We start from the raw sequence: 46,035 nt of genomic DNA, 5'->3' as shown, positions 1-46,035 counted from the left end.
GTCTGGGCCAACCATGTCCTGCTCGGCGGCGCCGGCGGATTCAAGGAGTCCGGCACACTCGGGAACATCGGCTCCGAGAACGACACCGGGGCTACCGGCATCGGTGACGTGGACGGCGACGGCTACGGCGACCTGGTGATCGGCAGCAGCAGCGACACCAGCAAGGTCACCGTCCTGTACGGCTCGGCCGACGGCCCCTCGTCCGGCCGGGTGCAGACCTTCGACCAGTCCCTGCCCGGGTTCTACGGCGCCCAGGAGGAGGACGACCATGTCGGCTCGTGCGTCGCGGTGGCCGACGTGACCGGGGACGGCCGCGCGGAGATCGCCCTCGGCATCGACGGCGAGGACTTCGGCGGTCTGACCGATGCCGGCTCGTTCGCGCTGCTCCACGGAACCGCGAGCGGCGTCACCGGCGACGGCAGCCAGGTGATGCAACAGGACACTGCCGGTGTGCCCGGTGTCGCCGAGAACAACGACAAGTTCGGGGCAGCCTGCGCGCTCCTCGACGTCAACGGCGACGGACACCGCGACCTCGCCGTGTCCTCGGCCGCGGAGAACGCCTCGACCGGAGCGGTCTGGAACCTGAGCGGCGACGCCAAGGGGCTGACCACGAAGGGGGCGACGGCCTTCGCACCCGGCGATGTCGGGGGTCCGGTCACGAAGGCGGAGTTCGGCAGCTTCCTGCGCTGACAGCGCCCCGCCGGCGCTCAGTGGCCGGCCTGGCGGCCCATCACCGCCCGGCCGGTCCGGCCCGACGTCCGTGTCAGGCGGTGCCCGCCCATGCGTCGGCCCCGAACGTGCCCTTCACATCGGAGGCGATGGTCATGGCGTTCACCCTTGCCTCCAGGGCATAGACGGTGGTCTTCCGGGTGCCCCGGACGCTGAGGCGGACCGGGCTCTCGCCGGGGTGGTCGGCGAGGATCCGCTTGAGCTCGCTCACGGACCGTTCGGTGACCTGGTGGGCGAGGAGTTCAAGTCGTACGGGTGGCTTGCCGCCGTGCTCCGCCGAGGACATGTCCAGCACCCTCAGCTCTCTGCCGAAGATGTTCACGGTGCCGTCGCGGTCCTCGATCCTCCCGGTCACCGAGATGACGTTGTCCTCGGACAGGGCGTGCTGCACGAGGCGGTAGGAGGCCGGGAAGAAGAGGACCTCGATGCCGGCGTCGCGGTCCTCCAGATTCACGATGGCCCAGGCGTTGCCCTGTTTGGTCATCTTGAGCTGGATGCCGGTGATCAGACCGGAGAGCTGTACGTCTCCCGAAGTGCGGCCGGAGGTGAGGAGTTCGGCGATGGAGGAGTCCCGGGCGCCGGAGAGGATGTGCTCGGCTCCGTCCAAGGGGTGGGCCGAGACGTACAGGCCCAGCATTTCGCGTTCGGTTGCCAGGAGTTGGCGCCGGGGCCACTCGGTGTCGTCCATCGAGAGGTCCAGGCCGAGGGCCGGTCCGTCGCCGCTGTCTTTGCCCAGTTCCGCGAAGAGGTCGTCCTGACCGAATCCGGCGGCCTTCTTCACCGGGATGACGGCATCGATGGCGGCCTCGTGAACGGCAGCCAAGCCCTTTCGGGAATGTCCCAGGGAATCGAAGGTTCCGGCTTTGACCAGGGATTCGACGGCCCGTTTGTTGAGGGCCGGCAGTTCGGCCTTGTCCAGGAAATCGGGGAAGGAGGTGAATTTCCCCTTGTTGCGGCGGGAGCCGACGATCGCGTCGATGACGTTGTCGCCGACATTGCGTACGGATCGCAGCCCGAACCGTACGTCGTCCCCGACTGCGGTGAACTCCGCGACGGATTCGTTCACATCGGGCTGGAGGACGCGGACGCCGTTCTTGCGTGCGTCGGCGAGGTAGACCGCGGCCTTGTCCTTGTCGTCGCCGACCGAGGTGAGCAGAGCGGCCATGTACTCCGCCGGGTAGTTGGCTTTCAGGTACGCGGTCCAGCAGGAGACGAGGCCGTAACCGGCCGTGTGGGACTTGTTGAACGCGTAGCCGGAGAACGGCAGCATGACGTCCCACAGGGCCCTGATGGCTTCTTCGCCGTAGCCGTTGCTCCGCATGCCGTCGTGGAACTTGTCCCACTCGGCGGCCAGCACCTCCGGCTTCTTCTTGCCCATGGCCCGGCGCAACAGGTCGGCGCCGCCCAGGGTGTAACCGGCCAGTTCCCGGGCGATGGCCATGATCTGCTCCTGGTAGACGAGCAGGTGGAAGGTGGTGCCGAGGATCGGCTCCAGGGCCTCGCGCAGATCGGGGTGGATCGGGGTGATCTCCTGGCGGCCGGTCTTGCGGTGCGCGTAGTTGGTGTGCGCGTTGGCAGCCATGGGGCCGGGGCGGTAGAGGGCGTTGACCGCGGCGATGTCCTCGAAGCGGGTGGGTTCCATCTGCCGCAGCAGGACCCGCATGCCGCCGCCGTCCAGCTGGAAGACCCCGAAGGTGTTGCCCTCGGCCAGCAGCCGGTACGTCTTCGGGTCGTCGAGCGGGATCACGACGGTGGAGGGGTCGCCGTCCATAGGGTCCACGGTGGCCAGGCTGACGCCCCGGTTCTCGCGGATGTTCTCGATGGCCTGGTCGATGACGCCCAGGTTCCGCAGCCCCAGGAAGTCCATCTTGATCAGGCCCATCGCCTCGCAGGACGGGTAGTCGAACCCGGTGATCTTCACCCCGTCCGAGGCGCGCATGTGCAGCGGGATGCGGTCGGTCAGCCTCGTCTTGGAGAGGATCACCGCGGCGGCGTGCACGCCTGTGCCGCGGGTGAGGCCCTCGACGCCGCGCGCGGTGTCCATGACCCGCTTCACCTCGGGCTCGTTCTCGTACATCTGCCGGAGCTCGCCGGTTTCGCCGTACCGCTCGTGAGAGGGGTCGAAGACGGCGGCCAGGGGAGCCGGTTTGCCGTTCTGGTCCGGCGGGAGTGCCTTGGTGATCCGCTCGCCGTGCGAGTAGGGGTATCCCAGGATCCGGGAGGAGTCCTTGGTCGCGTTCTTGGCCTTGATCCTGCCGAACGTGTTCACCATGGCCGTGTACTCGTCGCCGTACTTCTCGGTGACGTAACGGACCATCCGGTCGCGGTGGCGGTCGTCGAAGTCGAGGTCCACATCGGGTGGGTTGATGCGCTCGGGGTTGAGGAACCTCTCGAAGAGGAGTCCGTGCTCCAGGGGGCACAGTTCGGTGATGCGCGTGGCGTAGGCCACGAGGGAGCCGGTGGCCGACCCACGGCCCGGTCCGAGGGGGATCCCGCTGTCCCGGGCGTGGCGGCAGATGTCCGCGACGACGAGGAAGTAGGAGCTGAATCCCATGGGGCCGATGACCGTCATCTCGGTCTCGAAGCGCTCCAGTACGTGCGGGGGCACGGGATTCCCGTAGCGCAGCGCAAGGCCCCTGAGGACCTCCTTGCGCAGCCACGACTCCTGGGACTCGCCCTCGGGCACGTCCGGGAACTGCGGCATCTCGTCGACATAGTCGAAGACTTCGTCGTAGGGCTCGATGCGCTCGGCGATGAGCAGGGTGTTGTCGCAGGCCTCCGGGAGTTCCGAGAAGAGAGTGCGCATCTCGGTGGCGGTCTTGAGGTAGTAGCCGGAGCCGTTGAAGCGGAAGCGCCTCGGGTCGTCCTTGTTCCTGCCGACGCCGATGCACAGCAGGCTGTCGTGGGCATCGGCCTGGTCCTCGGTGACGTAGTGCGCGTCGTTGGTGGCCAGAAGGGGGATGCTCAACTCCTCGGCCAGGCGCAGCAGGCCGCCCCGCACGGTGCGCTCGATCTCCAGGCCGTGGTCCATCAGTTCCAGGAAGTAGTTCTCCCGGCCGAAGATCTCCTGGTAGGCCGCGGCGGCCGCCTTCGCCTCGTCGTACTGGTTCAGCCGCAGACGGGTCTGGATCTCGCCGGAGGGGCAGCCGGTGGTGGCGATGACGCCCTGGGGCCGTTCAGCGATCAGCTCGCGGTCCATGCGCGGCTTTCCGGCCGGGAACTGGCCTTCGTAGCTGGCCCGGGTGCTGAGCCAGAACAGGTTCCGCACGCCCTGTGCGTTCCGGGCCCACATCGTCATGTGGGTGAAGCGGCCGCCGCCCGAGACGTCCTTCGAGCCCTCACCGTCATCGCTCACCGCGCGGCGGCCTCCGGGCCCCCAGAACTCCTGCTTCCGGCTGAACCGGGAGGACGGCGCCACATAGGCCTCGATGCCGATGATCGGCGTGATGCCCTCGAAGCCCTTCGCGACCTGAGCGAACTCATGGGCACCGAACATGTTGCCGTGATCGCTCATGGCGATCGCCGGCATCCGCTGCCGGGCCACCTCGCCGAACATGGGCTTCAGCTTCTGCGCACCGTCCAGCATCGAGTACTCGGTGTGGTTGTGCAGATGTACGAAGGAATCCGGCACGGGTGAGTCATCTCCGGGGACGAACGGACGCCACACCCCGGCCAGGACCGCAGGAGTGACGTGGACATGGACGTGGACGCTGCCTGCGGCCGGCCGCCGGCCGGCCTCTCTGTCACTCCGCAGCAACACCACACGTTGACCAGACACATCAAAGCGAGCCTTGAGTACCGGAATCAAACAACTATTTCGCCTCCATCGATCAACCATTGGTTGATCACTTAGGATGGCCGGCGTGGACCTCACCGCCGTGAACACCTTCGTCGCCGCCGTGGACGCGGGACAGTTCCAAGAAGCAGCCATCGCTCTGTCGGTCACCCCGCAAGCGGTGTCCAAGCGCATCGCGGTACTGGAAAGGGACCTCGGGGTTCAGCTGTTCAGCCGCACCGCGCGCGGAGCCCAGCTCACCATCGACGGGCAGGCGTTCCTGCCCCATGCGCGGGCCCTTCTCCGGGCCGAGGAGCGGGCGGCCGCTTCCGTGTGTCCGAGCAGCCGCCCGCTGCGCGTCGATGTGATCGGCCGGCAGCTCTCGCTGGCCGGTCTGCTGCGCGGCTTCCACCGTTCGCACCCCGACGTCGAACTCGATGTCGTGACGCTCTTCGACTCCGACTCGGCCATTGCCGCCATCCGGTCCGGAACGATCGACGCGACCTTCCGTGCCGTCGCCATGCCCGGCCTCCGGCTCCCCGACGACATCGAGGCCACCCCGGTCCTCGACGAACCGCTGCACCTGTTCACGGGGGCGGGCCACGAGTTCGCCGCGGCCGACTCGGTCACCCCGGCCCAGCTGGCCGGGCGGCGGATCTGGATGCCGGGCAACGTCTCGGGCACCGAGTGGGCCGCCTACTACGACGCGCTCGCCACCGCGTTCGGGTTCACCATCGACTCGATCGGCCCCGACTTCGGCATCGAGCCCCTGCTCGACACGATCGCGAATTCCTCGACGCTGGCCACGTTCGTCAGCGAACAGACCCCTCTCGTCTGGCCTGCCGGCCACGACCTGAGACGCATCCCCCTGCGCGGGCCGACACCCGTCTATCCCCATTCGCTGCTCTGGCGCACCGACAACCCGCACCCCGGCCTCGACGCTCTGCGCGCCCACCTGCGCTCCGCCTACCCCGGCCGCCCCGACGGCGGAATCTGGACGCCGAAGTGGGCTCAGCGACCCGGGAACGGCCAGGAGGCCGGGTGATCGGAGCCTGTCCGGGCCTGTCTCGCTCGACAACGCCCTGGAGATCTTTCAGCGGGCCGCTGTCCCTGCCTGGGCGGGAGCGCGGTGGGCGTGGCGGTAGGCCAGCGGGGACAGGCCGAGGTGGGTGTGGAAGTGCTTGCGCAACGCGACCGGGTCGCCGAAACCGCAGGCGGTGGCGATCCGCGCGACGGCCAGGTCACTGGACTCCAGCAGGCGGCGCGCCTCGGCCAGCCTGCTCTGCAGCAGCCACTGGAGCGGGCTCGTGGCCACCTCGGCGCGGAACCGCCGGGTGAACGTGCGCTCGCTCATGTGCGCGTGATCGGCCATGTCCTGGAGGGTGACCGGTTCGGCCAGCCGGCTGAGCGCCCAGTGGCGGGTGGCCGACGTGGAACGGTCGGATTCCTCCGGCACCGGGTGCTCGATGAACTGCGCCTGTCCACCCTCCCGCCATGGGGCCACCACGCAACGTCGCGCAGCGGCTCCTGCCACGGTCGCGCCATGGTCCCTGCGGACCAGGTGGAGGAACAGGTCGATGCCGGCCGCTCCCCCGGCTGCCGTCAGGATGCGTCCGTTGTCGACGAACAGCACGTCCTGATCGACCTCGACGCCGGGGAACAACCGGGTGAACCGGTCGCACAGCGCCCAGTGCGTGGTGGCTCGCAGCCCCTCCAGCAGGCCGGCCGCCGCGAGCAGGAATGCCGATGTGCACAGGCTGACGATGCGGGTCCCGGCTCCGATCCGAGCGAAGGCCGCCGCGACCGGGGCGGGCAGTTCGCCGGTGGTCAGCAGGTGTTCGCCGGGCTCCTGGGTGGCGATCACCACCGTGTCCGCGCTCTCCAGGAGTGACTCGTCGTCGTCGACAACGATCCGGAAGCCCTCGTTCGTACGGACCGGCAGTCCACCCAGCGAGCAGGTCGTCACGGCGTAGAGCCGTTCCCCGGCCGGGTCGAGGGCTTCGTTGAGCACCCTCGCGGGGATCCCGAGGTCCATCGGCATGACCCCGTCCAGGGCGAGAACAGCGACGCGATGCGGCATGGCCGGAATGGTACGGCAGATGGCTGTCCAGCCATTCACGGTTCCCCTTGTACGTCGACGAGGCTGAAGCGCATCGGGGTCGTGGCCCCGGTGCGAGAACGCCCGTCACGGATGCGAACGAGGAGATCATGAGCGAGCAGACGATGCGTGCCGTCACCATCGGGGAGTTCGGCGGACCCGACGTACTGACCGCAGGGCGGGTCGCGCGCCCCGAGCCGCTGCCGACCGAGGTACTGGTGCGTGTGCACGCCGCCGGAGTCAACCCGGTGGACTGGAAGACCCGCGCGGGCCACGGTATGGCCGGCTTGCAGAAGCTTCCACTGATCCTCGGCTGGGACGTATCCGGAGTCGTCGAGGAGGTCGGCTTCGGTGTCACCTCGCTCTCACCCGGCGACGAGGTCTACGCCATGCCGTGGTTCCCACGCCCGGCGGGCGCGTACGCGGAATTCGTCACGGCGCCGTCCCGCCAGTTCGCCCGCAAGCCGGCTTCGCTCTCGCACATCGAGGCCGCGGCAGTGCCGCTCGCGGGGCTCACCGCCTGGCAGGCCCTGGTCGACACCGCGCGGGTGACCGCCGGGCAGCGGGTGCTGGTGCATGCGGCAGCCGGTGGCGTGGGGCACTTGGCGGTCCAGTTCGCCAAGCACCTGGGCGCCGAGGTGGTCGCGACGGCCCGTGAGCCGCGGCACAGGTGGCTCAAGGAACTGGGCGCAGACGAGACGGTCGACTACACCCGGCGGCGGTTCGAGGAGGCCATCGGCGAGGTCGATGTCGTCATCGACCTGATCGGCGCCGCGGACGACACCGACGTCCGATCGGTGTCGGTCACCCGGCGGGGCGGTCTGGTCATCTCCATTCCGAGCGGAGTCTCGGAGAAGCTGGCCGCCACGGCCGCACAGGCGGGTGTGCGTACCAGCCCGCTGCTGGTCGAACCGGACGCCGCAGGGCTGACGGCCATCGCCGGCCTGGTCGACTCCGGCACGGTCCGCGTCGAGGTCGAGCGCGCCTTCGCCCTGGAGCAGGCCGCCGAGGCGCACCGGCTGGGCGAGAGCAACCGCACCCGGGGCAAGCTCGTGCTGGAGGTCAGCCGGTGAGGACGCCTGGCTGGACCACGAGCACCTCAGGTCCCGACCCGAGGGTGGCTGACCATCTCCCCCGCCACGTGGACGGTGTCCCGCGATCGGAGAGTGGCCGCAGCCACCACTGACAACGCACGTACGCTGCCCGGACTCCGGCCGTCCCCGATGAACGGATCGATCTCATGGACGTGGTGTTCACCGGCCTCGTGATCGAGTGGCGCGGGCCGTCGCCGTTCCACTTCGTCGCCGTGCCCGAAGAACAGGCCGCCGACATCCGCGAGGTGGCCGCGACAGCCACGTACGGCTGGGGGGTGGTCCCCGTCGAGGCGGACATCGGCGGGACCGTCTTCACCACGTCGCTCTTCCCCAAGGACGGCGGTTATCTGCTGCCGCTCAAGAAGGCCGTGCGCACAGCGCGGGGACTCTTGGCAGGCGACGATGTGACCGTGCGGATGACCGTCCGACTCCAAGGCTGAGCTGCTGGTGGTACGGGACTCACCCGACGGACGCGTTCGCCGCCCCGGGCGCCGGCACCGGCCTGCTCAGCGGACCCGGTCGTAGACGAGGGCCAACGTGCCGTGCTCGCCCGCGGCCTGACTGACGAGCGACCACTGCGCGGCGGGCAGTCCGTCGTCGAAGAGGGCCGGCCCGCCGCCGAGGAAGACCGGGAAGACCGTGAGCGCGAGCCGGTCGACCTTGTCGTCCGCCAGGAGGGCCTTGATGACACTCGCGCTGGAAAGCACGAGAATGTCGCCCCCCTCGGCCGCCTTGAGGTCCGTGACCACCTCGGCGGTCGACCTGTCGACGATCGTCGTCCGCTCCCACGGCGCCTCGTCGAGCGTGGAGGACAGGACCACCTTGTCGACGTCGACCAGCCACTTCGCGAAGCCCTCGTCGCGCGGATCGACCCCCTCCATACCGATGACGGTGGGCCAGAAGCCGAGGAAGCCCTCAGCGTTGACCCGGCCCAGCAGGGCCGTCGTCGCCGACTGCCAGAGGCCGGTCAGATGGTCCCGGGCAACGTCGGTGACGGCGTACGGCATCACCCAGCCCATATCCAGGGGGCTGTCGGGACCGGCGTAGCGTCCGTCGAGGGAGAGGCTCATATTGGTGACGACCCTGCGGCCGGCAGCCTGCTCTGTCATGTCTTACTCCTCGAATGAGATCCGGGGTCACTGGTGTCGTGGGCGACACGGGTGCCGGCCGTGTCGTGGGAGCCGTCGGCACCCTTCGTGTCGTGCGCACCGGCTGTGCGGTTCAGGTCGTCGGCAAGCGTTGCAGCGAGCTTGTCGAGGCTCTGGCCGAAGCCGATCTCGATGCCTGCGACGAAGTCCGCGGAGTCGACGGTGCTGTCGCTGATCCGGTAGTGGACGGACAGGTCCGTGCCGGTACCGGTGGGACGGAGATCGAGATCGACGTGTGCGGTGAAGGCGGGGACGCCGTCGGGAAGGAGTGGGGAGAGGCGATAGGCGAGGCGCTCACCGGGGCTCATGCCCTCGACAGTGCCCTCCGCCCGCCCTGCGACCGTGTCCGACCCGTCGGCGTCCTCGGCATCGCGGTACTCCTGCACGATCCGCCCGCCCGGTCGCGCCTCGAAGACGAGCTCGGAGACCCGGAGGTCGTCCGGCACCCACCAACGAGCGAGGAGGGGAACCTCGGTCAGATGGCGCCACACCAGGTCGGGCCGGACCGTCATCGACCGACGGAACCTGAACGAGCGCCCGTCGGCCCACCCTGGTCCCTCTGCGGCAAGCCGCTCCGCGTGGACGCTGCGCCCGTAACGGTCATAGGTCGCCCGCGGGCCGTCGGCGTGGTCCGCGGTGTCGGCGATGCGACCGAGCACGGCTGCCAGATCCCGCAGCGGGGCGGACCGCAGCGCGTATATGCGGCGCTGCCCGGATCGCCTGCAGGTGACGATGCCGGCACGCTCCAGGGTCTGCAGGTGCTTGGTCGTCTGCGGCTGGCGGGCCTCGGCGAGTTGGGCGAGCACGCCGACCGGGCGGGGGCGCTCGGCCAGCAGGCGCACGAGCCGCCAGCGGGCCGGGTCGGCCAGCGCGGTGAGGAGTGCATCGGTCATGACCCCAGTATTCCTTGACGCGAATATTCGTGTCAAGGAATACTACTTGGAACCCCGGAACGGCCACCTCGGCTCACGGCTGAGGCGTGGGCATCGCCGGCTTCTCTGGCTGCGCACTCCCCGGTTCCCTCGTTACGCGCGTCCCCGGGTGCCACAGGGAACAGATGAAGGCGAGCACGAGGGCACCGGCCATGCAGTAGAAGACCCACTGGTTCGCCTCGGCGAAGTCCATCCGGATCGACTGCATCGAATCCCGGGTGAGTTCGGCGACCCGGCCCCCGCCCGTCGGCTGCTGCGCGTCCGCGTTGCCGGTGACGGCCTCGGCGATCTGGTGGGCGGCATCGCGGGCAGGTCCGCGTGGCACACCATCCGCCCGCAGCGTCTGCCCGACGCGGTTGACCGTGACATGCGTCAGCACCGTGCCGAACACCGCCAGACCGATACTGGCAGCGAAGTTGCGGACTGTTTGGGTGATGCCGGTGACCTCGCCGTACGAGGCGCCGATCGACCGGTTGACCGCATCGGTCGAGGCGGGCGCGAGGATGAAGCCGATGCCCGCTCCGGCAATGGCCGCGTACAGCCACTGGTCGTGCATCGAGAGCGTCGTCAGCTTGCCGGCCCAGAGGGCGAACCCCACTGCTCCGACCGCGGCACCGAGCTTCAGGGCCGGACGGGCTCCCCGCTTGTCGAGGATGCGTCCGCCCCACTGGGAGGCGAGGGCGAACCCCACGAAGAAGTACAGCAGATAGAGCGCCGCCTGGTTGGGCGAGGCACTGAGGGAGACCTGCGCGTAGACCGAGGCGAAGAACAGCACCGGCACGAAGGCAGTCATGGCGAAGAAGAGCACGGCCATGTCGACGGCGAAGGCCCGGTCCCGGAAAACCTGCAGTTTGACGAGCGGATGCCGCCGCCGCAGCTCGAAGCGGCAGAAGTAGGCAAGGACCGCGAGGCCGGCCACGATGCACACCCATGTCCGCCACGTGTCCCAGCCCCAGGACGCGGACTGCTGCAGCCCCAGGACGGTCAGTCCCATCCCGACCGCCATGAGCACGGTGCCGGGCACGTCCAGCGGCTCCCGCTTCGAGGTCTCGGGAATGCGGGCGAGCAGCGCCAGGACGATCGCGATCACGGCGATCGGGACGTTGATCCAGAAGATGGCGCGCCAGGTCCAGCCGGTGAGCCAGCCACCCAGCAGCGGACCGATGGCGGTGAGCCCGCCCGAGACGCCGAAGAACAACGCCAACGCCCGCCCGCGCCGTTCGACCGGGAAGACGGCGATGACCACGGCGAGCGCCGCCGGGAACATGAAGGCCGCGCCGACACCCTGAACCGCCCGGAACCCGATCAGCCACGCCTCGGCGTAGGAGCCCGTCGGCACAGCGCCGCAGAGCGCCGAGGCGACGACGAAGACGAGCGTGCCGCAGAGCATGACACGGCGGTGGCCGTAGATGTCGGACAGGCGGCCGCCGAGGGCGAAGAACGCGGCGAGGGTCAGCAGATAGGCGTTCACGACCCATTGCATCTGCGAGGACGTGAGGCCCAGTTCATGGATGATGTCGGGCGCGGCAATCGCCACGATGGTCTGGTCGATGAACGTCATCGACACGGCGAACATCATCGCCGCGAGCGCGAGCGCCTGGTTCGGCGGCCCGCTCGCGCCGGCCCCTACCGGCTTGCGCGGGGGCCCTGACTGCGGAGCCGAATTATCCATGGCCCAATATTCCCCGCCCCCACACCCCTGCGCACTCCGGGCAGCCCGAGGGGCCCGGCACGCCTGACCGGCATCCGGACCCACCCGCAACCGCTCGGGAGTTCCCGCGTCCCGCCCCCGGGCGCAGGACCGGCCGATCTCCCCCGCTCGCTCGTCGCGTCTCACAACCCTTGTCAGTATCCAGAATCCTGGTTACTGTTTGATTCGTGAACGATTTCGACAACCGCTTCCTCACGCGCAACGGCCTCGCCGCGCGGCAGCTCGCCGTCCTGCTCCTGCACCACGAGCCGGACACCCGCCTGCCCCGCGTCCGTGACTTCGCGCAGGAGCTGGGTTGCGGAAACGGCACCGTCCAGGCCGCCCTCCACCTGCTGGAGGAGTCCGGGGCGATCTCCACGACCGCGCGCGGCCATCTCGGTACGTTCCTCGTCCACTCGGACCGAGCCATCCTGTGGCGGCTGTCCGGTCTCGGAACCCTGCTCGCGGCGATGCCACTCCCCTACTCGCGACGTTACGAGGGCCTGGCGACCGGGCTGCGCAGCGCCTTCGAGGAGGCCGGCGCACCGTTCGCCATCACGTTCATGCGAGGCGCCGGAGCCCGGACCGCCGCGCTACTGGAGGGCAAGGTCGACCTGGTCGTCCTGTCGCGCTTCGCCGCCGATCAGCTGATCGCCGAGCACCCGGTGGAGCTGGTGGCCGACCTCGGCCCCGCCACGTACGTCGGCGCGCACGGGATGCTGGTGCGGCACGGCGTCGACCTGGACACACCGGGACTGCGGGTGGCGGTCGACCACGCCTCCGAGGATCTGCGGATGCTCGTGGAGCGGGTCTTCGCCGGCCGCAAGGACGTCGAGTGGCGGGAGGCGTCGTACATGCAGCTGGGCGACTTGTTCGCGCGGAACGAGGTCGACGCGACGGTCTGGAACCTGGACGAGGCGCAGGACCGGCTCGGGATCGGCGTCGACGTGCTCCCGCTCGGGGACGAGGTCACCAGGGAACTCGCCCTGCGCAACTCCACCGCCGCAGTGATCGGCAGGTCCGAGGGGGCCAAGGCGCTCGCCGCCGTCCGGGATTCGCTGGATCTGTCACTGGTGACCCGACTGCAGAGCGAGGTGCTCCGCGGCGAGCGCGTCCCCTCGTACTGACCAGCGGGTTCAGTGACCGGGGTCTCACAACTCCAGGGAGTCGCACACCCTCAAAATACAAAATCCTGGTTACTGTTGATTTTAGGAGGATCATCATGGACGACCAGCTCGCACTGCGGATCCAGCTCTTTCGCGAAGGCGGACAGGTGAGGCCCGAGGTGGCCGACTTCGTCACCACCGAGCTGACCTCTCTGGAGGCCGAGGGACGCACGGTCACCGAAGCGACGGCAGGCATGCTGACCAGCCATCTGATGATGGCGCTCAGCCGGCTCCTGGACGGCGAACCGATCGAGCAGTTCCTCACCGACGACCAGGTCGCCGCCGAGCTGGCCGGACATCCCGACGCCGTCACCCGCGCCCGTGCCGTCTCGGCCCGTGCCGAGCGGGAGCTCGGGGCCGCGCTCCCGGAGTCCGAGGTCAACTTTCTCGGCATGCACCTCGCCGTGCTCGCCCAGCAGTCCCCCTCCGCCCCGACGTCCTGACCGATCACGGCAGGGGCACTGCCCTCTCGCCCCCGTGGACCGAACCGACACAGAGAGAAGAACAGCCATGACGAAGATCCTCACCGGTGGAGTAGGCAAGACCGAGGTCACCGAGGCCATCAGCAAGCTCGGCATCGACTCGCTCGACGTCGTCGCCTCCAGCGACATGGACGCGGCGATGAAGCTCCGGGCCGGTCAGGCCGACTACTACCTCGGCACCTGCCACACGGGCGCCGGTGCCTCGCTCGGTGTGCTCGTCGGTCTCATGGGCAGCGCCGCGTGCCACACCTTCGGGCGGAGCGTCCCGACCGAGGAGAAGGTCACCGAACTGCTCGCCGAGGGCAAGAAGGTCTTCGGCTTCTCGATGGACCAGATCGACGTCATCGCCCCCCTCATGGCGCGCGCCATCGCCGCCCGCGGCTGATCCCAGCCCGTTCTCATCATCCCGGGCACCAAGGAGTGACTCGTGAGCACCACACTCGCAGCCGGCGCCAGTCTCGACTTCACGCTGGCCCAGCAACTCACCGTGATAGCCCTCTGTGCGCTGACGGCCTACATCTCGCACATGGCCCTGGCCGTCTTCAATGACGGGGTGCGCCCCTTCATGCTGGACTTCATCCAGGGGCGCACCACCCGCAGCGCGACGACGGCTGTCTCCTTCGGTCTCTCCGCCGGCTTCATCTTCGGACTCGGTGCCCCGATGGCCCTGTCCACCGGCGTCCTCAACCCGTGGCTGGTCTTCCTGCCCACGGACATCCTCGGGATGCTGGCGCCGAAGAAGTGGCTCGCCCCTATCCTCGGCGGCGCCTGGGGCGCGGTGGTCGTCTTCGGTCTGAACGGCGCCAACAACGTCGCCCACGACCTGCCGGTCGACTTCCTGACCGCGATGCAGCAGATGTCGACACCGATCCTGTTCCTCTTCTCGCTGTTCCCGGTGCTCGCCATCACCAAGCAGTTCGGCCGCAAGTGGGGCGGTATCGCGGGCGTCCTCGAACTCGCCCTCGTCGTCATGACGATGAAGCTGTGGCCGAACATGTTCGCCGGAGCGCTTGCCATGGCCGTCGGCGTGCTGATGCTCATCGGCCTCGCGGTCGCCAAGGACGTCCGGCAGCGCCGGACCGACCGGGCGGCAGGCGTCGAGGAGGTCGTCCTGGAGGACGATCCGATGGCGTCGCTGTTCAGTGCCAGCGCCGCCCGGCTGCGCAGGTACCTGCCGCTGTTCATGGTGCTCGGGGCCGGAGTCTGTGTGCTGGCCCAGATGCACATATTCGGCGGCGGTGAGGCAACCAGCTTCCTGATCGCGAAGGGGCAGTACTCCGAGGCCGCCCAGGTGGACTTCTACCGGGTGTTCGGCTTCATCCCGCTGATCGCGACGACCGCTCTCGCCTCCGGCGCGTACGGCATCGCCGGATTCACGCTGGTGTACCCGATCGGCTACCTGATGCCGAACCCGTTCCTGGCGGCTGTCGTCGGTGCGCTCGTGTTCGCCGCCGAGGTGCTGGCCCTCTCCTGGATCGGCAGGGTCCTCGGCAAGCTGCCCAGTGTCCGTGACTCGTCCGAACACCTGCGCAGCGCCATCGGGGACACGCTCCAGCTGGCGATCCTCTTCGGTTCGCTGATGGCCGCCAACGCCATGGGAGGCGGGCTCGGCATCCTCGTCGTGGGCGGGCTCTACCTGCTGAACGAGGCAATGGGCCGTCCCGTCGTGAAGATGGCCGCCGCACCGGCTGCCGTGATCGTCGGCGGCATCCTGCTCAACGTCCTGTACTGGCTCGACCTGTTCACCCCGGTCAAGGGCTGATCCGCCCCGGACCGGACCGGGCCCGTACGCGAAGAAGGAACCCACGATGAACCACCCCGCCCCGCACACTCTGCGCACCGTCAGCGGCGATCTCCCGGCCGCTTCGGTACGCGGCCCCGCCCTCGCCCACGAGCACCTCGTCCTCGACCTGGACCAGCGGGGCGACGGCGCGGCCGTCCTCGATCCGCGGCTCCACGCGGCGGCCGTGGCCGCCGAGCTGAACGCGCTGCGGGAGGAGTTCGGGCTCTCCCTCGTCGTCGAGCTGACCTGCCGGGGCATGGGACGCGATGTCCGCACCCTGGCGGCCATCGCCCGGGACGCGCAGGTCGCGGTGGTCGCCGCGACCGGCTGGTACTACGAGCCGTTCCACACACCGGAGATCGACACCGCCGACGTGGAGCAGCTCACCGAGGTCCTCGTCCGCGAGATCGAGGCCGGCATCGGTGCGACCGGCGTCCGGCCCGGCGTACTCGGCGAGATCGGCAGCCACGGCGACGTCCCGACCGCTCCCGAGGCCAAGGTGCTGCGGGCCGGTGCCCGGGCCGCGCGTGCCACCGGGCTCTCCCTCGCCACCCACGCGCAGCTGGGCCGGGGCGGGCTCGCCCAGCTGGAACTGCTCACCGGTGAGGGCCTGCCCGCCCACCGCGTCAGCATCGGCCACCAGGATCTGCTCGACGATCCGGGTGTCCACCGGGAGCTCGCGGCGAGCGGGGCGTACGTCGCCTTCGACACCGTGGGCAAGTCGTCCTACCAGAGCGACCGGGCCCGGCTGCGGCTGCTGCTCTGCCTGGTGGAGGCCGGCCACGCCGACCGGGCCCTGCTCAGCTGCGACATCTCACGCCACGGCTACCTCGTGGACGAGGGCGGTCAGGGCTACGGACACCTCTTCCGCAGCTTCCTGCCCGAGCTCCGGGCGGCGGGCGCCGACGACGACCTGATCGATCTGCTGACCCGCCGCAATCCGCTGCGCTTCCTGACCGGCGCGAGCGTGGAGGAGATCTGACATGAGCCCCGTACTTCCCGCCACCTTCCCGCTGGCGACCGTCGGTCTGGACGACGCCGTCGCCACGCAGTTCCGGCTGCTGGAGGCCACCGCGGCACACTTCGAGGGACAGCAGCTGTTCTCGTCCGACGCCGGAGTCGTCCCCGGTCTGGGCCGGCCCCGCACCACCGCCCGCGTCGAAGCCGTACTCGCGGAGTTCTTCGGGGCCGAGGACGCCGCCTTCGTCCAGGGCGCGGGCACCGGTGCGATCCGGGCCGCCCTCAACGCGGCCGTCCGGGCGGGCGACCCGCTGCTCATTCACCGGGCCCCGGTCTACCGCACCACGGCGGTCACGCTGCGGGGCATCGGCGTGGAGACCACCGAGGCCGACTTCAACGACGCCCCGGCACTGAGCGAGGCCCTCGCGTCCGGACGCTACCGGTGGGCGTACATCCAGCACACCCGTCAACGGCTCGCCGACTCCTACGATCCGGCGGAGGTCATCGCCGCCTGCAGGGCGGCCGGGGTGCGCACGATCGTCGACGACAACTACGCGGTCATGCGCACACCTGCCGCCGGTGTGGAACTGGGAGCCGACGCCTCCTGCTTCTCCCTCTTCAAGCTGCACGGCCCCGAGGGCGTCGGCCTCGTCGTCGGCGCCCGTGACCTGGTCGCGCGCATCCGCCGCGACAACTACTCCGGCGGCGGGCAGGTCCAGGGCCACCAGGCGCTCGACGCCCTGCGCGCCCTCACCCACGTTCCCGTGATGTGGTCCGTGCAGTCACGCGTGGGCGCCGAGGTCGCGGAACGGCTGACGGCCGGTGAGGTGGCGGGCGTGGCCGAGGTGCGCATCGCCAACGCACAGGACCGCTGCCTGCTCGTACGGCTCGACCGGCCCGTCGCCGGGCGGCTGCCCGCCGTCGCCGCCCGGTTCGGAGCCGCCCCCTATCCCGTCGGCTCCAACTCCCGGTACGAGATCGCCCCGCTCTTCTACCGGATGTCCAGCTCGGCTCTGGAGGACTCCCCCGACCTCGCCGACTGGACCGTGCGCATCAACCCGATGCGGGCGGGCGCGGATCTCGTCATCGACATCCTGCGCCGCTCGCTCGCCGCCCTGGACGACCCGAAGGACGACTGACCGTGTTTCTCGACACCGTGCTCACCCGCAACCCGGGGCTCGTCGACGCCGCGGCCGCACTCCACCGGAACGGCGAGATCCCGCCCGACACCTATGTCGTGGACCTGGACGCCGTCGAGGCCAACGCCGCACTGCTGGCGGCCGAGGCCGACCGTCTCGGCATCAGCCTCTGGTTCGTCGTCAAACAGCTCGGCCGCAACCCCGAACTGATCCGGGCCATCGCCCGGCACATCCCCCGCTCGGCCGCCATCGACCCGGCCGAGGCCCGTACGCTGCACGCCGCAGGCGCACAGCCCGGCAACCTCGGCCACCTCGTGCAGATCCCCCGGCGCGCGCTGCCCGAGATGCTGGCCTGGCGTCCCGAGACCGTCACGGTCTTCGACCTGGCCAACGCCCGTGCCGTCTCCGAAGCGGCGCGCGAACTGGGCTTCGTCCAGGACGTATTGATCCGGCTGGAAGGTGCCGACGGAGCCGTCTACCCCGGCCAGGAGGGCGGTGTCCCGCTCGACCGGCTGGACGCCTTCGCCAAGGAGGCCGAGGCACTGGACGGCATTCGGATCGCGGGCGTCACCGCATTCCCCTGTGTCCTGTGCGACCCGGCTACGGGCATGCCGGCCGCAACCCCCAACTTCGGCCTGGCGCTCAGGGCCCGCGAACTCCTGGCCGCGCGGGGACACCGCGACCTCAAGCTCAGCGCTCCCAGCGCCACCTCGATGGCTTCCCTCCCGCTGCTCGCCGAACTGGGAGCCACCCACGGCGAGCCCGGCCACGCGCTCACCGGGACGACCCCGTTGCACGCCCTCGATCCGGCCCAGCCGGAGAAGCCCGCCTACGTGTACGTCAGCGAGGTCGCACACACCCTCGACGACGGCCGGCCGGCGATATTCGGCGGCGGCTTCTACACCCGCTCCCACATCCGCAGCGCTCTCCTGCCGCGCACCGGCACCCGACTGGGCGTGCAGGCCGCACCCGCCGAGAACATCGACTACTACCGGCTGCTCGACGCACCCGCCCGCGCAGCGGACGTCCGCATCGGGGACACGGCGCTGCTCGCCTTCCGTACCCAGATCTTCGTCACCCGCTCGACCGTCGCCGTCGTATCCGGACTGGCCTCCGGCAGCCCCCGGCTGAACGGGCTGTACGACGCCCACGGCCGAGCCCTGTAAGGAGCACCTCATGGCCAAGACCGTCATCGTCGTCATCGACGGATTCGGCGTCGGCGCCATGCCCGACGCGGGCACCCTGCGTCCCGGCGACCTCGCCGCCGACACCTGCGGACACGTACTCGACCACTGCCGCACCGCATTCGGACGGCCGTTGCGGCTGCCGGTACTCGGCGCGCTGGGGCTCGGTCTTGTCCACGAGCACCCGGACCTGGCACGCCGCACCCATCTGCCGGTGGCCGCGGGCCGGGCCGCGCTCGGCTATCCGGGCGCGGACACCTTCGCGGGCCACCAGACCATGATGGGCGCCGACTTCAGCCGGGTGACCGTGGCCAGGCTCGCCGACCACCTCGGCGAGGTGGCCGACGCGCTCACCGCCGCCGGCCACCGGGTCGAGCCACTGGACGGAAAGCCGCTGCTCGTCGTCGACGGGGCGGTCCTGGTCCACGACAACCTGGAGGCCGATCCCGGAATCAACTGGAACGCCTCCGGCCGCCTGGACGACCTCTCCTTCGAAGGACCCGGCGGAATCCTCGCCATCGCCCGCACCGTGCGCGCCGTCGCTCCGGTGGCGCGGGTCATCGCGGTCGGCGGCCACGCGGACGGTCCGCTCCGCGACTTCGTCCGCCCGGGCGACGGGGGCACGACCGGACTGGACACGCCCGCCACCGGCTTCTACCGCAACGGCGGCCTCCAGGTGCAGCATCTCGGCGCCCCCCTCGACCACACCCGCCAGCTCCCCGAACTGGCTGCCCGGGCCGGCATCCCGGTCACCCTCGTCGGCAAGGCCGCCGACATCCTGGAGTGCGCGGCGGCAACACGTCATCCGGCCGTCGCCACCGCCGACGTCCTGTCGCACACCCTGGACGCGGTGCGCGCCGAGGGCGACGCCCTCGTGGTCGCCAACGTGCAGGAAACGGATCTGGCAGGGCACCAGCAGGACACGGAGCGGTACGGACATCTGCTGGAACAGGTGGATGCCGGCCTCGCCGGGCTCGTGGCGCTGCTCGCGGAACCCGGCGACCGGCTGATCGTCACCGGCGACCACGGAAACGACCCCACGATCGGCCACGCACTCCATACCCGGGAGTACGTGCCGGTGCTGATCCACCGGCCCGGCGCGGACGGGGTGGAGCTCCTCCCGGACGCGCACAGCCTGGCGGACGTCGGCGCCACCGCCGCCCTGTCGCTGGCTCTGGACCCGGAGGACCTGGCGGGCGGTACCCCGCTCCACTCGGGCCGGCACGCGGCCTGAGCCCGGTGCCGTGCGAGGGGTCGCTGGACACTTGGCACGGTTCCCCGCACTGATGCATCGTGGCACCGATACATCGTGCTGGTACGGGATCGTTCGCCGAACGGAGACGCACATGACGGGTGAAGCCGCGTTCCGGGTGGGTCTCCGCGTCGAGGACGTGACCGAGGCAGCCAGGTTCTATGCGGGGCTCGGGTTCGAGCAGGCCGGATCGATATCGAGTCCGGGCGGCCGGCCGATCATGGCCGTCCTGAGACGTGGTGCTCTTCAACTCCTCGTCGATGCCCTGACCGGCATGCCGTTTCCGGACAGCGACCACGAACGCATGACCAGAACCGGTCCTCGGGGTCTCGGCGTTGTCATCGGTATCGAGGTGGACGACGTCGACGCGGCCGCTGACTACTGCCGCTCGGCCGGAGCCACGGTCACCGCGGGCCCGCTCGACGCGCCATGGGGCGAGCGGTACGCCGAATGCCTCGATCCGTACGACTACGCGTGGAAGTTCTACCAGCTGCTCCCCGATCCGCCCCAGGACAGCCTGGACACCGCCTACGACAGCTGGTTCGCCTGACTCGCTGCGGACCCCGGCTGCACGGGGATCTCGGGTAATCCGCTTGTACGGGTTCCGCGGGGCCATCTAATCTCGCCACCAACGGCGTGTAGCTCAGTAGCCAGAGCACCGGGCTCCGGACCCGGAGGGCGCAGGGGCGGAACCTGCCACGCCGGCTTATGAACCACGACGCTGAGCAGCAGCTTCCCGCCCGGTCCGGTGAGTCGGCGGCCTATCCCGGGGCCATGGTGGCCCAGGCCTTCCTGACCTCTCTGACCCATGGCGACGCCGAGACCCGGGCCCGCGCCGCCGGCCGGCTCGACCGCTGGCGGGCCGTGCTCGGCGCAATGGCCGACGGCCGCCTGACCGTCGGATCGCGCACCCCCGTGGCGGGGCTGCCCGCCTGGGTGACTCCTGAGGTCGTACGGGGCGGGTTCGCCACCTCCGCGGCGAGCGCCGAGGGCCCGCTCCAGCAGTACGAGCACGAGGCCGCGACCCTGGCGGGGATACCGGCCGGACGTCGGGCGCTGTTCGCGTACTGCCTCACCGAACCGGGCCTGACCCGGCTGTACGGGCTCCTCGACAGCGGCCGTTACGAGATCCTCGTTCCCGAGGAAGCCGCGCTGCTGGTCGTCGCATGGCTGGTGCGCGCCGGGGACGTGTCCGGTGCGCTGGAACTCGTCGACGTGCTCGAACCGTGGGCCGAGCGGCTTCGCTTCACGCCGCGGCCGTCCGCCCTGCCCGCGCCGGACGTACGGGACGTGCACCGGCGCACGGTCGGCGAGGCCGCCGCGTCCCTTGCCGCCCGGCGGCCCAACTCCGCGGTGGAGACCCAGCGCGAGGCCCTCGCCGTCTGGCAGCCGTTCGGCGACGAACTGCTGGCCCACTGGCTGGAGACGGCCACGTCCGGCCGGCTCCTGGACCGCGTACCCGACGAAGACTGGCTGGAGCGCGGCGCAGCCCTTCTGCGCCGCTACCGGGATCTCGCGGCGGCCCACACGCGCTGCACCAAGCACCGTAAGCCGAAGGAGAACCTGGGCATCCTGCGCGGGGCCCTGGAGGAGACCGTGGCCGGCCGGCCACTGGACGCGCGCCGGGTCGGACTGCTGCGTCACGCGGTGGAATCCATGGTCCGCCGGCGCGGCCGCCCCGGTTCCGCGCCCCACGCCGAGCTGCGCGCCCTGCAGGCCGTCCAGGCCGGCCGGCCCTCGCACCACGCACTCGCCCAACTGGTGCTGCGCCGGCTGTCCGGACTTCCGCAGCAGACCGGCGCGGCCGATGTGGCACCGCTGATCGCGGACGTCTCCGCCCGCGAGGCCGCGGCCAACGGGCTGCCCGGCGCAACGGTGGTTCCGGCGGCTGTCCGGCGTGTCGTGGAGGCCGCACTGAGCGCTCCGCTCAGCACGCTCGTGGAGCGCGGTGTGGTGCCGTCGGCCGAGGTCCTGGCCGAACTGGTGCCGCAGCTGGTCGCCTCCACCTACGCGCAGGCGTACCAGGACGAGGCACTGCGCACCCTGATGGCCGCGAGCTACCGGGCGTTCCGCAACCGTCGCTCGCTTCTGCTTCTCAACCTCGAACGGCAGGTGCGCATCGAGGAACTGCCCTGGGTACGTGCGGTGGCAGCGCACCGCACCGACGACCAGCGACACGAGCCCGCCCATGCCGCGCTCCGTCAGCTGGGCGAACTGGCCGTGCAGGCGTTCCCCGGCACGATCCTGCCCAACCCGCTCGTGCGCGAACTCGGCGTCCTCTCCCGACAGGCGGAGGCCGGAGCGCCGCTCGTGGAGGAGCTGGCATCGGACATCTTCATGGGCACCTTCACCCCGAAGTTCCTTGCCGCGGCGCGGGTCGCCGCCGAACTGCTCGGCGGCACGCTGTACGAGCGCTACTACGGCATCGACTATGCGGCAGTACGCAATCTCGCGATCACGGAGGCGAGCGATTCGCTGAACCGTACGCAACGGGCACGCACCTCGCCGGGGTTCGCGAAGCTGTGTGCCGAGCGGGCCGGAGGCTCCGGCACCCGCAACTGGTCGGTGGCGGCCAACGGGAAGGTCATCGAGCAGTCCCAGATCCTCACCACACACAATCTTGCCACCCTGGTCGGCCGGGTCGGCATCGGCTCCGGGCCGGGCTGGGACGAGCTGGCCCTGCGGTGCTTCGCCACGGTGTGCCTGCTGACGGCCCGAGTGCACGGGAACCCTCGTCCGCTGCCCACGATCAAGGACGCGGCGTACGCGTGGCGCCAGATGGTCTTCCACCTGTCGCTCTGCGACAGCGCGGCACAGGCCCGGGTGCTGGACCGGCTGGACGAGGAGGCGGCCCGCTACCCGGCCCATGTCGCGGCCCGGCTCGCCCCGGCGCTGACCGGACTGCGCCGGACCGCGGCCGGCGGCACACCGGACGCCGGTGCGGGACGCCGCTTCCTCGGCTGGACGACCGAGGCCCACTGGCTTCGTCCGGACCCGAAGGCCTGACCGGGCCGTTCGCTCGTCGGTTACCTCCGAGCCTCCGGGCTCGTCACAGCCATGACGGAACCCGATCGAGGAAGGCGACGACATGACCGGACCGGCTCCGGACGAACCGGCTCCCGACGACGCCCTGGCGGGTGCCTTCGAGCAGGAGCGCGGCCGCCTCGTGGCAGTGGCCCACCGGATGCTCGGCTCGCGGGCGGACGCCGAGGACGCGGTGCAGGAGGCATGGCTGAGGCTGGCCCGCCAGGACGCGGCCTCGATCGACAACCTCGCCGGCTGGCTGACGACCGTGGTCGGCCGGGTCTGCATCGACGTGCTGCGCTCGCGCAAGGCCAGGCCCGAGGCGTCGTACGACGCCCGGCTGCCCGAACTGGTGGTCATCGAGGACGGTGACGGGGCACCCGAGGATGACGCTCTGCTCGCCGAATCCGTAGGACTGGCCCTGCTGGTGGTACTCGATACGCTCCGTCCCACCGAGCGGCTGGCCTTCGTGCTGCACGACATGTTCGCGGTGCCGTTCGAAGAGATCGGCCGGATCATCGGCAGGTCCGCGGACGCGGCCAAGATGCTCGCCAGCCGGGCCCGTCGGAAAGTGCACGACACGCCTCGTCCGGCCCACGAACGGCAGCGACAACGCGCGGTGGTCGATGCCTTTCTCGCTGCGGCGCGGGGCGGAGACTTCGAAGCGCTGCTGCGCATGCTCGACCCGGACGTGGTGTGGCGCTCGCACTCCCCGCGCGGCGTGGTCGTCAGGACCGGGGCGGCCGAGGTGGCCACCAGGGCCCGGCGCGGCGCTCGTGCCTCGGTGACCGCGCGAGCCGCCGTCGTCGACGGTGCGTCCGGGGTCGTGGTGTGGAGCGCGAGCGGCAAGCTGCTGGGGGTGATGGCGTGCACCGTGGCCGATGACCGGATCGTCGGGATCCTGTCGGTGAGCGACCCGGAACGCCTTGCGGCCATGGGTCTTGGGGAAGGGCCAGACTCGTGACGTACGGTGTTCGCGGCGAGCAGCGTGCGCTGTCGAACGCGCACCCCGCGCGCCGCCCTGATCGAGACCGGAGCGAAGGATGAAGGCAGCCCGCTACAGCCGGTTCGGGGGGCCCGAGGTTCTTGAGATCGTGGACCTCCCCGATCCCCATCCCGGTCCCGGGGAGGTCCGGGTCGCGGTGCGCGCGGCCGGGGTCAACGCGAGTGACTGGAAGAAGCGCAAGGGCCTCATGGACGAGGAGCTCCCGCAGACCTTGGGGCACGAAGCGGCGGGCGTTGTCGACGAGCTCGGCGAGGGCGTCACGGATGTGGCCGTCGGCGACCGCGTGTTCGGATTCTCCAGCGAGGGTGCGGCCCAGGCGGAACTGGTCGTGCTGTCCCACTACGCGCCGGTCCCGCCGTCGCTCGACTTCGCCGGTGCTGCGGCGCTGCCGGCCGCCATCGAGACCGCGACGCGCGCGCTCGACCAGCTCGGTGTCGGAAGCGGCGGCACACTGCTCGTCAACGGAGCCTCCGGGAGCGTGGGCAGCGCCGCGGTTCAGCTCGCCGTGGTGCGTGGCGCGCGTGTGATCGGTACCGCGAGTCCGGCGAACCACGAGTACCTCCGCTCGCTGGGGGCCGAACCCGTCGCCTACGGCGAGGGCCTCACCGAGCGCGTTCGCGCGCTCGCGGCCGACGGTGTCGACCTCGCGCTCGACGTGGCGGGGAGCGGAGTGCTCCCCGAGCTCATCGGCCTCGCGGGCGGCGCCGCACACGTCATCACGGTGGCCGATTTCGCCGGCGCCCAGGAGCACGGTGTGAGGTTCAGCCGTGGGGATGCCGGTCGTGCGGTCCACGCGCTCGGCGAGATCGGCGAGCTGATCGAGTCCGGTCGCTTCTCGCTCCCGGTCGCGCAGACGTTCCCGCTCGCCGAGGTCGCCGAGGCACACCGGGTGAGCGAACGCGGCCGTGCGCGCGGGAAGCTCGTGCTGCTGGTCGGCTGACGCCGCCTTGATGACATGGCGGGGACCGCTCACGGCGCCACCGGACTGACGGGGGCTGCGGTGATCCCGGCTGCCGGGATACCTTCCACCACCGGCACCTGATGCGGCAGCGATCTGCCCGAGGCGTGGAACATGGCCGCCGATGATGACGACGAAGCGCCATAACGACTTGTCGATTGACCGCCACGAGTGAACGGTGCACATGATCGCTGCGCGGACGACAGCGACACGATCGTGACCGACGAGCCCAACTGCCATGTCTGCCCCGCGAAGACCCGCTTCCCACGATTCCGCGGTACCGCTGGTCGCATGCCGTCAGGCGGCACCGTCCGGGAAATGAGGGTCCCCGAGGGCGTACAGCCGGGGAAGGTTGACGACGATCGCCTCCTGGGTGCTCCGGGCGATGACCACCACCGCCTCTTCGGTGGGGTCGGGGTTCTCCTCACGGTGCGGCACATAGGGCGGGACGAAGATGTAGTCACCGGGCGAGGTGCGCAGCCGTACCTCCTCCGGCTCGTCGCCCGAATCGTCCAGGAAGACGAACTCGGGGTGTCCGCCGACCACATGGATGGCGGTCTCGGACTCGCCGTGGTGGTGGTCCGAGGAGGAGGTCGCGGGGGCCACGTGGGTCTGCCCCATCCACAGCCTCTCCGCGCCGACGGTCTTCCCGCTGACAGCGGCGAACCTGCGCATGCCGCCGGTCTGGGCGGTGTCACCGTCCAGGGCGTCCGCCCGGATGTGGTGCACCCGGCTGCGCAGTGGCCCGGCCGAATGGCCGGGGGCGTCGTGGAGGTGAGGATGGAAGCCTTCACCAGGGGTCGTCAGCGGCTCGCTCATGACCCGGACGCTAGGGCGGCACGCAAAAGGATGTCAAGAGGTGTCCATTGCCCTTCACCTGCGGCAATGTTGCCGCAATGTAGGCACGGAACCTTGGGAAGTCCTTGTCGCGGACCCGCCGTCGGGCATGATGTGGGCATGCATATCTCCGCGAAGGCGGACTACGCCACGCGGGCCCTCCTGGAGCTCGCCCGTGAGCCTGGCCGTCCACTCACCTGTGAGGCCATCGCTTCCTCACAGGAAATCCCGTTCCGGTTCCTGAAGTCCGTAGTGGGCGAGTTGCGCAGAGCCGGCCTGGTGCGCAGCCAGCGCGGCTGCGAGGGCGGCTACTGGCTCGGCAGGCCGGCCGGGGAGATCGCCCTTCTGGACATCGTGCACGCCGTCGACGGTGAAGTGATCACCCTGCGGGGCGAGTCCCTGGCCGCGCTCGACTACCCCGGTCCCGCTGTGGGCCTGCCCGGAGTGTGGCGGCGGGTCGAGGCGGAGGCGACGGCGGTCCTGCGCGGGCTCACCCTGGCCTCGTTGCTGCCTGCGGGCGCACTCGAGCGGCAGTCCGGGGTCGGCGTCTCGTGACGGGCACACCGCAACCGCCCCCCGTGGTGGAGGTGGTGGAGTACACCGACCCGATGTGCCCGTGGGCCTGGGGGTCGGAGCCCGTCTTCCGTCGCCTGCGGGCGGCCCTGGAAGGCCGGGTCCGCTGGCGGCGGGCGTACGCGATCCTCTTCGACCTCGACGACGACCCACCACCCGATCCGGCGGCGGAGACCGCCTGGTACGCCGGCTACGTGGAGGAGATCAGCTCGCATACCCGGGCTCCCCGCGCGGTCCGGCTCAACCGGGTGGCAGCGAGCTCCTGGCCCTCCTCGCTCGTCGCCAAGGCCGCGGAACTCCAGGGCCCCGACGTGGCCGAGCGGGTGCTGCGACGGCTGCGGGAGACCGTCTTCGTGCTCGGGGAGCCGGCGGACACCACCGCGCTCGCGCTGTCGGCGGCGCGAGGCGTGCCGGACCTGGATCCGGACCGGCTGAGGTCGGATGCCGCGTCGGGCGAAGTACTCGAAGACGTGCGGGCCGACCGGGCGGAGGCGCGCCGCCCGGTGCCCGAAGTGCTGTCCGTGCGCGACGGATCGCCACATCCCGGCGCGGCCAGGCAGACACCCGACGACGGATTCCGGTACGCCCTCCCGACACTTCTGTTCCGCTCCCCCGCCGGGCACCGGGTGGTGCCCGGATGGCGCCCCTTCGAGACATACGCGGCGGCCGTCGAAGCACTCGGCCCCGGGCTGCTGAGGGAACCAGGGCCACTGTCCCCGGCCGAGGCGCTGGAGCGACACCGGAGCCTGACCGGACCGGAGGCCGAGCTGCTCGCAGAGGGCGGCCGACCGCCGTCGCACGCGGTCCGGCTGGACACCGGGAACGGCCCGCTGTGGCTGCATCCACAGGAGGCCGCGGCACACCCGGCCACCACTTCCCGGCCCGCCGCAGGGCTCTGATCTGCGGTCAGAGCCCGTTCCACCGAATGAGACACCAATTGGTGTCCATTGACAGACGCCGACAGCTGCCAGCAGGATGTGCACCATGTTCACGACGCACCCCGGTGTGGTGTGCCGATACGTGGATCTTCGGCGCACCTCCAGCGCACTCTGTCGCTGATCGGCCACCGCTCCGATCCACAGGCGCCGCCTGACGCCCGCCGGCAGCACCGACTGCCCGCTGCAGCGCTGAGCCGCGCCTGCTCTCCGCACTTCCGCTTCGCGCTCCGCCGCGCACCGTCGCGCCCCGGATCCCGCACCCCGGCCCACCCCTGAGCCCTCCGGCACTCCTCCAGGAGCGTCGGCTCACGCACGGCCGGGGCCCCTCAGCCCTCCTGCCCGCCCCCGCCACAGGGCCTCCCCGCCTGCCCGAAGGGCTGCCCGCCACCCCCGCACGTCCGCCCGGCAACCGGCCAACGGTCCGGCGCGGGTACGAAGCCGCCCCGCACTCACCCTTTCCCGACGCCCCGCGCCCCGACCCGGGCCGGCGCAGCACCGGACCCATCACAGAGAGAATGAGATGTCCCCACGAGTCACGACGCCCCGCCCCGGACATGCCATCCGGCCGGCCCGACGGGCCGGCGGCCTCCGGTCCGCGGCCCTGGGAACCGCCTTCGTCGCGCTGCTCACCCCCGCCCTGAGCGCCTGCGGCGGCGACGTCTCCGCCTCGGACGGCGGCGCCACCCTGAAGTGGGCCTCCTCGTACTTCCCCGCCCACTGGGACCCGGTGGTCGGGGGGAGCGGCGCCCAGTTCCGTGAACTTGCCCTGGTATATGCCTCGTTGACGCGCACCGACGCGTCCGGAAAGGCCGTTCCCGATCTCGCCAAGAGCTGGGAGTACAACGCCGCCGGTGACCGGATCACCTTTCACGTACGCCCCGGCCTGAAGTTCAGCGACGGTGAGCCGGTGGACGCCACCGCGGTCAAGACCGCCATCGAGCGGGCCAAGAAGCAGAAGAACTCCGCCCTGTTCGGCGATCTGACGTCCATCAGGTCGGTGGACGCCGACGGGCTGGACGCGGTCCTCCACCTCAGCCAGGTCGACTACCAGATACCGCAGCTGCTGGGTGAGCGCGTCCTGCAGATCGCCAGCCCCAAGGCGGCGAAGGACCCGGCGAAGCTGGACCAGAACCCGGTCGGCGCCGGACCGTTCGTCGTCAAGCAGCTGGTCCCCGGCACCAAGGCCGTACTGGCGAAGAACCCCGACTACTGGGACGCGAAGAACATCCACATCGACGACGTCGAGCTGAACTCGGCCCCCGACACCTCGACGGTCGTCTCGGGCCTCCAGACCGGCGTCTACAACTTCGCGGACCTCGACCCGAGCCAGGCGGACGCCGCCAAGAAGGCCGGACTCGACGTCTTCTCCCAGCCCGGCTTCAACGCCTCCAACATCAGCCTCAACGTCAACAAGGCACCGTTCAACGACGACCGGGTCGTCGACGCCGTCCGCTACGCGGTCAACCGCAAGGAGTTCGTCGACAAGCTGACCTTCGGCTACGGCGAAGCGACCAACCAGCCCTTCCCGAAGGGATATGTCGCCTACGACCCGAAGTCCGGGAACTCCTACCCGTACAGCCCGGCCAAGGCCAGGCAGCTGCTCGCCGACGCGGGTCACAAGGCCGGCGACATCAAGCTCAAGCTGGTCATCCCGGCGGAGGACCCCCAGGCCGAGATCGTGCAGTCACAGCTGGCCGCGGTGGGCATCAGCGTCACCATCAAGATCGACAAGAACTGGGCCACCCCCTTCTTCGCCAAGAACCTGGCCTTCTCGCTGTACTCGACCACGGGCCGGGACTCCGCCGTACAGACCCTCACGGCCCACTTCGGTCCCGACGGCCCGCTGAACCTCAGCACGCCGTACGAGCCGGACGGTTTCGAGGCGGCGGTGGCCAAGGTCCGCCGGACGCCGCTGGAGTCGCCGAAGTACACGAAGACCCTTCAGGAAGCGACCCGGGCAGGCCTCGAAAGCAAGGCGCTGGTCTTCACGTACTCCGCGCCGAACCTCTTCGCCAAGAGCAAGCAGATCTCCGGCCTGCCGAAGAACCCGGCCCACATCGACTGGACCGGCGTCACCGTCAACGGCACCAACTGAGCTGCTCCGCACGGCAACTGACATGCATTCGCTGAAGAGAGGGGCAAGCCCCATGACGACGAGCGCTCCACCGGCGCCTACTGTCCACCGTCGCGGGCTCGCCGCGCCCAGGGCCCGGCACGCGGCAGGCCGGATCCTGGCCGCCCTCGGCCGGTCGGTCGCGATCTTCGTGCCCGTGTTCCTGGTCGCGACGTTCGTGACGTTCGCGCTGCGGTCGCTGAGCGGACTCAGCCCGGCACGTATCCAGCTGGGCGAGGAGGCGACTCCCGACGCCATCCACCGGATCGAGGCCCAGTGGGGCCTCGACAAGCCCTTCCTGACCCAGTACTGGGACTGGTTCACCGGCGTTCTGCACGGACAGCTCGGCACCAGCTGGGTCAACGGCGCCGACATCTCCACACTGATCGGGCTCGGTCTGGGAGTGAGCCTGTCGGTCGCCACGTTCGCGCTGATCATCGGGGTGATCGTCGGATTCGGTCTCGGCACCCTGGCCGCGCTCCGGCGCACCACCTTCGTCGACCGTGCGATCACGGGCTTCGTCACCGTGATCTCGGTGATGCCGGCGTTCGTCGTCGGCATTGTGCTGGTCGCGGTCCTCGCGGTCGGGCTCCATCTGTTCCCCTCGGCCGGCTACATCCCGGCGGAGCAGGGGTTCGGGCGCTGGCTCGCGCACATCACCCTCCCCGCGCTCGCGCTCAGCTTCGACGTCATCGCCGATGTCGCCCGCCAGCTGCGAACGAGTCTCATCTCGGCCTATGACGAGAACTATGTGACAGGCGCCGTGGTACGGGGACTGAGCCCCCGGCGGATCTTCTTCGGCCATGTGCTGCGCAACGGTCTCGGGCCCGCGCTCGCCACGCTGGGCCAGAAGTTCCCGGCACTGGTCGGCGCTTCCGTGGTGACGGAGTGGATCTTCGGCCTCCAGGGCTTCGGCAGATTCGCCAACGACTCCGCCCAGGCCGGTGACGTGCCCGCGGTGCAGGGCGTCCTCGTGGTGTCGATCGTCCTGGTCGTCTCCTTCAACCTCATCATCAATCTGGTGCTGGCACGTGTGATGCCGGCGTCGCAGCGGGGGGTGTGACCATGGTGCGCCGCGTTCTCGCACTCACGTCCGGCCGGATCGCCGTCGTCATCCTCGTGGTGATCGCACTGCTTGCCGTCCTCGGACCCTGGCTCGCTCCGCAGAATCCCCTGACCACCAGCGACAACCCGCTCGCGGACGTCTCGGGCGCCCACTGGCTGGGCACCGACTACCTCGGCCGGGATGTGCTCAGCCGGCTGCTGGACGGTTCGCGCGTCAGTGTGCTCGGCTCACTGGAGGTCGCGCTCATGGCCCTGGTCGTCGGCGCCGTGCCCGGCATCCTGTCCGTCTATCTCGGCCGGTCCTTCGAGTGGTTCACCCTCCGCCTGGCCGACACGCTCGTCGCCCTGCCGTTCCTGCTGTTCGCCATCGCCGTGATCGCGCTGCTGGGCAACGGCCTCACCCAGGCCATGCTCGTCACGGGCGCGCTGGTCTCGCCGCTCTTCTACCGGGTGTCCCGCGCGGCGACGCTGGCCGTCGCCCGCTCCCCGTACGTGGAGGCGGCGATCATCTCCGGTGCGTCCGTCGGCTGGGTCGTACGGCGTCACGTCTGGGTCAAGGTGCTCCCGCCGATCGCGATCGCTCTCGCGCAGACCATCGGCGTCGGGTTCGTCATCGTGTCGAGCCTGACGTTCCTCGGTATCGGAGTCCAGCCCCCGGCGCCCACCTGGGGCGGTCTGCTCGCCTCGGACCTGGGCTATCTCAGCCATCAGCCGTGGGCGCCGCTGGCGCCCGCCCTGCTGATCATGGTCACCGTCTGGGCCTGCAACCTCCTCGCCGACGCCATCCGCGACGTCTCCGGCGAGGCCGGCCGGGCGCTGGTCAACAACCGCAGGGCCCGTGCCAACCGCCTCGACAGGAGCGGTCCCGTACCCACCGGAGGTTCCCTGTGACGACCGTGTCCCAGAACATCGCCCCCGGGCAGGCCGAGCCCGCCGTCACCGCAGGCCGCCCCGTCCCGACGTCCGCGCCGGTGCTCGCCCTGCGCGACGTACGCATCAGCGACCGGGTCACCGACCGGGAGATCGTGCACGGCGTCAGCTTCGAGCTCACTCCCGGCAAGGCGGTCGGCATCGTCGGCGAGTCCGGCAGCGGCAAGACACTCACCTGCCGGGCAGCGCTCGGCATCCTGCCCCCGCACTTCGAGGTGTCCGGCGGCTCGGTCGAGATCGCCGGCACCGACATCGCGAGCCTCACCTCCCGGCAGTGGACGGCCCTGCGCGGCGCCACGATCGGCGCGGTCTTCCAGGACCCGGCGTCCTACCTCAACCCCTCGATCCGGGTGGGTGCCCAGATCGCCGAGGTACTCCGGGCCAAGCTGGGGCTGAAGCGGCGCGAGGCCCGGCACCGTGCCGTCGAACTGCTGCGGGCGGTACGGCTGCGCGACCCGGAGCTGGTCTACGGCCAGTACACCTACGAGCTGTCGGGCGGCATGCTCCAGCGCGTCCTGATCGCGGCGGCCATCGCCGTCGAGCCGCGCACCCTCATCGCCGACGAGGCCACCACCGCACTCGATGTCACCGTCCAGGCCGAGATCCTCGATCTGCTCGCCGAGCTGCGGGAGCGGACGGGTCTGGCGCTCGTGGTCGTCTCCCACGACCTGGCCGTCGTCGCCCAGCTCTGCGACGAGGTCCTCGTGATGAAGCAGGGAGACGTGGTGGAGCACGGCCCCACGCAGGCGGTGCTCCACGATCCGCAGCACGCGTACACCCGGCTGCTCATCGGCGAGCACGACCAGTACGGCCTGGAGAAGTTCCTCGCCCCCAAGGAGGCGTCATGACCACCGAGTTCACCGAAGCGGAGGCAGCGGCTGCCGACCGCGAGGAGAGCGCGGCAGCGGTGCTGGACGTCACCGGTCTGGAGGTGCGCTACGGACGGGGAAGACGGCGGCGCCGTGCCCTGCACGGAGTCTCGCTGAGCGTGGCACCCGGCGAGACCGTCGGGGTGATCGGCGAGACGGGATCGGGCAAGTCCACGCTCGCCCGTGCCATTCTCGGCCTGGTGCCCGCCTCCGCCGGGTCGGTCCTCATCGACGGCGAGGACGTGACCGCCTACGGCCGCCGCCAGTGGCGCGCCCTGCGCCGCCGCGGCGTCGTCCAGTACGTCTTCCAGGACCCGCTGCGCAGCCTCGACCCCGACGTCACCGTCGAGGACTCGCTGACCGAACCCCTGCTCGTCCAGGGCGTAGCGCGCAAGGAGGCAACCGCTCGGGCCCGCTCGTTCCTCGACCGCGTCCACCTCTCACAGGAACTGCTCGAACGGCTGCCCGGGGAGCTCTCCGGCGGTCAGCGCCAGCGTGTCGCCGTGGCCCGGGCACTGGTCACCGAGCCGAGGCTGGTCATCCTCGACGAGCCGGTCAGCGCGCTGGACTCCGCCAACCGCGTCAAGGTCCTGGAAATCCTCAAGGAGCTGCGAGCCACCGGAGTGGCCCTCGTCCTCATCTCCCACGACCTGGGGTCCGTGGCGGGCACCGCCGACCGCATCGCAGTGCTCTACCAGGGCGAACTGGTCGAGGTCGGCGCCGCCCGTGACGTCATCAACCACCCCCGCCACGCCTACACCAGACTGCTCGTCAGTTCGGCGCCGACCCTGCGCACGGGTGCGGCCGACCGGTCCGAGCGCGAAGCCCTGCGCGCACTCCTGAACGCCTGAGCCCGGCGGCATCGCAGCACACCGGCGCCTCGTCACGTCGCCGGCCCAGCAGCCCGCTGCTTCAACGATTCGGCGATCCCCCTCGAAAGGAACAGCCATGTCCCGCACGATCCATCTCGCCCTGCACCCCTACGGCGTCGGAGGCCCCGGCCAGCACGGTCTCTGGAAGGACCCGCGCGTCGCCAAGAACGCCAGCATCGACATCAACTACTACATCCAGCAGGCCCAGGCGGCCGAGCACGCCCTGTTCGACGCGCTGTTCGTCGTCGACAGCCAGTTCATCAACAGCACCTATCCCTCGCACTACCTCAACCGGCTGGAGCCGCTCACTCTGCTGTCGGCGGTCGCCACCCACACCAAGCACATCGGTCTGGTCGGCACGGCGAGCTCGACGTACAACTCGCCGTTCAACCTCGCCCGCCGTTTCGCCTCGCTCGACCACATCAGCGGCGGGCGCGCGGGCTGGAACGTGGTGACCAGCTTCGACACCGGCACGTCCAAGAACTACGGGCTGGACGAGCACCTGGACTACGCGACGCGGTACGGCAGGGCCCTGGAGTTCGTCGAAGTGGCCCGGGGGCTGTGGGACTCCTACGAGGACGACGCCTTCCCGGCCGACGTGGCACTCGATGTCTTCCTCGACCGGGAGAGGCTGCACACGCTCGACCACGTCGGGGAGCACTTCAAGGTCGCAGGGCCGCTCAACATCTCCCGCTCGCCCCAGGGGCAGCCGGTCATCTTCCAGGCCGGGGTCTCCCCCGAGGGCCGCGATCTCGCCGCACGGGTGGCCGAGGGCATCTACGCCCCGGGCGGTTCCCTGGAGCAGGCGCAGGAGTACTACGCCGACATCAAGCGGCGCACGGCGGCCTACGGACGCAATCCCGACCACATCAAGGTGTTCATCCACGGCGGCCCGATCGTCGGCGCGACCGACCAGGACGCCAGGAACCGCGAGCGGGAGATCTTCGAGGAGGACAACGACTTCGACAGCAACCTCGCGCTCCTGGGCCGCTCCTTCGGGGCCTACGACTTCTCCGGACACGACCTGGACGCACCCTTCCCGGACGTGTCCCATCTCGCGGAGAAGGGCGGCCGTACCGGCGCCGCGAAGATCATCGAGCGGGCCCGCGCGGAGAACCTGACGCTGCGCCAGGTCGCCGAGTCGGTCAACGCGTTCCGTCGCTCGCCGTTCGTCGGAGCCCCGGAGACCGTGGCCGACACCATCGAGAAGTGGTTCGACGCCGGCACCTTCGACGGCATCAATCTCGCCTTCCGGAACAACGACGACCTCAGCCTCTTCGTCGACGGCGTCGTCCCGCTCCTGCAGAAGCGCGGCCTGTTCCGCACGGAGTACGAGGCCGACACCCTGCGCGGCAATCTCGGCCTGCCGTTCGCCGCCAACCGGCACACCGTCGAGCGGGAGCTCGTGCGCGACTGAACGCCCTGAAGGCCGCGTCACCACGGTCCAGCCGCGGACGGCTGTCGATATCGCCCGATCCGATTCCTGAAAGGCATTCATCCCATGACCGACGAGACGCCGCGATTCCGGCTCGGTTTCCTCACCCATGTCCAGGGCCGGGGTGACGACCTGGCCCGGACGTACCGCAATGCCCAGGAACTCTTCGTCGTCGCCGACGAACTCGGCTTCGATGTCGGCTGGGTCGCCCAGCACCACGTCAGCCAGGGCGGCGGCGGCCTGTCCTCGCCCTGGCCCTTCCTGGCGCACGCCGCGGCGCGGACCGGCCGGATACGCCTCGGTACCGCCATCACGATCCTCCCGCTGGAGGACCCGGTCCGGCTCGCCGAGGATGTCGCCACCGTCGACCTGCTGAGCGGCGGCCGCGTCGAGATCGGCGTGGGCAGTGGCGCCAGTGCCCCCGAGTACGCCGCCCTCGGCAGGGACTTCGCCCGCAGGCGCGAGCTGACCAGCGAGAACCTCCAGGTGCTGCGCAAGGCTCTGGCCGGGGAGGAAGTGGGCGCACCGGGCTTCCGGATCCAGCCGCCCGGCGCCGGCTTCGGCGACCGGATCTGGCAGGGCGTGTTCAGCGGCAGCGGTGCGGAGTACGCCGCCGCAGGGGGCTCGAACCTGCTCCTCAACCGGGCTGCCTACGGGTTCGACGCACCCACGGACGAGGTGCAGCGACCCTGGGCCGACACGTTCCTCGCCGCGTGGGACCGGCCGCGCCGGCCGCGGATCGGGCTGTCCCGGTTCGTTTTCCCGGCCAAGGACAGGCGCACGGCACTCAGGCAGATCGGCGACGACGTCCACGGGACCGCTCTGCGCATGGCCGAGAGCGGCGCCTTCCCCAAGGGTCTTGGCATGGACGAGGCGCTGCGGCGCTTCCACTCGTTCCACGGCGCTCCCGAGGAGATCGTCGCCGCGCTCCGGCAGGAGAAGGTCCTGCCGGTCGCGACGGATCTGATCACCCAGTTCAATCCCGCGGTCCCCGATCACGACGCCGCCATCCGGGCCCTCGAACTCATCGCGACCGAGGTGGCACCGGCCCTGGGCTGGAAGCCCGCGACCGCCCCCGCACCCCGGCCCGAACCCGCCACCGAACCCGCCACCGAACCCGCAGGAGTCTGAAATGCCCGAGTACAGCGACCACTTCGGCCCCGAGGGCCTCCGCACCCGGGGCACCGTCCTCGTGGTACCCGGCCGCGGAGAGACACGGGCGGCCTATGCCCGGTTCGGCAGGCGTCTCGCCGCCGACGCCTACCGGGTGCGTGTCATCGACGCGCCGGAGATCGACGCCGACGACCTGACCGGCTCGCTCACCGGATTCGGTGCACAGCTCGCCACGGCGCTCGAAGGAACCGCGGCACAGGACGGTGTCGTCCACCCGGTCGTGGTGGTGGGAGCCGACACCGGCGCGGCCGCGGTCGCCGCGCTGCTCGGCCGGGAGGACACCCCTGCCGCCCGGCTGCCGGAGGCCGTTGTTCTCGCCGGGCTCCCGGGGCACACGGCCACCACGGCCGGCACCTGGGACCAGGAGCTCGACGTACGCACCTTCTGTCCCGCGCATCGCGGCGCGCTCACCGAGGACTCCGGCGTGCGGCGGGGTTCACTCCAGGATGCGGTGCCGGACGCTCTGCTCGCGGCGGCTTACGGAAGCGATCTCGGCGTCCCGGCACTGGTCCTCGTCGGCGACGCCGATGCGCTCGCCGACCGGGCCGCCCTCGCCCGTACGGCGAAGTCCCTTTCCCGAGCCCGTCTCTCGGTGGTCCGCGATGCCCACCACGATGTCCTGAACGACCTCCAGCACCGCTCGGTGGCGGCCGAGATCGTCACGTTCCTGGAGACGCTGCGCAACGAGCTGGTGCCGCTGATCGCGGTGGAGTCCAGTGCGTGGTGAGTGCCGCCGTCCAGCTGCTGCTCCACCCCCGCAGCTGTCCCGCCGGACCCGTCCGGCCCCTTTGAACCCCGACCCGAAAGGTGCCCGCATGGCCACCGTCCTGTCCGTCTCCGGAAGTCCCTCCTCGACCTCCCGTACCGCGCGGCTCCTGCGTGACCTGGACGACCGGCTCAGGGACCAGGGGCACGAGGTGACCTCGCTGGAGGTCCGTACCCTGCCCGCCGAGGCCTTGCTCGGCGCCCAGTTCGGGCATCCGGCGATCGTCGCGGCCACCGAGCTGTTCGAGCAGGCGGACGGGGTGGTGATCGGCACCCCGGTCTACAAGGCCGCCTACTCCGGGCTGCTCAAGTCGCTCCTGGACCTGCTCCCCCAGTACGCGCTGACCGGCAAGACCGTGCTGCCGCTGGCCACCGGCGGCAGCCTGGCCCACGTCCTGGCGATCGACTACGCACTGCGCCCCGTGCTGAGCTCCATGGGCGCCGCGCACATAGTGCCGGGATGGTTCACGCTCGACAAGGACATCACTGTCGGCCACGACGGTGCCCTGATCGTGGCCCCGGGCTCCGCCGAGGCCCTGGCCCAGGTGACCGACCGTTTCTCCGCCGCGCTGGGCGCCAGGTCCGCGCTCCTGGCCGCCGCCGAGTGAGCGGGGGCGCGGTCGTCAGCGGGGGCCGGGGGTGGTGACGGGCGCGGCCACTGTGCCTGCTTCGCCCGCCGCGGCGGCGGGCGCCCCGTCCCGGCGGGCCCGGAGGCCGAAGGCGCTGATGACGGCCGCGATGACGGCCGCGGCGAACGGGACGAGCAGAGCGGCCCGGTAGCCGTCCAGCATGGCGGCGGGCGTGTCCCCACGGGTCGCGGCCACGCTCACCGCGGTGACGGCCGAGAGACCGACCGCGGCGCCGAACTGGAAGGCGGTGTAGAGGAGACCGCCCGCGAGCCCCTGTTCCTCGTCCGCGACCCCGTCAGTGGCCATGATCGTGAGCGGTCCGTACGACAGGGCGAAGCCGAACCCGAGAATGAGGAAGCTCGGGAACATCGCCCCGTAGCTCATGTCCGCTCCCAGCGGGAGGAACAGCCCGTAGGACAGCGCTGTGAGTACGAGACCGCCGAGGATCACCCTCGCGTTGCCGAAGCGGCCAACGAGTCTTGGCGTGAGGGTCGGTGAGAGCACCGTGTCGACGCCCGCGACCAGCATCGCGAAACTCGTCTGCAGCGTCGTCCACCCGCGCAGTTCCTGGAGGTAGAGCACCACCAGGAACTGGAAGCCGAAGAATCCGGCAGCGAACAGGGCGGCGACGAGGTTGGCCCGCACCAGTGCGCCGCTGCGGAAGATGCCCGGACGTACCAGGGGCTCGGCAGCGCGCCGCTCGATGAGGAGGAAGATTCCGAGGAAGCCCAGCCCCGCGAACAGTGTGGCCAGGCTGAGGACGATGCCGGTGTGCGCCGCGCGTTCGACCCCCAGCACGATCAGAACGAGGGCGGCGGTGACGGTGAACGCCCCGGCCACGTCGAGGCGCTTGCCGGACCGGTCGGGACGCTCCGACCGGGGAACGAGGACGGCGGCGGCGACAAGGATGAGGAAGGACAGCACAACGGGGGCGAAGAAGACCCAGCGCCAGCCGGCCGCGGTGAGCAGCCCACCCGCCACCAGTCCGATCGTGAACCCGCCCGCGGCCGTGCCCGAGTAGATGAGCAGCGCCCTGTTCCGCTCCGGCCCCTCGGCGAATCCCGTGGTGATGACGGACAGGCCCGCCGGTGTCATGAAGGCGGCGGCGACGCCCGTGACGAATCTGGCCAGGATCAGCATCCACCCTTCGGTGGCAAGACCGCCCAGCCCCGAGAAGAGCAGGAAGGCAGTGAGCCAGGCGAGAAACATCCGGCGGCGTCCGAACAGGTCGGCCGCCCGTCCGCCGAGGAGCATGAAGCCGCCGTAGCCGAGTACGTAGGCGCTCATGACCCACTGCAACTCGCCGGTGGACAGGCCGAGATCTGCGCGGATCGACGGCAGCGCCACATTGAGCATGGCCACGTCGACACCTTCGAGGAAGATGGCGCCGCACAACACGAGCAGGATGCCCCACTTGCGCGCGTCCATGTCCCGTGAGGCGATCGAGGAACTCATGACGATGGACCCCTTCCGGAGTATGAGGCGGTTTCGGTGCCCCAAGCCTTCGCCACGACGTATCCGGGAACAACAGCGATGATCGCAACGGTTGTTCAGCCAGGCTTACCGATCCCTCCCTACGTCCCCTACGTCTTCCGGAGATGCGCGTGGACCAGAACGAGCTCCGTTCCTTCCTCGTCCTCGCCGAGGAACTGCACTTCGGCCGTACCGCGGAGCGTCTGCACCTCTCCCGCGCCCGGGTGAGCCAGCTCATCCAGCGGCTGGAACGGCGCGTCGGAGCACCCCTGTTCACGCGCACGAGCCGCCGCGTGACCCTGACCGTCCTCGGCGCCCGTCTCCGTGACGACCTCGAACCGCACTACCGGGGAATCCAGGAGGCGCTGACGCGCGCGGTCTCGGCGGGGCGCACGATCGGCGGGACCCTGTTCGTGGGCTTCTCCACGCCCCTGGCGGGGGAACTGGTGATGCGGACGACCGAGAGGCTGCGCGCCGGCCACCCCGAACTCGCCGTGGAGGTCTGCGAGGTGCCCCTCTCCGACCCGTACGGGATGCTGCGCCGAGGGGAGTACGACCTTCAGCTGACGGACTTCCCCGCGCGAGAGGCAGATCTGACCCGGGGCCCCACGCTGCTCACCGAGAGCAGGGTGCTGGCCGTGGCGACCGGTCATCCACTGGCCGGACGGGGACCGGTGACGCTGGAGGAGCTGGCCGGCGTGCCGTTGCTCACCGTTGAGGGAAGCGTTCCGGAGTACTGGAAGGAGCATCAGCGGCCCACGCACACACCCCGCGGCATCCCGATCGGGCAGGGGCCGGCCGTCACCAACGTTCAGGAGGCGCTGACGCTCGTCGCCGGAGGAAAGGGCGTGCTGCTGGCCGGAGCCCATATGCCGCTCTACCACGGCCGTCCTGGCGTCACCTACGTACCGGTGGAGGGCGACGAACCCCTCGGATACGGCCTGATGTGGCGGTCCGAAGGCAGCAGCCGGGCGATCGAACTGTTCGCGCGCGCCGCACACGAGGTGGCGCGTGACATGGCCCCGGACGTCGGGCACCACACGCGGGCGGGCCGGAGCCCCTCCCCTCAGGTGGTGATCACAGCCAGCCGGCCCGCTTGACGACGGACCGGGCGATGTCGACGGCGGAGCCCGTGGTGGTGTCGACGGTGAAGTCGTCAACGGCGGCCCGGCCGAGGATTCCGTCCAGTTCACCGGACCGGTCCAGGTGCCATCGCAGCGCTTCGGGTTCGCTGTCATGTCGACGGGCCAGGCGCTGGTGGATGACCGCGAGATCGCCACCGAGCCTGCAGACCGTGAGCGTCGTGGGGCAGGGGCGGCTGAGGGGGTGCGGTCGCGGGTGCCTCGACCTGCTCGTCAGGCGTCGCCGGTGGTGAGTTCGAGGAGGCGTCGAGCGGGGCCGGCCAGGTCGACGGTCTGGTGCAGGTGCTCGCCGGGGAGGTGCACGGTCCGCCGGCCACGTTCACGGGCGTCGGCCGCCGCGTCGCCATAGGGAGGACCCTAGGCCGAGAACGGCATCGCAACCGTCACCGCGGCCAGCAGCCCGATGTACGCCCAGGCGTAGGTGCGGTCGGGGATGCGCGGCGGGTGCCTCCGCAGTATCGCGATCACGGGCAGCGCGCCGAGGAGCAGAGCGGATGCCGCACGGAGGTCGACGAGACCGACCAGGTGGACGTGCGCGTCCACGGCGGCGGGGACCGACGCACCGGCCAGCGAGACCGCGGTGGCCGGCAGCGCGATGACGAGGGTGAGGGGGTTGGCCAGCACGGTCGCCACCTGCATCGTGTGCCCGGCCCGCCGCATCGCGGGGACGGTCATGACGCTGCCTCCCACCCCGAGGAAGGCCGCGACGGCTCCGACCGGTACGCCGAGGACCGCGGGCAGCGGACGGGGGACGTCAGGGACTGCCTCGGCGCGGCTACCAGAGCGCGGAGTGTCAGGGCCTGCCCCGACGCGCGTCCCCGGACGAAGGAATCCGGGGCGCAGCAGCAGATCGGCAATGGTGAGGGCGACGTACGCGACGAAGGCCCAGCGGGCCGGGCCGGCCGGGGCGAGCCGGGTGGCGACCGCCCCGGCCGAGGCGCCGGCGGCCAGCAGGAGGAGCAGTGTGCCGCTGCCGCGGAGCGTGCGAAGCACCCGCCTCGGTGTGACGGCGGTCGCGAAGCCCGCGTTCACCACCATCACCAGGGCCGAGGTGGCCGTCGCCACCCGCATCGCGTCCCCGCCCAGTCCGGCGTCCGCCCACACCACGACGGGCACGGCGACGAATCCGCCGCCGAACCCGAACAACACGGTCGTCACCCCGGTGAGGAGCCCGATCCCGATCAATGCCACCACGTCCATGGACTCCACTCCACCAGGCCCGGCGGGCTGCTCGCATGCGAAGGTCAGCTGCATTCCTTCGCGTCTCGGCCAGTAGGGTGGACGGGTGAAGAACGTCCCCCTTGCCGAGGTCGACCATGTCGACCGGGCCGTCCTGCCGATCGGCACGGACTACCCACCCGGACACGTACTGGACTGGCACGAGCACCGTCGCGCCCAGTTCCTCTACGGCGCCACCGGCGTCATGATCGTCGACACCGCGGCAGGCAGCTGGACCGTTCCGCCCGAGCGAGCAGTGCTGATTCCGGCGGCAACCCGGCACCGGGTCCGCATGCTGGGGGTGAGCACCAGAAGCCTGTACATCGAGCCGGATGCCGTCCCCTGGTGGCCCGTGACCTGTTCGGTCGTCGACGTTTCGCCGCTGCTGCGCGAGTTGCTCCTGACCGCTGTCGGGTTCGGGGCCGACTACAGTCTGTCCGGTCGGGAGGGGGCCGTCTCCGCGCTCCTCCTGTATGAGATCGCCGAGCGCGCCCCGCTCCCGTTCCACGTCGGGATTCCCGTGTCCCCGGACCTCGCGAGCCTCTGCCGCACGTATCTGGCCGCCCCGGACGCGGGTGTCACCAATACCGCGTGGGCCGCACGGACCGCCATGAGCGAGCGGGCGTTCACCCGTCGTTTCCGCTCCGAGACCGGCGACAGCCCTGCCGTCTGGCGGGCCCGCGCCCGTCTACTCGCGGCCGTCCCGATGCTGCGGACGGCCTCGGTGAGCGAGGTCGGTGGCCGGCTCGGTTATGCCTCCCCCGCGGCGTTCACCGCAGCCTTCACACGCACCTTCGGTCTGCCCCCGTCCCGCTTCGCCGCGAACCGCCAGGGCGTCGGCCGCGGCGGCAGCTCCTGACGGGGCCGGCGTCAGTCCCCGGTCAGCTGCTGGGCAGCCCGGTGCGTCTCGCTCCGGCGGCGGCACGCGTGTATCTGCTGTTCGGGCTCACTCCAGGGTGAACCGATAGACCGTCGAATCCCTCTGCTGGAATCCCGCTCGTACGTAGAGCCGGTTCGCCGCCTCACGCGAGGGACGCGATGTGAGATCGACCGTGCGCGCTCCGGCGGCCGCTGCCAGGCGCAGGGCCCTGTCGATCAGAACCTTGCCGACGCCGTGGCCACGTGTGTCGGCGTCAACCACCACATCCTCGATGTGACCCCGCGAGCCGGACGGCAGGGGCGAAACGACCAACGTCAGCGTCCCGACGATCCGGCCGTCGATCCGGGCCACGAGCAGCGTGTTGGTATCGCAGTCCGTCAGCCTCCCCACTGCCTGGTGGTCCAGGGGCGCGGCCCTGGACGACAACTGCGGAAGGAGCCGGGCAAACGCCTCCACCAGCTCATCGGTCGCCTCGTGAACAATCTCGGTCTCCACGCTCATGCTCGGAATCTACCGAACCTGGGCATTGAAGATCATCAGACCGCCGGCTGTGCACCCGGGCGTCCTTCACCCGGTGGACCCGGCGGCGTCGCGTGCTTGATGATCAGCCGATGGAGAGAATCGTCGATCTCGATGAAGCCGCTGCCCAGATCAGTGCCCGCAGGCAGCTGTGGACAGCCGCCGGACTCCTGGTCGGGCCGCTCACCTGGATCGACGAAACCGCCGCATGGCCCCAGCCGCTCGAGCAAGACCGTTCCCGGGTCGCGGATCCCCACTCGGTCGGAATCCGGCTGACGGGCCCTGCCGGTTCCGAACTCTCCGTGGTGCTGTTCAGAGGCGGCTGGGCCGATGCGGACCTGTATGCCGGCTTCGACGCCGAGATCGTGTGCGAGGCTCCGGCCGTCGGTTCGCCCGAGGAGTTCGGGCAGCTCCTCGACGGCTACGTGCACAGGACCTTCGGTCCGGGGAATCCGGGGGCCTCCTCGGCGTCGTCATGACGACCGCGTCGCCATCGTCGCCCCTTGCCTTGGAGTGCGGTCCAGCATCTAACGTCACCGCTCATGACGACACCTCAGCACACAATCGGATCGGGCTTCGGCCCCCGTAGCACCGCGACCGACGTCCTCAGCGGGATCAGCCTGTCCGGCAGCACCACGATCGTCACCGGCGGCTATTCGGGGCTCGGCCTGGAGACAACCCGCGCCCTGGCGGGTGCCGGAGCCCACGTCGTCGTCCCTGCGCGGCGACGGGCGGCCGCTCAGGAGGCGACCGCCGGCATCGACGGCGTCGAGACAGACGACCTCGACCTGTCCGACCTCGAGAGCGTCCGCGGTTTCGCCGACCGGTTCCTTGCTTCAGGTCGCACCGTCGACATCGTGATCAACAACGCCGGGGTGATGGCCTGCCCCGAGACGCGAGTCGGCCCCGGGTGGGAGGCGCAGTTCGCCACCAACCACCTCGGCCACTACGCACTGATCAACCGTCTCTGGCCGGCGATCGCCCCGGGGGCGCGTGTGATCGCCGTGTCGTCCGGAGCGCATGGCGGCGGCATGCACTGGGACGACGTGCAGTTCGAGCACGGCTACGACAGATGGCAGGCCTACGGGCAGGCGAAGGCGGCCAACGTGCTGTTCGCCGTACAGCTCGACACACTCGGCCGCGGCGCCGGGGTCCGGGCTTTCGCACTGCATCCGGGCAGCATCCTCACCCCGCTCCAACGCCACCTCGCCCAGGCGGACATGGTCGATGCGGGCTGGATCGACGAGAAGGGCAGTCCGATCGACCCGGCCTTCAAGACACCCGCCCAGGGTGCGGCCACGCAGGTATGGGCGGCGACCTCCCCGCAACTGGCGGGCATGGGCGGCGTGTACTGCGAGGACTGCGACATCGCCGAGCCGGCCGGAGACGGTTCGGAAGGCGGCGTGCACGCACACGCGACCGACCCCGAACAGGCCGCGCGCCTCTGGGCACTGTCGGCCCACCTCACGGGTGTCGATGCTTTCGCGGCCGCCTGACGGCCCGCCGCCCTCAAGGCCTGCCGCGTGGCGCTGGGACCATGGCCGCATGGATGCGTTCCAGGTCCGGCTCGCGGACGGGTCGGAGGACCTCGAGCTCTTCCATGACTGACGGAGCCGGATCCGCACCTGCCCGGAGCCCTGTCAGGGCGCGCCCACACTCCGCCGGACGTATTGAATGCCGGGTCAGGAGAAGGAGAAGAGTCCGGCGGCTGCGGCGGGCGTGAGCCCTTCTCTGCGGCCGGGGACGTCATGGACAGCCGCTGCACCCTCGGAGCGCAGCTGGTCGGCGCCGGCTTCCCGCACCATGATCGTGGTGTAGTCGCGGACATCTTCGGCTGTGACGTCCGGGCGCCCCCGTTCCCTGTGCTGTTCCAGGAGATCGGTGATCTCGGAGGTGAACCGCAGCATGGTCACGGGGGCGTCGAACCGTTGGGCAAGGGCGAGGAGCCGTGCGCGGGCCTGCGGGGTGACATTCGTCGATTCGGCGATCACACTTCGTCCTGCCGCGAGTCCGGCGACAATCCTCCGGTCGCGCTCTTCAAAGACCCGGGTGTCCACCGCATCGGAGTCCGTTTCGGCGGGCGAATCACCGAAGAGCTCCGCGCGGATCCTGTCGCTGGACACCACGGAGTGTTCCTCGATCTGCCGCCGCGCGAGCAGCGCCCGGACGAAGCTTGTCTTCCCGGAGGCCGGTGGGCCGACGAGGACGACGAGTCCTGCCGGTATCCGGATCAGCCGGACGGCAGCGGGTGAGGGTACGTCCGTCACAGTGCGAGACCTTTCGCCGGCTCACCAAGGTAGGTCACACACCAGGACGCTGTCCGCGGGCCGCACCGGCCTCCGAACGAGCTGGTGCCCGCCTGCGGTTACACGTTTCGGGCCGTTGTCACCGCGCGCCGACCCAGCGCAGAGTGGCGGCGTCGAGTTGCTTGCCCGCGTCACCGCTCGCCCCTTCGTCGTCGTGGGTGGCGACCCAGATGACGATGCCGTCCGGCCGTACGAGCAGGCTCGGCGACGATGAGTCCGCAGCGGGGTCCGCCACGTACGCGATCCGCTCGCCCAGGTGCTGCACCGCGTCGGCGAACCGGCCGTCGCCGGAGCGGTCGACCAGAACGAAACGGCCGTCGTGGGCGAAGTCCGCGAGTCGTCCGGACGTCAGCGCGACGTCCCCGACGAGCGACCCCACGGGCGCGGTGGCGCCGTCCGCGACGTCGTGGCGCTGCATGATGCCCGAGGACAGGGCGACCATCCTGTTCATCGCGCCCGGCACGGTGAACAGGTCGTTGCCGACGACCCTGCGGAGCTGCTCGGTGCGCTCGTCCCCGCGCAGGAGGGCGACCTGGGCCCGCGTCCAGTCGAGCACCCACGCCGCGATCGGGAAGCGCTCGCTCTCGTAGGTGTCCAGCAGGCCGGGCGGCGCCCAGCCGTGGACGGTCGCGGCAAGCTTCCAGCCGAGGTTCACGGCGTCGCCGAATCCGAGGTTGAGGCCCTGCGCGCTGAACGGGGAGTGCACATGTGCGGCATCGCCGGCGAAGAGCACCCTGCCGTGGCGGTAGTGCCGCACCTGCCGGGCGTTGTCCGACCACCGGGTCGCCCGGCCGTGGACGGCCCCGATGCTGACATTCGTCCCAGTGACGTCGCGCACCACCTCCTGCAGCTCTTCGCGGGTGACGGGCGTGTCGCGCTCCTCGGGCTGTGGCCCGAAGCGTGCGACCAGGATCCGGCCGGGGACCGGGCCGTACGCGTAGACGCCGCGAGGCGTCCAGGTCCATCCGTGGCTCAGGCCGCTCGTATCGTCGAAATCGGCTATCGCCTGGTATCCGACCATCTCCGGCTCGGTGCCGACGAAGTCGACGCCGAGCTGCTTACGGATGGCGCTGCGTCCGCCGTCGGCCGCGACGACCCACCGGGCGGTCAGCCCACCCGCGTCGGTCTCGACGACGACTTCGCCATCGCCGCCGACGGGGCCGTCGGCGCCCGTGTCGCGCACACCTGTGACCGCCACGCCGCGACGGATCTCCACGCCCAGCCCGGCACAGTGCTCGGCGAGCAGCAGTTCGAGGTCGTACTGGGGTACCGCCACACCGTTCGCCACAGCCGTGTGCGTGGCCAGGGTCGGGTCGTCCTGGTCGACCAGGTCGTTGCGGAACATGATCCCCGCGAAATGCCCCATCACGGGGAACCGCGGCGACGCCTGTCCGAACCCGCCGATGAGGCCGCGGGTCGTGGCCGTACCGCCGCCGGCCGCGAACTTTCCGGCGGCGGCCATCCGACGGCGCTGAACCTCCTCCGCCGCCGGCAGCATGCCGCGCCGGTCGAGGATCTCGGCACTGGCGACGTTGACCGAACCCGCCTTGATGGTCGGGTCGGGCTCCTGGAGGCGTTCGAGAACCGTCACCCGCACACCCTGGAGCGCCAGCTCGCCTGCGAGGAGAAGGCCGGTGGGCCCGGCTCCGACGACGACCACATCGGTCCGCTGCATAGCGCACCCCTTACACTGAATTCGATGATTGACTCGGTAGCCTTACCGAGTAAGGCTTACCGAGTAAACGTAACACGAGAGGTGTGTCATGCCGAACCGCGGAGATCGAGGGGGCGCGAGAACACGGGCGCGCATCGCTGACGTCGCGACGGAGATGTTCCTGGAGCGCGGCTTCGACGACGTCACGATCGCCCAGCTCGCGG

At 70.5% G+C, this 46,035-nt stretch carries 42 protein-coding genes and 1 tRNA gene; 32 read left to right on the top strand and 11 right to left on the bottom strand.

All coding sequences use genetic code 11. The annotated features are described in order from the left end of the window. Positions 1-690: FG-GAP-like repeat-containing protein (locus ACFVW8_RS19660; RefSeq protein WP_389691627.1), on the top strand; the 690-nt coding region annotated here is incomplete at its 5' end. 73 nt (positions 691-763) lie between these two features. Here ACFVW8_RS19660 and dnaE read toward each other — a convergent pair. Further along, positions 764-4,360, bottom strand: coding sequence for a DNA polymerase III subunit alpha (dnaE, locus tag ACFVW8_RS19655; protein WP_389691625.1), 3,597 nt, complete (start codon positions 4,358-4,360; stop codon positions 764-766). A gap of 232 nt (positions 4,361-4,592) precedes the next feature. On the opposite strand from dnaE, the gene ACFVW8_RS19650 reads away from it, so the two are divergent. Next, a complete protein-coding gene (locus ACFVW8_RS19650) occupies positions 4,593-5,549 on the top strand; it encodes a LysR family transcriptional regulator (protein ID WP_389691623.1) in 957 nt (318 codons plus the stop codon). Between the two features lie 48 nt (positions 5,550-5,597). Here ACFVW8_RS19650 and ACFVW8_RS19645 read toward each other — a convergent pair whose 3' ends face one another. Continuing rightward, complete coding sequence (locus ACFVW8_RS19645) at positions 5,598-6,584, bottom strand: GlxA family transcriptional regulator (RefSeq protein ID WP_389691621.1); 987 nt, start codon at positions 6,582-6,584, stop codon at positions 5,598-5,600. A 128-nt stretch (positions 6,585-6,712) separates the two neighbouring features. On the opposite strand from ACFVW8_RS19645, the gene ACFVW8_RS19640 reads away from it, so the two are divergent. Together ACFVW8_RS19640 and ACFVW8_RS19635 are read left to right on the top strand one after the other, a co-directional pair. Continuing rightward, on the top strand, positions 6,713-7,675 hold the full coding sequence (locus ACFVW8_RS19640; protein WP_389691619.1) for an NADP-dependent oxidoreductase: 963 nt from the start codon (positions 6,713-6,715) through the stop codon (positions 7,673-7,675). A gap of 167 nt (positions 7,676-7,842) precedes the next feature. Then, a complete protein-coding gene (locus ACFVW8_RS19635; protein ID WP_389691617.1) occupies positions 7,843-8,136 on the top strand; it encodes a DUF1905 domain-containing protein in 294 nt (97 codons plus the stop codon). A gap of 66 nt (positions 8,137-8,202) precedes the next feature. Here the strand turns inward: ACFVW8_RS19635 and ACFVW8_RS19630 are convergent, their stop codons facing one another. From ACFVW8_RS19630 to ACFVW8_RS19620, 3 genes are all read right to left on the bottom strand, one after another. Further along, entirely contained in the window at positions 8,203-8,805 is a 603-nt protein-coding gene (locus ACFVW8_RS19630; RefSeq protein ID WP_389691615.1) for a dihydrofolate reductase family protein, read from the bottom strand. Beyond that, positions 8,802-9,737, bottom strand: a complete 936-nt coding sequence (locus ACFVW8_RS19625) for a metalloregulator ArsR/SmtB family transcription factor (RefSeq protein ID WP_389691613.1) — start codon at positions 9,735-9,737, stop codon at positions 8,802-8,804. The genes ACFVW8_RS19630 and ACFVW8_RS19625 overlap by 4 nt, the downstream gene beginning before the upstream one ends. Positions 9,738-9,810: 73 nt before the next feature. Then, positions 9,811-11,448, bottom strand: a complete 1,638-nt coding sequence (locus ACFVW8_RS19620; protein WP_389691611.1) for an MFS transporter — start codon at positions 11,446-11,448, stop codon at positions 9,811-9,813. Between the two features lie 206 nt (positions 11,449-11,654). Here ACFVW8_RS19620 and yhfZ point away from each other — a divergent pair, with 206 nt between their 5' ends. From yhfZ to ACFVW8_RS19555, 13 genes are all read left to right on the top strand, one after another. Further along, positions 11,655-12,593 (top strand): GntR family transcriptional regulator YhfZ, encoded by a 939-nt coding sequence (gene yhfZ / locus ACFVW8_RS19615; protein ID WP_389691609.1) that lies wholly within the window; start codon positions 11,655-11,657, stop codon positions 12,591-12,593. 95 nt (positions 12,594-12,688) lie between these two features. Next, positions 12,689-13,075 (top strand): transcriptional antiterminator, encoded by a 387-nt coding sequence (locus ACFVW8_RS19610; protein WP_389691607.1) that lies wholly within the window; start codon positions 12,689-12,691, stop codon positions 13,073-13,075. A 67-nt stretch (positions 13,076-13,142) separates the two neighbouring features. Beyond that, positions 13,143-13,499 (top strand): DUF2620 domain-containing protein, encoded by a 357-nt coding sequence (locus tag ACFVW8_RS19605; protein ID WP_389691605.1) that lies wholly within the window; start codon positions 13,143-13,145, stop codon positions 13,497-13,499. Positions 13,500-13,541: 42 nt separating this feature from the next. Then, positions 13,542-14,876 (top strand): YhfT family protein, encoded by a 1,335-nt coding sequence (locus tag ACFVW8_RS19600; protein ID WP_389691603.1) that lies wholly within the window; start codon positions 13,542-13,544, stop codon positions 14,874-14,876. Positions 14,877-14,922: 46 nt separating this feature from the next. Next, entirely contained in the window at positions 14,923-15,879 is a 957-nt protein-coding gene (locus ACFVW8_RS19595) for a phosphotriesterase (RefSeq protein ID WP_389691601.1), read from the top strand. Between the two features lies 1 nt (position 15,880). Further along, positions 15,881-16,996, top strand: coding sequence for an aminotransferase class V-fold PLP-dependent enzyme (locus ACFVW8_RS19590; protein ID WP_389691599.1), 1,116 nt, complete (start codon positions 15,881-15,883; stop codon positions 16,994-16,996). A 2-nt stretch (positions 16,997-16,998) separates the two neighbouring features. Then, a complete protein-coding gene (locus tag ACFVW8_RS19585; RefSeq protein WP_389691597.1) occupies positions 16,999-18,162 on the top strand; it encodes a YhfX family PLP-dependent enzyme in 1,164 nt (387 codons plus the stop codon). Positions 18,163-18,172: 10 nt separating this feature from the next. After that, complete coding sequence (locus ACFVW8_RS19580) at positions 18,173-19,414, top strand: phosphopentomutase (protein ID WP_389691595.1); 1,242 nt, start codon at positions 18,173-18,175, stop codon at positions 19,412-19,414. Positions 19,415-19,526: 112 nt separating this feature from the next. Next, positions 19,527-19,982, top strand: coding sequence for a VOC family protein (locus ACFVW8_RS19575; protein ID WP_389691593.1), 456 nt, complete (start codon positions 19,527-19,529; stop codon positions 19,980-19,982). An 82-nt stretch (positions 19,983-20,064) separates the two neighbouring features. Then, positions 20,065-20,137: transfer RNA gene (locus ACFVW8_RS19570), tRNA-Arg, on the top strand. 3 nt (positions 20,138-20,140) lie between these two features. After that, positions 20,141-22,438 carry a hypothetical protein gene (locus tag ACFVW8_RS19565; RefSeq protein WP_389691591.1) on the top strand — a complete coding sequence of 766 codons (2,298 nt, stop codon included), beginning with the start codon at positions 20,141-20,143 and terminating at the stop codon, positions 22,436-22,438. 82 nt (positions 22,439-22,520) lie between these two features. Beyond that, positions 22,521-23,420, top strand: coding sequence for a sigma-70 family RNA polymerase sigma factor (locus ACFVW8_RS19560; protein ID WP_389691589.1), 900 nt, complete (start codon positions 22,521-22,523; stop codon positions 23,418-23,420). A 79-nt stretch (positions 23,421-23,499) separates the two neighbouring features. Continuing rightward, the gene (locus ACFVW8_RS19555; RefSeq protein WP_389691587.1) at positions 23,500-24,402 is read left to right on the top strand and encodes an NADP-dependent oxidoreductase; all 903 of its coding nucleotides are present in this window, start codon (positions 23,500-23,502) and stop codon (positions 24,400-24,402) included. A gap of 315 nt (positions 24,403-24,717) precedes the next feature. Here ACFVW8_RS19555 and ACFVW8_RS19550 read toward each other — a convergent pair whose 3' ends face one another. Then, positions 24,718-25,239 (bottom strand): cupin domain-containing protein, encoded by a 522-nt coding sequence (locus tag ACFVW8_RS19550; protein ID WP_389691585.1) that lies wholly within the window; start codon positions 25,237-25,239, stop codon positions 24,718-24,720. 138 nt (positions 25,240-25,377) lie between these two features. On the opposite strand from ACFVW8_RS19550, the gene ACFVW8_RS19545 reads away from it, so the two are divergent. The 11 genes from ACFVW8_RS19545 (at position 25,378) to ssuE (ending at position 36,598) form a co-directional block, all read left to right on the top strand. Further along, complete coding sequence (locus ACFVW8_RS19545; RefSeq protein ID WP_389691583.1) at positions 25,378-25,812, top strand: RrF2 family transcriptional regulator; 435 nt, start codon at positions 25,378-25,380, stop codon at positions 25,810-25,812. Then, on the top strand, positions 25,809-26,729 hold the full coding sequence (locus ACFVW8_RS19540; RefSeq protein ID WP_389691581.1) for a DsbA family protein: 921 nt from the start codon (positions 25,809-25,811) through the stop codon (positions 26,727-26,729). The genes ACFVW8_RS19545 and ACFVW8_RS19540 overlap by 4 nt, the downstream gene beginning before the upstream one ends. Positions 26,730-27,288: 559 nt before the next feature. Beyond that, a complete protein-coding gene (locus tag ACFVW8_RS19535; RefSeq protein ID WP_389691579.1) occupies positions 27,289-28,863 on the top strand; it encodes an ABC transporter substrate-binding protein in 1,575 nt (524 codons plus the stop codon). A 52-nt stretch (positions 28,864-28,915) separates the two neighbouring features. Then, entirely contained in the window at positions 28,916-29,944 is a 1,029-nt protein-coding gene (locus ACFVW8_RS19530; RefSeq protein ID WP_389691577.1) for an ABC transporter permease, read from the top strand. 2 nt (positions 29,945-29,946) lie between these two features. After that, on the top strand, positions 29,947-30,837 hold the full coding sequence (locus ACFVW8_RS19525; RefSeq protein ID WP_389691575.1) for an ABC transporter permease: 891 nt from the start codon (positions 29,947-29,949) through the stop codon (positions 30,835-30,837). After that, positions 30,834-31,724: an ABC transporter ATP-binding protein gene (locus ACFVW8_RS19520; RefSeq protein ID WP_389691573.1), complete on the top strand. Its 891-nt coding sequence runs from the start codon at positions 30,834-30,836 to the stop codon at positions 31,722-31,724. Before ACFVW8_RS19525 ends, ACFVW8_RS19520 begins: the two co-directional genes overlap by 4 nt. Then, entirely contained in the window at positions 31,721-32,596 is an 876-nt protein-coding gene (locus ACFVW8_RS19515; protein WP_389691571.1) for an ABC transporter ATP-binding protein, read from the top strand. Before ACFVW8_RS19520 ends, ACFVW8_RS19515 begins: the two co-directional genes overlap by 4 nt. A gap of 97 nt (positions 32,597-32,693) precedes the next feature. Then, a complete protein-coding gene (locus tag ACFVW8_RS19510) occupies positions 32,694-34,034 on the top strand; it encodes an LLM class flavin-dependent oxidoreductase (RefSeq protein WP_389691569.1) in 1,341 nt (446 codons plus the stop codon). Positions 34,035-34,118: 84 nt separating this feature from the next. Then, positions 34,119-35,183, top strand: a complete 1,065-nt coding sequence (locus ACFVW8_RS19505) for an LLM class flavin-dependent oxidoreductase (protein ID WP_389691567.1) — start codon at positions 34,119-34,121, stop codon at positions 35,181-35,183. 1 nt (position 35,184) lies between these two features. Next, positions 35,185-35,952, top strand: a complete 768-nt coding sequence (locus ACFVW8_RS19500; protein WP_389691565.1) for a serine aminopeptidase domain-containing protein — start codon at positions 35,185-35,187, stop codon at positions 35,950-35,952. Between the two features lie 88 nt (positions 35,953-36,040). Then, positions 36,041-36,598 carry an NADPH-dependent FMN reductase gene (gene ssuE / locus ACFVW8_RS19495; protein WP_389691563.1) on the top strand — a complete coding sequence of 186 codons (558 nt, stop codon included), beginning with the start codon at positions 36,041-36,043 and terminating at the stop codon, positions 36,596-36,598. Between the two features lie 15 nt (positions 36,599-36,613). Here ssuE and ACFVW8_RS19490 read toward each other — a convergent pair whose 3' ends face one another. Beyond that, positions 36,614-38,074: an MFS transporter gene (locus tag ACFVW8_RS19490; RefSeq protein ID WP_389691561.1), complete on the bottom strand. Its 1,461-nt coding sequence runs from the start codon at positions 38,072-38,074 to the stop codon at positions 36,614-36,616. 143 nt (positions 38,075-38,217) lie between these two features. Here ACFVW8_RS19490 and ACFVW8_RS19485 point away from each other — a divergent pair, with 143 nt between their 5' ends. Then, complete coding sequence (locus tag ACFVW8_RS19485; RefSeq protein ID WP_389691559.1) at positions 38,218-39,192, top strand: LysR family transcriptional regulator; 975 nt, start codon at positions 38,218-38,220, stop codon at positions 39,190-39,192. 399 nt (positions 39,193-39,591) lie between these two features. On the opposite strand, the gene ACFVW8_RS19480 is transcribed toward ACFVW8_RS19485, so the two are convergent. After that, a complete protein-coding gene (locus tag ACFVW8_RS19480; RefSeq protein ID WP_389691557.1) occupies positions 39,592-40,434 on the bottom strand; it encodes a TSUP family transporter in 843 nt (280 codons plus the stop codon). A gap of 85 nt (positions 40,435-40,519) precedes the next feature. Between ACFVW8_RS19480 and ACFVW8_RS19475 the strand changes: the two genes are divergently transcribed. Next, positions 40,520-41,311: an AraC family transcriptional regulator gene (locus ACFVW8_RS19475; RefSeq protein WP_389691555.1), complete on the top strand. Its 792-nt coding sequence runs from the start codon at positions 40,520-40,522 to the stop codon at positions 41,309-41,311. A gap of 87 nt (positions 41,312-41,398) precedes the next feature. On the opposite strand, the gene ACFVW8_RS19470 is transcribed toward ACFVW8_RS19475, so the two are convergent. Further along, on the bottom strand, positions 41,399-41,833 hold the full coding sequence (locus ACFVW8_RS19470; protein WP_389691553.1) for a GNAT family N-acetyltransferase: 435 nt from the start codon (positions 41,831-41,833) through the stop codon (positions 41,399-41,401). A 110-nt stretch (positions 41,834-41,943) separates the two neighbouring features. Between ACFVW8_RS19470 and ACFVW8_RS19465 the strand changes: the two genes are divergently transcribed. Continuing rightward, a complete protein-coding gene (locus tag ACFVW8_RS19465; RefSeq protein WP_389691551.1) occupies positions 41,944-42,330 on the top strand; it encodes a hypothetical protein in 387 nt (128 codons plus the stop codon). A 63-nt stretch (positions 42,331-42,393) separates the two neighbouring features. Further along, positions 42,394-43,347, top strand: a complete 954-nt coding sequence (locus tag ACFVW8_RS19460) for an SDR family NAD(P)-dependent oxidoreductase (protein WP_389691549.1) — start codon at positions 42,394-42,396, stop codon at positions 43,345-43,347. Positions 43,348-43,533: 186 nt separating this feature from the next. Here the strand turns inward: ACFVW8_RS19460 and ACFVW8_RS19455 are convergent, their stop codons facing one another. Together ACFVW8_RS19455 and ACFVW8_RS19450 are read right to left on the bottom strand one after the other, a co-directional pair. Continuing rightward, a complete protein-coding gene (locus ACFVW8_RS19455; protein WP_389691547.1) occupies positions 43,534-44,118 on the bottom strand; it encodes an AAA family ATPase in 585 nt (194 codons plus the stop codon). Between the two features lie 118 nt (positions 44,119-44,236). Next, positions 44,237-45,832, bottom strand: coding sequence for an FAD-dependent oxidoreductase (locus tag ACFVW8_RS19450; protein WP_389691545.1), 1,596 nt, complete (start codon positions 45,830-45,832; stop codon positions 44,237-44,239). Positions 45,833-46,035: the final 203 nt, after the last annotated feature.

The organism is Streptomyces sp. NPDC058221 (assembly GCF_042882365.1).
GTDB lineage: Bacteria > Actinomycetota > Actinomycetes > Streptomycetales > Streptomycetaceae > Streptomyces.
This window is presented reverse-complemented; position numbering and strand designations above follow the sequence as displayed.

Excerpts from the sequence above, each read along its gene's own strand:
- ACFVW8_RS19645 (WP_389691621.1), bottom strand. The coding sequence starts at position 6,584 with ATGCCGCATCGCGTCGCTGTTCTCGCCCTGGACGGGGTCATGCCGATG.
- ACFVW8_RS19640 (WP_389691619.1), top strand. The coding sequence starts at position 6,713 with ATGAGCGAGCAGACGATGCGTGCCGTCACCATCGGGGAGTTCGGCGGA.
- ACFVW8_RS19635 (WP_389691617.1), top strand. The coding sequence starts at position 7,843 with ATGGACGTGGTGTTCACCGGCCTCGTGATCGAGTGGCGCGGGCCGTCG.
- ACFVW8_RS19630 (WP_389691615.1), bottom strand. The coding sequence starts at position 8,805 with ATGACAGAGCAGGCTGCCGGCCGCAGGGTCGTCACCAATATGAGCCTC.
- ACFVW8_RS19625 (WP_389691613.1), bottom strand. The coding sequence starts at position 9,737 with ATGACCGATGCACTCCTCACCGCGCTGGCCGACCCGGCCCGCTGGCGG.
- ACFVW8_RS19620 (WP_389691611.1), bottom strand. The coding sequence starts at position 11,448 with ATGGATAATTCGGCTCCGCAGTCAGGGCCCCCGCGCAAGCCGGTAGGG.
- ACFVW8_RS19610 (WP_389691607.1), top strand. The coding sequence starts at position 12,689 with ATGGACGACCAGCTCGCACTGCGGATCCAGCTCTTTCGCGAAGGCGGA.
- ACFVW8_RS19605 (WP_389691605.1), top strand. The coding sequence starts at position 13,143 with ATGACGAAGATCCTCACCGGTGGAGTAGGCAAGACCGAGGTCACCGAG.
- ACFVW8_RS19595 (WP_389691601.1), top strand. The coding sequence starts at position 14,923 with ATGAACCACCCCGCCCCGCACACTCTGCGCACCGTCAGCGGCGATCTC.
- ACFVW8_RS19590 (WP_389691599.1), top strand. The coding sequence starts at position 15,881 with ATGAGCCCCGTACTTCCCGCCACCTTCCCGCTGGCGACCGTCGGTCTG.
- ACFVW8_RS19580 (WP_389691595.1), top strand. The coding sequence starts at position 18,173 with ATGGCCAAGACCGTCATCGTCGTCATCGACGGATTCGGCGTCGGCGCC.
- ACFVW8_RS19575 (WP_389691593.1), top strand. The coding sequence starts at position 19,527 with ATGACGGGTGAAGCCGCGTTCCGGGTGGGTCTCCGCGTCGAGGACGTG.
- ACFVW8_RS19565 (WP_389691591.1), top strand. The coding sequence starts at position 20,141 with ATGAACCACGACGCTGAGCAGCAGCTTCCCGCCCGGTCCGGTGAGTCG.
- ACFVW8_RS19560 (WP_389691589.1), top strand. The coding sequence starts at position 22,521 with ATGACCGGACCGGCTCCGGACGAACCGGCTCCCGACGACGCCCTGGCG.
- ACFVW8_RS19555 (WP_389691587.1), top strand. The coding sequence starts at position 23,500 with ATGAAGGCAGCCCGCTACAGCCGGTTCGGGGGGCCCGAGGTTCTTGAG.
- ACFVW8_RS19550 (WP_389691585.1), bottom strand. The coding sequence starts at position 25,239 with ATGAGCGAGCCGCTGACGACCCCTGGTGAAGGCTTCCATCCTCACCTC.
- ACFVW8_RS19545 (WP_389691583.1), top strand. The coding sequence starts at position 25,378 with ATGCATATCTCCGCGAAGGCGGACTACGCCACGCGGGCCCTCCTGGAG.
- ACFVW8_RS19535 (WP_389691579.1), top strand. The coding sequence starts at position 27,289 with ATGTCCCCACGAGTCACGACGCCCCGCCCCGGACATGCCATCCGGCCG.
- ACFVW8_RS19530 (WP_389691577.1), top strand. The coding sequence starts at position 28,916 with ATGACGACGAGCGCTCCACCGGCGCCTACTGTCCACCGTCGCGGGCTC.
- ACFVW8_RS19525 (WP_389691575.1), top strand. The coding sequence starts at position 29,947 with ATGGTGCGCCGCGTTCTCGCACTCACGTCCGGCCGGATCGCCGTCGTC.
- ACFVW8_RS19515 (WP_389691571.1), top strand. The coding sequence starts at position 31,721 with ATGACCACCGAGTTCACCGAAGCGGAGGCAGCGGCTGCCGACCGCGAG.
- ACFVW8_RS19510 (WP_389691569.1), top strand. The coding sequence starts at position 32,694 with ATGTCCCGCACGATCCATCTCGCCCTGCACCCCTACGGCGTCGGAGGC.
- ACFVW8_RS19505 (WP_389691567.1), top strand. The coding sequence starts at position 34,119 with ATGACCGACGAGACGCCGCGATTCCGGCTCGGTTTCCTCACCCATGTC.
- ACFVW8_RS19500 (WP_389691565.1), top strand. The coding sequence starts at position 35,185 with ATGCCCGAGTACAGCGACCACTTCGGCCCCGAGGGCCTCCGCACCCGG.
- ssuE (WP_389691563.1), top strand. The coding sequence starts at position 36,041 with ATGGCCACCGTCCTGTCCGTCTCCGGAAGTCCCTCCTCGACCTCCCGT.
- ACFVW8_RS19490 (WP_389691561.1), bottom strand. The coding sequence starts at position 38,074 with ATGAGTTCCTCGATCGCCTCACGGGACATGGACGCGCGCAAGTGGGGC.
- ACFVW8_RS19485 (WP_389691559.1), top strand. The coding sequence starts at position 38,218 with ATGCGCGTGGACCAGAACGAGCTCCGTTCCTTCCTCGTCCTCGCCGAG.
- ACFVW8_RS19480 (WP_389691557.1), bottom strand. The coding sequence starts at position 40,434 with ATGGACGTGGTGGCATTGATCGGGATCGGGCTCCTCACCGGGGTGACG.
- ACFVW8_RS19470 (WP_389691553.1), bottom strand. The coding sequence starts at position 41,833 with ATGAGCGTGGAGACCGAGATTGTTCACGAGGCGACCGATGAGCTGGTG.
- ACFVW8_RS19465 (WP_389691551.1), top strand. The coding sequence starts at position 41,944 with ATGGAGAGAATCGTCGATCTCGATGAAGCCGCTGCCCAGATCAGTGCC.
- ACFVW8_RS19460 (WP_389691549.1), top strand. The coding sequence starts at position 42,394 with ATGACGACACCTCAGCACACAATCGGATCGGGCTTCGGCCCCCGTAGC.
- ACFVW8_RS19450 (WP_389691545.1), bottom strand. The coding sequence starts at position 45,832 with ATGCAGCGGACCGATGTGGTCGTCGTCGGAGCCGGGCCCACCGGCCTT.